The organism is Sulfurimonas sp. (assembly GCF_034005705.1).
Lineage (GTDB): Bacteria > Campylobacterota > Campylobacteria > Campylobacterales > Sulfurimonadaceae > Sulfurimonas.
Map to the genome: position 1 here is coordinate 55,376 of NZ_JAVEUF010000002.1, position 56,358 is coordinate 111,733.

A 56,358-nucleotide genomic window follows, 5' to 3' on the forward strand; every position below is an offset into this window, starting at 1 on the left:
AGCTCGGCAATAGCAGCATCTTTCATGATTCCTTTTACGACCCTGCTCTCGATAAAGTACTGGTAGTAAGCCAGCCACTCATCCGCGTAAGCTCTGTTTAGAAGTTTAATGATCTCTGAGACCTCTAGACCTTTAATTATCGAATTTCCTACTCTAGCCATATCTTACTCCTTGTAAATAATTTTTTACTACGCCCCTATGATACATCAAATTGGTTAACTCTTTTTTAATCCAAAAGATATGCAAACTTCTCCACCCACTCTCTAAACGCTTCAAGATGTTCCATATTTACGCCGTTTCTCTGTAGATCCTGCACCGTCATGACGGCAAATTCACTCTTTAAGCCAAATGTATACCTAAGCAGGTTTTCCAACTTTGCATCATCTCTCTCTTTGAGGTATGCGCTCACAAGTCCCGTGCTTAGAGCATAAAGGACATCTACCTCATCGCTGTACTCACCGCTTCCGCTGTGTAGTATATTTTTTATATCCGGAAGTCTGTTCATAACCTTGCAAAACGCCAAAAAGGAGACCGCCACGTCCTTGCCGACCGCTCCGCCGATGGTCTCTAAAAGCAGATCTTCAGATACGCTGCTCTTTAGAACGCTGTTTACATACTCCCAGCTTCTAGGCGTTGCAAAGCTTTTAGCATCGCTTTTTGCATCAAAAGTGAACAGATGTTCATTTTTATATGAGAGGTAAGAGAGGACTCTCTCATCAAGCGCATTTTTGTATGCCCATAGTCTCCAATCCTCTACGTCCACATCCATCTCAAAGTGTACAAATCTGTTTGCCAAAGGACTTGGCATACGGTAGGTAACACCCCTGTCACCCTCACGGTTTCCTGCTGCGACGATCGCCCACCCTTCAGGGAGTTCATACTCGCCTACTCTTCTATCTAGTATTAATTGATAAGCAGAAGCCTGAACACTCGGAGCCGCAGAGTTTAGCTCATCCAAAAATAGAATCCCCTCTCCTGTACTTGGCAAAAAAGCAGGAGGCGCCCAGAGTGCTGTGTGGGACTCTTTGTCATAAAACGGGATCCCCTTAAGGTCGGTCGGATCCATTAGTGCTAGTCTTAGGTCAATAAAACCGATACCTCTGCTCTTTGCTATCTGCTTTACTATAGAGGATTTTCCTATTCCCGGTGCTCCCCACAAAAAGGTCGGCACTCTCTGCTCTACTAAAGCCTCTATTGCCGTGCTTAGATCTGTTGCTTTCATACTTCCCATCCTATATTTTCTTGTTGTATATATCTGCCAAACGCAGGGTTCTCCATAACCGAGCGAGCATATTTTGAGTCAAGTTGGAGTTGGTACAATATCTCTACAGGTGTGTTCTCGTTTTTTGCTATCTCTTGGCAATGTTTATTATTTCTATACGCCTCTTCAAGTATTGCCGCAGGCATTTTTGGGTTTTCATACAAAGCTGAAATGATCTCCTCGTTTTTGCTCTCTAAAAGCTGGTGCACTATCTCTTCATCAATGCCACCGTTAAGTGCCAGAGCGTACGATATCTCATCATCGTTGTAATCTAGAAGTTCTTTTTGCATCGCTAGTGTCAGGCTCTCATTGAGTGCCAATCCTATCTTGTTTGTTTTAAAAAGTTCAAAAAGCTCATCCGTCAAATTTATACTTTTGGCTACGTTTCTGCCCAGTTTCTCATCTTTTAAAAACTCTTCTATTAGCTCTCGTTTGAGATTTCTGTTTTGTGACAGCGCCTCTAGGACATCAGGGTCATTTGTTTTGCAGAGCAGCTCCTGCATCCTATCGTCACACCAGATATTTGCGGCGATCGCGACTTGGATATTTGGATTGAGCCGTATCGGTTCAAGCGATAAAATGGCGTAGAGCAGCTCCGGGTTTGTTGTCTGTGAAATAAGATGCATAAAACCCGTGGTCGCATACTGGACATTATGGTTTCTCTCTATGTTTTGGTAGAAGCGCAAGATTATCGCCGCACTTACATCACGGTTGTCATCGTTTTCAAAAAAATCCTCGCCGCCCCACGAGTACATCTTTAGAAGCTTGAAAAAAAGCTCATCGCTTATCATCGAATTTTTCAAGAAAGACTTGAGCCTCTCCTTGTTACGGCTAAGTTTAAGGCTCATCAAAAGGGTATTTGCATCTATATGTTTTGCAAGTTCCCTCTCCAGAACATCAATTGAGATAAACTCGATATCTCTTGAATGTTTTTCATAAAGCTCATCGCTGATATTCTGCTCATACGGGGTCATCATCTTACCCTCGACAACCAGTGCCGCCTCGTGGCCAAACTCGTTTGAGAGACCTATTTTATGAAACTTCAACTGCGACTCAAACTCATCACTGCTAAAAGCACGGCTCTTGCCAAAAAGCAATATTGATCTGTTTTCTAACTCTTTTAAATTCATAAAGCAGATTATATCATTGGTTACACACATTTGTTATAATGCATCGACAAAGCAAAGGATTTTTATGAAAAAACTATATGCGCCGTGGGAGAGAGTATTTAAAAAAATAGCTACTCCTTTTGAAGAGTTTATACACGCACAGACCACTACAGGTCTCATACTTATGATAATGACCGTAGTGGCATTGGTACTTGCGAACTCTCCCATATCGGAGGCTTATGAGCACTTCTTTCACGCCTACATAAACATTGAGGTAAGCTCATGGAAGCTCTCCCACTCTATCCACCACTGGATCAACGACGGGCTGATGGCCATCTTTTTCTTCATTATCGGATTGGAGATAAAAAGAGAGATCACGGTAGGCGAACTCTCAGATATGAAAGTAGCCATCCTCCCTATACTTGCAGCAATCGGCGGGATGCTTGTTCCTGCACTTATCTATCTTAATATAAATGCAGGCGCAGAAGGTGCAAAAGGGTGGGGCATACCTATGGCGACCGATATTGCCTTTGCCATCAGCGCGCTTGTACTTCTTGGCAAAAGAGTTCCCACTTCGCTGGTTACATTCTTGGTCGCTTTGGCGATCGTGGATGACCTAGGAGCAGTCGTCGTCATTGCTCTTTTTTACACAAATGAGATACATATGCTCTGGCTTGCCCTAGCACTTGGAGCCTTCTTTGTTATGATAGCTCTCAACCGCTTCGGCATACATGCGGTACTGCCATACTTGATAGTCGGTATTATTATGTGGTACTTTATGCTTGAATCAGGAGTACATGCGACCATAGCAGGAGTTATTGCAGCAATGGCGATCCCATCAAAACCAAAGTACTCACCTATCGCACTGACAGAACACACATGCAAACTGCTTAGCGAATATGACAAGTATCCGGTAGCGACCGATCATATGATGCACGAGAGACAAAAAGCGATCCTTCAAAATATAAAAGACACCATAGATGCGGTGGGAACCCCTGCATCAAGGCTTGAGCACGGTCTTCACCTGCCTGTGAGCTTACTTGTCATTCCTCTTTTTGCTCTGGCAAATACGGGCATAGCGATTGACTTCTCATCTATCAATGAAAGTATAATGCAGCCTATATCTCTTGGCATCATTCTTGGTCTTGTAGCCGGAAAAGTGCTTGGAATTTTCGGCATATCATGGCTTGCAATAAAGTTTGGCATTGCATCGCTTCCGCAAAACACAACTATGAGCCAGATCTTCGGCGTCTCTTTTTTAGGAGGTATCGGCTTTACGATGTCCATATTTGTGGCGGACCTTGCTTTTGCGGGAAATAGCGAATTTATCTTTCAGGCTAAAATAGGGATCTTAGCGGCATCTTTGTTTGCAGGTATTTTTGGATTTATTTGGCTTAGATACATAGCAAGTTCTTCAAACAAATAGTGCTATAATCCGACTCTAGTTCATATAAGGAAATACCTATGAAAACACTATACATACTTCTTTTTACAACCCTGTTTTTAGGAGCGAACGATGCCGTTCACGAGTTTGCGCCGAGCAAAGATTGCCAAAAGTGCCACGAACAGATATACAGTGAGTACTACGGCTCAATGCACGCAAACGCTACACCGCAAAAAGACCCTATCCACAACGCTATCTGGAACAAGCAGGTAGCAATGACCAAGACAGAGCAGTACAGCTGCGGCAAATGCCACACACCGGGAGCGGACAATCTAGACAAGATGACGACACCTGGTGAAAAAGCGATGTTTGATGAGCAAAATCCTACTCATCAAGAAGCTATAGGGTGTGCATACTGCCACCGTATAGAGAAGATCGAGGAGCATGCACAGAGCAACACTAACATTATCTCAAAAGACAAAAACAGCTATTACGGCTCCAACAGAAGCTCTCTTGACTCTCCCTACCACAAGATCATAACCGATGAGAACGAGAACTTCAAAAACGGCAACGTCTGCGTGGGATGCCACTCTCACAACGTAAACAAATTTGGTCTGAACCTCTGTTCAAGCAACGTAAACAGCGAGATGAACAGTGCCAACTGTGTTAGCTGCCATATGCCTCAGGTTGATGGAAGCGCATCATCTATAATTGATACAAAAACTCACTCTTTTCACGGTTTTGCGGGCGCTCACTTTCACTCTGAGATGCTGAGCAAATATGTAAATATATCGATACTCAGAAACATAGACCACTTCATAGTCAATGTGGACAACCAGAGCTCTCACGCACTTCTGCTTCACCCTGCCCGTCTGGCTCTCTTAAAGATAAGCGTCACAAGAGATGGACAAACAACTGAGCTTGAAAAAGAGCTGTTTGTCAGAGTTATAGGAAAGGACGGCAAACCATCTATGCCTTGGATGGCTGAGGAAGTCATAAAAGATACGATGATACAGGCAAATGAGAAAAGAGCCGTAAGAAGAGATTTTAAACTTCAAAAAGGCGACAGAGTCGATGTGGTGCTTGGATGGTTCCTTGTAAATCCAAAAGCTCTTGAGAGCCTTGGACTAAAAGATGAGAAAACGGCAAAAGAGTTTAAAGTCTTTAAGAAGCAGAGCTTCACTTTTTAAGTGAGATCTCGCACCCTCTAAACTCAAAATCAAGCTCGCTTGAAGGCTCTTTGTAGAGCAGCGGGCTGTCTAGATCTACATACTTCACGACATCTCTGTATGCAAACGCCAGATAGAGCGCCATATTTATAGAGTATGGTCCCTCAAGCATAGAACCGAGCATACATTTAACACCGCTCTGCCTTGCATACTCCAATATCTCTATGGCTTTTGTAACCCCGCCGCACTTCATAAACTTTATATTTATCATATCGGCACTCTTTGACTCTACTACTTTTTTGGCATCTCGAAGTGTGAAAACTGCTTCATCTGCCAAGATGGGAATGTGCGAGAACTCTGTTATTTTTTTTAGACTCTCCAAGTCAGATGCAACAACAGGCTGTTCTATCAGCTCTATCTTAACATCCAGCATATTGTTTATAAAAAAGTGCGCATCTTCAAAGCTCCAAGCCTGATTTGCATCGACCAATATCTCTGCATTAGGCAGCTCATTTGCAATTTTTCTTATAACATCCACCGCGTGCAAAATATCGCTGCCGACCTTTACTTTTAGTATCTCTTTTCTCTCACTGCAGGCTTTTTTGGCATCTTCCATCATAACGTCTGCAGCATTTAGGCTGATGGTAACATCTGTTTTTATGGGCGTAAAATTCTCTATGCAAAAATACTCCGCCAAACTACGGTTTTCTTGTTCTACATGTAAAGATATAAACGCCATATCAAGCGCGGCTTTTGCACTTGAGCCGATCTTGCACCCACTATGCAGAAGCTCCAACGCCTCTTTGCATGTAGTATCTGAAAACTGCTCTTTTACGCTCTCTATGGAGTGGAGTATATCTTCAATACCCTCACCGGTTATCGCCTTTGTTGCAGGCGCTTCCCCAATGCCGACATGACCATTCTCATTTTCAACATAGACTCTTACAAACTCTACGTCTGAAGTCTCCCGCAGAGCTGTTTTGAATGGAGTTTTTAGCGCTATGTGTTTTACTTGGGTTTTTATTTTTGTTATTTTCATTTGACTACAATATTCACTTTTGCGGAATCCGCCCGTTGTAAGATTTTCAAAAGTTCCCCTGAGACTATTTTCTTTAATATAGTTTAATATGTAACACACTTGTAACTTTTTATTGTTATAATATATTTAAGTTGATACTATTGGTCAGCTTAATGAAAATAAGGAATAGATTATGGCAAATGGAACATTTTATTCTGCTTTAGTTAGATTGTATCATGCAAGTTTTAACAGAGAATCAGATATAAGTGGTGTTGGTTACTGGACATCTCAACTGGCTAGTGGTGCATTGACTTTTTCTGAAGTTGCTGACCAATTTATGGAATCAGAGGAGTTTACTTCACTTTATGGTGATGATGTAAGTGATGAAGAGTTTATATCTCTTTTGTACTCTAACGTACTTAAAAGAGAACCTGATGAGGATGAGCTTTCATATTGGCTTGATACACTTGAAAATGGTGGACTAAAAAGAGATGTACTTCTTAGTTTTTCAGACTCCGATGAGCATGTAGAAACAATTGAGAGTGAACATAGCGATGAACTTCTAAGTGCGCAACAGACAGAACTAGAGCAAATGTCTGATGACGACTCTGATGACGACTCTGATGACGACTCTGATGATGACTCTGATGATAACTCTGATGACGACTCTGATGACGACTCTGATGATGACTCTGATGATGACTCTGATGATGACTCTGATGATAACTCTGATGATGACTCTGATGATGACTCTGATGATAACTCTGATGATGACAGCCAGAACCATTCGGATGAAGATTCTCTAACTCTACTTTATGATGCTGCATTCAATAGATCTGTAGATAATGAAGGTCTTGGTTATTGGATGAGTGAATTAGCAAAATCTAATGTATCCCTAAATGATATTGCAAATCTATTTATTGAATCAGAAGAGTTTCAAGAGCTATACGGAGCAGAAGTATCGGATGATGATTTTGTTGAATCTTTATATCTAAATACTTTAGACAGAGCTAGTGACGCTGATGGTAAAGCTTACTGGTTTGGTCAACTAGCATCCGGTATGGCTAGACATGAGTTACTTACATCTTTCTCTGAGTCTGCCGAACATGCAGATATAGTCTTAATAGGTACACCAGACATAACTGATACTACTATAGTATAAAGTCTAGCTTATTCCCAATCTGCGAAGATTGGGAATAGCTGAATAATAGTGACTGACATCCTTTGTTTCTATTTTTTAATAATTCTTGCTACTGTAGAAGGATTAAGCTCTAAAAAACTTGCTATTTCTGATTGTGTGTACCCATATTCAAAAGCATTTTTGACATTTATATCTCTGTTTATATCTCTGTCTAGTTCAAAAAAAGTCTCTATTCTTTTTTTGAGAACTTTGAGCTTGCCATCTTTTGTTATAAGCTTGGGAGATTTATAGACAATATCTATGGCATCAATATCCAATTCACTGCTGACGTAATCAGCATATTCATCATAAGTCATCTCAAAAATCATAGAGTTATTTAAAAGTTCAAAGTAGTTATGTTTATATTTCCATTGAAAAAATGATTGATATTTATATAAATCTACTTGTTTTACCATACTGGCTTTGACTGGATTTCTCTCTATGTATTTGGCTACTATCCAAAAATGAGCGTCGTCAAACAGGGGGTAGGACTTGTACCTGCCCTGCCAAAGATGACCATTTCTTGTGTATTTCTTATTAAAATATTTTGCATATTTATCGTTTAAAAATTGAATGGCTTTTGATAGGTTGTTTTGTTTGGTTTCTAAAAGAAGATGATAGTGATTTGTCATAAGACAAAATGCGTGCATGATGATCTCATACTCTTTGGTAAGCTTGAGTAATAAATCTAAAAAAAACTCATAATCTTTGGGTTCAAGGTATATAGACCTTCTTTCTACTCCACGATTAATAATATGATAACATCCAGCTTCTTGGTATCGTTCTTTTCTTGGCATTTGATATTGTATTAAAATTTAACTTAAATTAAGTTTTTGCACTAAATAGTGCCTGACACCTTTTTCCCTTTTTCCATAGTTGCTGAGAGAAAGAGAAAAGGAGGAAGAAAGAAAAAATTAAGTTATTGCAAAGAATGGTGCCTAAAGAATGGTGCCTGACACCCTTTTTTGGTTGTAGCAAAAAGGGAGAAAAGTAGAAATAAAAAAGCCCCACCTTTTTAGGGGTGAGGCTTAAAGTTCTAACCTTTTGAGGGGCTAGAGTGTTTTGTTGGATTACGCTACTGTAACGAAACCGTTAGCAATAGTTACATCAGCCATATCAACACCAGTTAGTGTGATAACAACTTCTGCATCAGTAGAGTTTGAACTAAATACTTCTGACTCCATAGTGATTACAGCGTTTCCAGCAACTTCGCTTAAGAATACTTCTAAAACAGCATTGTCGCCATCGTCAGCCAATACACCATCATTGAATGTGAAATCTGTACCGATGTATAGAGTATCTGCACCCAAAAGGTTGAAGTTAGCAATTGTAGATGTAGCAACTGCATCATCAATTAAAAAGATGTCGTCTGCAGCTGTTGCATAGTTTGTTCCAGTTGTTAAAGTTACTGGAGCAGCAAAATCGTTATCTGTAAATGCATCTTGTGCAGCTGTGATAGCATCTTGAAGTTCTGTCATTTCAGTTACAAGAGCTGTTGCAGCATCTAAATCAGCTACAGCTTCAGCTAAATCATCGATATCATCTTGTGCTGTTTCAACACCTGCTTCAGCAGTAGCTAATGCAGTTGTTAAAGGATTTGTTGCAGCAGCAGCAGTGTATGTAGCTACAAGTGCAGCAAAATCAGTTACAGCAGTATCAGCAGCAGTATCAGCAGTTGTAGCAGCAGTTACGGCAGCATCTGCAGCATCGTCAGCAGTTGTAGCAGCATCTAAATCAGCTTGAGTTAGAGCAGCAGCAGCAGTTGAAACAACAAGGTCAGCATCAGCATCTTCTTTTGCTTGAGAAGCAGCAATAAGAGCAGCTACTAGACCGCCAGCATCAGCAACAAGTCCTGCACCTATTTCAACTGCACCAGTAGTGGCATTTAGTTGTAACAGTGTAATAGGAGTACCCGAATCAACAGTTGCTGTAGCCGTTCCATCATCTGCCATAACAATAGTACCAGCATCAACAGTACCACCAGTAGCAAGAACTACCACATCAGCATTTGTCACAGCAGTTGCTAAATTAGTTGCAGCAGTTGTCACAGCTGTTGTGTCAGTAGTCACTTGTGCATCTGCAGTAGTATCAGCAGTTGTAGCAGCAACTAAATCAGCTTGAGTTAGAGCAGCAGCAGCAATAGCAGCATCTAATGTAGCTTGAGCCGTAGTAGCAAGTGCAGCTAAACCAGCAGTTTCTTGAGCAATCTCAGCAGTTGTAGGAGCGTCTACATCAGCAGGCGTTACAACAGTCATACCAGCACCAACAGCTTCTATAGCAGTGGTTGCAGCAGTGTTAAGGTCTAGGTTATTTACTACTTCTAAAGCAGAAGCTGCAGCAGCAGTTGCATCAACCAATGCCTCATCACCAGTCTCTTTTGCTTGACTTGCATTTAAAAGTGCAGTGATACCAGGGTTTGTAGTTTCTGTGATACCAGTAGCTAACTCTAAAAGTCCTGTAGTTGCGTTTTCAACGATAAGACCCGTTACAGTACCATTAGCAGCTACAGTTACAGCAGAAGTATTTGCTGTGTTGTATGCAGCAAGTGCACCAGTTAAAGTAGCTACAATTGTTGAAGTAGATGATACAGCAGCAGTTGCAGCAGTTACAGCATCATTTGCAGAGTTAAGCGTAGCGATAGCAGCTGATAAACCACTTACCGCAGCTACATTTGCCGTAGCAGTTGTTAATGCAGTATTTGCAGTTGTTAAAGCTGTAGCGTTAACAGTTTGTTGGTCAGATAATAATGCAGCTCTTACATTTGTAGAGGCAGTAGTATAATCACCTGTTACAAGATTATCTACAGCAGTTACAGCAGCAGTTTGAGCAGCAGTTACACTAGTAGTTGTAGCAGTTGTAGTTGCATCATCGTCACCATCAGCTGTTACTAAGAATGCAGTTAATGCACTATTAGCAGCTTCTAAATCAGCAAGACCTGTAGTCAACATGAAAGTTGTACCATCAATACTTGCAGCATCAACCGCAGCAATTGCAGTAGTAACCGTTGCAGTGTCATCAGTAACTGCAGCAAGATTTATATCAGTAAGGTTGATATCGTTATCGTAACAGTACTGAGAAACAGCACTCTTGTTATCAACGATAGCTTTGTCTGTTGCATGTACTGCAACACCGTCAACTTCTTCAGTAGCAGCATTTGTAACTGCTTGGATCAATTGTGCAACTGTAACACTTCCTGCTGTTAATTGATCTTCCCAATAAGCAGCACCTTCTACATCTGCAGTTCTGTTAAGTAAACTATATGAAGTATTGACTTTTGTATATCAAATGAGATACAATAATGAATAGAAAAGTCAAGGAGATTGGTTATGAGTAAAAGTATTATGATTCACGCTAGAATTGAGCCGACACTAAAGAGTGAGACTGAGCAGATGTTGAGTGCTTTGGGATTAAACATGACACAAGCCATTACTCTTTTTTTACAACAAGTGAGGCTACAAAAAGGATTACCTTTTGAAGTCAAGCTCCCTTCTGAGCAAACCCTAAAAGCTTTGAATGAGCTAGAAAAAAAAGATGGAAAAACATTTTCAAGTATCGATGATTTGTTCGATGATTTAGAGAACTAATCTATGTTTTCAATCTTTCGTACCAGCAGCTTTAAAGTTGATTTTAAAAAACTAAATAACGATGACAAAGAAAAACTAAAACATATTCTCACGATTCTTGTCAACAACGGAGATTTAGAAGAAAGACATAAAAATCATCAGCTGATTGGAAACTATAAGGGCTCTATGGAGTGCCATATTAAACCAGATTTGCTACTCATCTATAAAATTGATATAGCACTAAATGAGCTTCAACTCGTCCGCATTGGTTCACATTCGCAACTTTTCAAATAACCTTTATCTCACCATAGCACCCCTTACATCTTCATCTGTAGGCTGAATATACCTCATAGTCGTTTTAACATCGCTATGACCTATGAACTTGCTTATTATCTTCGTATTTATCCCTCTGCTTCCCATCTCTGTTATTAGCCCTTGTCTGAAGCTATGGCTTGTGTAGCCCTCTCCTAGAATAGATTTCATCACACCATTTACCTGAGCTATAAATACTATAGGGTTTATTCCTGCATGCCTGTTTTTAGAGCTCCCTTTTACTATCACTCTCTCGCTCTTATCTAGTTCCGCACCATACAATAGTAGCAATTTCTTGAGCTGCTTTTTAAACTCCTCTCCAGCAAAGAGCTTTCTCTCATTTTTAGTTTTAGAGAGAACGAGCTTCGTAGAACCAGCATCTATAAGCTCTGCTAAATTCCTTAAGCACAACTCTTGAACCTCATTGAGTCGTAACCCTGTGAAGTAGAGAATAGTAAATGCAGCAAGTAGATTGCGTTTAGTATGAGGCTTTAATATCTCATCCCCTCTCACTCCTGCCATTAGCTTTTTATACTCCTGCTCCGTGATGTTCTCTTTTATCCGTTTTATGGATTTACTTTTTTTCATCTTCATCCTTATAATCTATGCTTATTTAGAGGCATTTTATAATGTCGCTTTACCGACTAGTTTGAATAAGTGCCTTTTAATCCCTATATTGTGGGAAACCTAATAAACTATGTCCATTTATTAGGTTGTAAAATCCTACATCAGATATAAAGAAGCGGCAAGCGTCTAAGAACGCTGCTGCTCTTTTTTTCTATGTATCATCTCCTCTTTTATAGAGATACTCTTGTAGTTCATTATCATTGGCAGCTGCTCTTAACTTCTTAAGTGCTTTTACTTCGAGCTGTCTTACTCGCTCTTTACTGATATGCAGTACTCTTGATATCTCTCTTAAGCTAAAGGTGCATTCTTGAAGCTGAAGCTCGTCTATTCTTTGATGTATCCTGTCGATATCTGCATGACACTCTAAGAGGAGCTGTAGGATTTGATGTTTTTGTTCTTTGCTCAGTTCTGGCATCTTATCTCCCTCTCTGGAGTGAGAGTTTTGCTACGGCTTTTCTGCACTCTCTTTTTAGTTCTGCTTTGAGGTCTTTAGTTTGCAGCAAGAACTCCAACCCTTCCCTGCTCCACCCTCTAAAGCTTCTCTTTGCCTCTTGAACTAGGTAGAGCAGCTGCGTCTTTGTGAGCTTGTCTCTTTTATCTAGGGTTTGCATAGTTACCTCCTATAACTAAATAGTTCACCACATAGTAGTTTATGACTGAACCAAAGAGCGTCTCTATGGCACGCTTGAGTGCTCTTGTCTCAGCTCTTGCATTCATAAAGTGAAGTCCGCCATTGCCTTTGAGTTCACCAATCTCACATATCCCTACAGCATCTGCTACTTTAATCACTTTGCCATTTTGAACGCTAAGGGTTGCATTGACTTGGGCGAACTGCTCATTTACGATGTTCTTTTGTATCTTCCAGCTATAGCTAAGAGGTAGAGATGTCAGTATCTTTAAGAGTGCATCTCTCTTAGCCTCCCATACGCCATTTATCATTACAAAGTCATTGCTAGATAAAAGCCTAAGAGCCTTTATCTTTGTCTGTTGTACTTTGGTAAAGTCACTATAGCTTCCAGTAACTAGTATCTCTCCAGTATCTGCATCAAACTCTATAATCTCATCTGCTTCTAGGAGCTCTTTAGCACTCATAGCTATCTCCTTTTATAAACTCAAATCTTGTGACTGGATCATCATCGCTGGGTAGGACAAACGTGAAAGTGTTCATCCTATTGGTATCGTTATATCCCAAACTATTAAGGTTATTGATAGTGTTTTCAAATGTAAAATCAAGTTCCTCTGGCACATCAGAGCTAGAAGCCATATATATGCCCACTAAATCACCATCTTCATATGAGGCGGTATACCTCCCATTTTTATCAATAAACACCATCTCCACTTTGTCGCTTTTTTCTACTGTATGTTTTTCACTCATTATGATGCCTTTGTCTCTAATGAGCTAGTTGTCACTGCCGCTAAAGTACTATTCACGGCTACTCTTCGTTTATTGACTCGTAGCTTAGCTGTAGAGGTAGTTTCAACCCTATGTAACCTTGCGTATTGACTCAGGATTTCTAGCTCTTCTTGGGTACTTAACGCTTCGATTACAGCCTCTTCGTCAAGAGCTAGAGTGAAGTACCCTAGTTTTATGAGTGCTTCTTCATCGAGCACTTCAAGAGTAGTTTTAGATTTGGTGGACTCTTTGGTTAATGTTATGCTTGATATTCCAGCACCCTCTAGTTTCTCTATGCCATACTCTGCGAAGAGTTCTGCTCCTGTTGTGAGTGCTATCTCTTTAGCAGACTTGAGCTTCTTCTTTAACTCTTGAAGCTCCTGTATCTCTTCATCTAGGGATGCTACTTTATCGTCAATTGAAGCTATGCTAAAGCCAATATAATCACACTTGCGAGTATAATCCTTCTCTGACTCTAGGATGCTTTTAAACTCATCTCTGAGCCAACTTTTTGTATCTTCTTTTACCTCTTGAACTAGTTGTTCGAACTTATATCTAGTTGTCTTCATCTTTATGCTCCTTTGGGGTTGTCATAGTTTGGATTATTTGCTATAGTGCGGTTGTTTGTTTGGATGAAGCTTGAGCTCTTTATGAAATGAACTCTTGCTCCATCTGCTCTATATCAAACTCTGTTGGTTGTGAGCTATTGTCTCTGAGATACTCTTCATATCCAAAGTCCCATGTAAAACTCTCTTCTAGTGCCTTGTAGTAAAACTCTTTTACCTTTTCCATTTTCTACTCCTTTACCCTACATACTCATAGATATCACTGCCATACTCATAGTAGTTTCCATCCATCTCAAACTCTCTGCCGATACCCTCATAATCAATGTGGTTAGCTATTATGCTTGGAAGCAGGTCTGCTCCGTAGAGCTCTTGCATCACCTCATAAGCGATATCCTCCATCGTTTGGTTTTTATGGACTATGACATCATCTACTTTGGCTATAGCATCCTCTAGGTCTGCGGCTAAGTTTTCATGCAGAAGAAATGCTATGACACTCTGTTTATCGGGCGCTTGCTCCTCTATAATCTGGAGTTTTTCATTGAGAGCGTAGATATCTTCATACTCATCGATATGAAAGAATGCTTCGTTATCGAGCCAGTCATAATCAGTTATAAAGTACTCTTCGTGGTTGTCTGTATGGCATATCGCTTCACCTTCACAAAGTACTTCTGAGAGTGCTTGTGCAAGTTCAAATGGAGCAAGTGGAAGTCGTATCCACTTACCAACTAAATGTCCTTCGTTGTACGCCTGTAGGTCTGTGAGGTATATCTCTAACATTTTTTTTCCTTTGTATTTTTTAATTGATTGGCTGTAACAGCAACGCAGGTTTTTTTCCTCCTTATACTAGAGCTAGGTCTGGGTACGCAAATGAGCGTAGCTATCCCAAACCAGACAACTATTGATGTGACAATAACTCTGTGCTTCAGGATATTTCCCCTTGATGAAGGGCTAGGTGTAAAATTCTTTTTGTGTAAGATGGGGGGAGGGTTATTTGTACTTTTAAGGAAGGAAGTATTCTAAAGCTGGCAGACCAAATGATGCTGTTTTCGTGGATATTTTGAGGATTGTTATTAGTACAAACTAGATGTTAAACTGTAATTTATTATAAAGGGTCTCTTTAGGGTATTTAAGCAGTGTTGTCTTTAGGTATTACACCTAAATTAATTTTTCTTATGTTTTAGGGTATCTTAAGGTTTTCAAATTTGGTAGTTTTATAAGCATAGTCACCTTTTTTATTTACAATACACTATTTCGATATAATAATTGTAATAATTGAAAATGAAGAAGCTATGAAAGAGGATATGACAATATTAATTCAGGCTTAGTTGAATATCCTTACTCGAATATCCCTCGTATAATCCTACAGGAGACTCTAGACTTACTTTATTTTTTATCGCAGTTTGTACATTTCGTAAAAATACTTGACTTTTCTGTTCCACAATGCCTACATATTACTACTTTTTTAGGCTTGTCAGATGAAAGTTTCTCATTCTTAGGGAATGACCTTTTATATACAGATTCTGATTCTTTAATTACCGCAGATTCTTCAACCATATCTACTATAGTTGATATGCTATCATCTACTGTGTCAATAGAAGCCGATAGTACATTAGTAGTGGCAGTAGGCATATCATCCTGTAAATCTATTGATGCCCGCAGAAAACTTATATCTGTATCAGTAAAGTCTTCTTTGAAAGTATCTATATAGATCTTAATATCTTCTGGGTCATCTGATACTGACACCTCGTCTTTATACCATAGTATGTAGTACTGCATATGTGCCACTAACTTTAAATCCGATGGGCACTGTTCACATCTGTAAGCTATATAATCTAGTTCGTCTGATGTAAGGGCTGACAATGCCTTACCTCTCGTAGTTTTATTTAAGTAACCACTTTTAGGTAGATTAAAGTTGTTAATGTGTTCAGATAGACTGGATGTAGGATTAGCAGGATTAAACTCAGCCACATACTTCTTTCTATATGCTCTTTCCTTAGGACTCATTTGTTTTGTTCTTGGACTTTTCTTTTCCATGTTAAGCGGTATATTGAATTTGCTTTAATACTTTTACGAGGAGCTATGAGAGGAAGTTACCAAGTTTCTCTGTTTATAACTCATCACACTAAAACATTTAGTTAAGCCTCCACAAAGGAAGCGTAACTTATAAACAGAAGGCACTTGGTAAAGCCTAACTAAATATTTCGTATATAAAATTATATCAAAACCATTCTTAATCATCACTTATCATACATAGTCATATATAACCATAATAAAAACACTATTTTTTCATATAAATATATTAGCTATCATAAATCTGAAATATAAACTACCAGATAACTCTAGAACACTCCTGTACTACAAGGCTTAGATTAAACTATGGTTAAGAGTGGTTAACTATGTTAAAGAGTGGAGAGAGAGAATGAATTATTAATTATTCTATTTCTCTACCGAGGGTTTATCGTTCCGCGCAACTGCTATCATCTGCACCACTTTCAGAACCTGCTACATTCGCTACGCTCATTACGCAGAACCGTGAAAGCTGGCTTGATGGCAGTTGCTCCGTTACTATAGCTGGGGTGGTTGTTGGTTTTATTTTATCATCATAGTGAAGGAGAGGGCTTAAAGAGTCCAACCGTTACGAACATCCATCGTTAGAGTTATGGTTGTCAAGACCGGTCAGCGGCTTTATGTCGGATACCTGTTTTCAGTGCGGAGCGAAGCGTAGCCTGACAAACAGTGTAACGAAATAAATAGCTGAATCGCCCTTAGGCGATAGTGTCTTTACGGCCATAATCTCTATACGATACACTTGTATGTTCGGTTGGCTCTTCCTCCCTTCACGGTATCTTATGGGGTAGCTTGCAATTTTACACCCAAACTATCAAGCACTTTCATAACAGTCTCAAATCTAGGTTTAGAACCTGGTTGGAATGTTTTGTAGAGGCTTTCTCTACCTAATCCTGTATCTTTAGCTATCTGAGCCATTCCTTTGGCTTTTGCTATATTGCCCATAGCTTCTAAGAGTTCATCTAAGTTACCCTCTGCGAGTACTTGAGAGAGATATTCTGCTATCATCTCTTTACTATCTAGGTACTCTGATACATCAAATGTAGTTAAATTGCTCATCTTTTAGCTCCTCTTTTATCTGTTTTGCTTTGAGTATATCTTTGCTTTGAGTGGACTTATCTCCACCTAGAAGCAGTATGACAATCTCATCATCTCTCTTGGTATAATAGACTCTATATCCAGGTCCCGTAGTAATCCTAAGTTCAAATACTTCATCACCTACAGATTTACTATCTCCAAAGTTACCGCTCTTAATTCTCTCTATTCTACGGATAATTGAAACTTTACCCGACACATCTTTTAGCTTATGTAGCCACTTTGAAAATATTTCTGTCTGTCTTATTAAATACATAAGTTATTGTATCCTTTTAGATACTAAGTTGTCAAGCATTTCACCCCAACAACTTCCCAGCACAAGAGGCTGCATTCATCAGGCTTTCGTTGGAGAGGTGCGAGTATCTTTGAGTTACTGAGGCTGTGGAGTGTCCTAGTAGGGTTTGGACTTCGTAGAGGCTTCTTCCTGCATTTACAAGCGCTGAGGCATAGCTGTGTCTGAGATCGTGGATTCTTACTTCAGGTAGTCCTGCTTTGATTCTTGCTGTGTTCCAGCTGTTAAATATTGTAATATAGGGCTTCTTTGTTTTAGGTGATGTGAAGAGATAAGTGTTTGACTCTTTTGGAATGGACTTATAGAGTTCATAGAGCTTGGGTGTAAGTGGTAGGATTCTCTTTTTACCGTTTTTAGATGTAGGGATAGTCCAGCTCATCTGTACTTCGTCGAAATCTCGCCATCTGGCTTTTAGGACTTCTCCTCTTCTTGCTCCTGTTAAGATGAGCATTTGGATTATGTATTTGAGATGCTTGTTTTCGCTCTCATGGACCGCTATTAGAAGCTTCTTTGCCTCTTTCTTAGTTAAGTATCTCTCTCTTGCGTTGTTCTCTTCAAATGGTTTTACTCCACTAGCAGGGTTCTCTTCTATACCTTCTAGTTCTAACTCTTTTGCTAGGTTGTAGGCATGAGAGATGAAGATAAGGGTTTTATTGGCAGTGGCAGGAGCTAGTTTCTTTTTATGGAGCATATCGGAGTGGAGTTTCATCACTTGGAGTTTTTTTATCTCATTCATAGGAATCTTACCTAGAACTGGGAGAATATGGTTCTTAAATAGAGAGCGGTTTGCCTCAAAGCTCTTGACGTGTTTTTGGACATAGGGAAGATAGTACTCATTGTAGAACTCTTCTAGGGTTGGAGCTTGCTGCTGTGTCTCTGGGGTATCTATGATGACGTCTTTGCCCTCTTCTATGGAGCGTTTTAGTTTGAGGGCCTTGGTTCTAGCAGCATCTGCGTCTAAGAGTGTGGCATCTGCTATCTTGATGGATTTACGAGAGCCATCAGGTGATGTAACTCTGAGATAGAAGGTTTTACGGTTATTGGACTTGACTTCTAACATAAAGCCTTTGAGTTCATTATCGTAATATTCCTGTTTGCTTTTTCCTTCTTCACATTTTGCAGCTCTTACAAATGACTTGGTAATATTTGGCATAAAGACTCCTTTAGGATAATTGTTAATGCAATGATAAGTGAGAAAAAAGGTATCGGCAAGTGGTAAAAGTAAAGAATTTTAGAGAAATTTCAACATATAAGAAAAAGCTATACAAACAAGGCATAGTAAAAAATGCTACCGGCATATAACCGGCAAGAAATTATGTGATAACCGTAAAAATAAAGTTCTTAAAATGCCCTTCTAGCAGTGGTTCTAGTAGTTAAAACCTACCGGCGTATTACCGGCAGAATGTATGAATTTTAAGCTGTTTCTTATGTTTGGATTTAAGATAGAGTTAAGCTGTAGGAAGCTCTAGGATTGACGATAATGGTTTGGGTAATGGTTAGAGTGGGTTTAGGGTTTAGAGTGATTGTAGCAAAAAAGAAGAAGAAAGGAAAAATTAAGAAAAGTTTCAAAATGGTGGCTGACACCCCTTTTTTTAAAAAGAAGATGATAATGATTTGTCATAAGACAAAAAGCGTGTATAGTAATCTCATACTCTTTGGTAAGTTTGAGCAATAAATCTAAAAAGAACTCATAATCTTCTGGTTCCAAATAGATAGATCTTCGCTCTACTCCGCGGTTGATGATATGATAGTGTCCTGGTTCTTGGTATCGTTCTTTTCTTGGCATGTGGTATTGTAGTATAATTATATTTAATTTTATATTAAGTTTTATTCCTATTTAGGTGCCTGACACCTTTTTTTGTTACATGTAAAGAGAGTAGAACGAAAAAAGCCCCACCCTCTTTCGGAGGAGTGAGGCTTAAAGCTTTTGGCTTTTAAGAAATTGATAATCTAGGATTATGCGATTTCTAAAATTACAGTGTGATTGTACCGTAATCAGAGTTGAATGAAGCATTAGTTAAATCTACACCAACAATTTCAATAACTAAATCCTCACCATTTGTAAATGATGTAGAGTTTGTATCACTATCAACCACAACATATGAGTTACCATTAAACGAGAACCATACAGCTTCACCTGTACCTGCTTCTAGTATAGCAGCATTTGCAAAATCACTAAAGCTTGCAGTTGATTGATTTAATGACGCAGCTAGCTTAGTGAAGTCACCAATTGCTCCGATTGCTTGATCAGCAACACCGTGAACTGCAGAGTTGTCTCCATTAGAATCATCATTAAAGAACGCAAATTGAATTATATCTCCAGCTTTGAAATCCTTAATACTTGCATATGTATTAGTTTCTTTAGTACCTGTAGTAGCTGCAGTTGCACCAAGAATGAATAAGTCATTACCTTCTCCACCAGTCAATGAAGCACCATTTGTACCAGAGATAATAATATCATTACCTGCACCACCATCAATAACATCAGCTTTAGCTGTTGCTCCTGTTGAAGCAGTAATCTTATCTGCACCAGCTCCACCAGTTATTGTCATAGCAACTGAACCATTAGCTTTTACTTCTAATCCACCATCAGTCATATCAGAGGCATCTATTGTAACAAGTTTAGTTGTAGCTGCATCTAAAGTTAAAGTTAGCCCTGCAGTACCATCAATATTTAATGTAGTAGCAGTATTAGCTTTAAATGTTAATGTATGAGTTGCATCATTATCATCAATGTCATCATCATTTGCATCTGTATATACATCTGTTACAGTTAAGTTAACAGTCTCAATATCAGCAGCAGTTAAAGTAGCAGCAGCGATTGTTTGCTCATTTGTAACTTCTAAGTTAAGAACATCAGCTGTACCTAAAGTAGCATCATCTGCATCTTTTATAACAGTTGTTAAACCATCAGCAATAGCTGCGTTAACAATAACAATAGCATTATTTGCAAGATTATTAAGTGTTAATACGTCAGTACCAGAGTTTGTAATACCAGCTACAGTTACATAATCATCAAACCCTAAATTAGCAACATCAATAGCTTGAGTTCCTGTTGCACCAGTAATCTCTAATCTTTCAAAGCTGTTTAGTTTAGCTGCAAAAGTTGTTGCACCTGAAAGTGCTGAAGTTAGAATACTTGCTGCATCAATAGAAAGTGTATCTGTACCATCACCACCTTTTAATTCAGATGTAGGAACTACTACAGAACCTCCACCTAAAGTCAGTTTATCATCACCTGCACCAAGATCAATTGCTTTAGTTATTGCTGTACCAGCATTACTTACAGTAACATTATCAACTCCAGCACCACCTGTATATGTTGCTTGAGTACCAACGATAGTAACTGTTACTGTTCCAGTAGTCCCTGTTGTAGTTACAGACTCTAACGCTGTTAAAGTAGCACTTGTTAAATTAAGTCCTGCTGTTTCAGTTACCGTAATAGTTTCTACAGCAGCTAAGCTACCACTTGATGTCAATGTACCAGTACCAGATACATTAAGAGTAGTTGTTGTTGCAGCTGCAACTACACCTGAGTTATCTCCAATAGAATTTACATTTAAAGTCACTGGCTGTGCCGTAAATGTTACCGCACCTGTTACATTTTCTACATTTAATGTTACTGTATCAGCAGTATCAGACACTGTGAATGCTCCACCATTAGACAAGTTGATAGTTTCTAGAGCAGAAGCTGTACCAGTAATAGCTGAACCTGCACCATAGCTATCAATTGTAACCGTCGTAAGAGCCGCAGCTGTAGTACCAGCAGCAATTGTAACAACACCAGCAGTAATTCCCATTACACCACCAGCTAAAGTTGCATCATTAGCTTTACCTTGAGTTGTTGTAGGAATTGGAGCAACTGAATTTGTAGATGTATTTGTTAAATAGAAATCTATATCCGTTGCAGTATTGTTTGCAGTATTACTTGTGAATACTACAGTATCACCACTTGCAGAACCTGTTGTCCAATTTGAAATTACACCTGTATATTCTGCTTTTGTTAAAGCAACAGAACCTTGAGTATCACCTGCAGGTACTGTAGTTCCATGTGCTGCATCATTAATTAAGTTAGCAAATGCTTGTGCTACTTCCTCAGCTGTCATATCTTCAAGAGCTGTTACAGTAAATTCTGTTGCATCAATTATATTATTAGATGTTGTTTCAATAGTTAATTTGTCATTAGCTTTTAAAGCTCCAAATTTAACACTTACTGTTTCAGTTACTGCACCTGTTGTATTCGCTGCATTTACAGCTGTAACCGCAGCATCTTGTGTAATTGTAATGTCTGTTGTATTATCAGTTGTATTAACTGTTATACTACCTTGATCAGTAGTACCAGCTGAACTATCTGTAGCAGCAGCAGAATCATCACTTGTAGCTATTTGTGTAATATTAACAGATGTTCCACCATACACTACTATATCTTCTAAGTCAAGAGAAGCTGCAGCAGCGTACGCTTTACCTGTAGAAGTAATATCAACTGTACCAGTTGCAGCAGTTGCAGCAGCAGCACCAACATTAATTCCTAAAGTAGCAGTAGCTGTTGTATCAGAATCTGTAGCAGTAATAGTTACATTTTTAGCATTGTTTATCTGAATACCTGAAGTAGTAGCATCAGCCAACTTTTGTGTAACTACTACATCTTCACCACCATCAATAGTTGTTTTTTGAGTAACACCTGAAACATTAATATCTTGTGTACTACTTAATTTTACATTAATATCTTTTGCTTTTGTAACATTAACAGTATTTAATCCAGAGATAGCTGAAAAGTCAACTGCTGAAGCTGCATTAGCAGTAGCACCAATATCTTCAACAGCTTTAATGTTGATTGTCTCAATATTAGAAATTGATCCAATACTTAAATCAACTACATCGTTTCCTGCAGTAGATATACTGTTTATAGTTAATGTATCATTACCAGCGCCACCATCTAGTGTATCAAGTGCTGTCCAAGTTGAGTTATTATTTGTACCATCATCATCAAGTACAGCCGTATAAGTATCATTACCAGCACCACCAGTAAATGTTGGAGCATTATCGATACCTGTAGTTAACATTCCAGTGCCACTAATCTAAAAAAAGAGTGATTTTAGCTCTTTTTTACATCTATAAAGCCCTTAAATACGAGGATATGAAAGTTTTATACTCTCTTAGTAATTTTTAGCTTAATTTTTTTGCTGGCATATAGCTGGCAGATAATGAATTAAAAAATGAATGAATGGCACTCTATGAAGCTCTATACTAAGGGAAATTGTACTGAAAAATTGGCTGGCATATTGTTGGCAAGATGGTGTGTTTTTAAGCTAGTTGAAAGGTGTTTAAAAATGTATTTGAGATGATTTAGAGGTTAATTTTGGTATAATAATCACTATTTAAAACTCTACAAATTAAGAAAGGGATATAGTGCAATTAAAGAAGTTACCTATTGGTATTCAAACTTTTAGCGATATAAGAAAAGATGATTATGTCTATGTTGATAAAACAGATATAGCATTTAATCTTATTGAAAGTTATCGTTATGCGTTTCTTGCACGCCCTAGAAGATTTGGAAAGTCTTTATTCCTAGATACACTTAGAAACATCTTTGAAGCTAAAAAAGAGCTATTCAAAGGCTTAGCTATTGAAGATAAATGGGATTGGGATGTTAGCTATCCTGTAATTACTATTAGCTTTGCTAATGGTAGAATAGATAGTAGAGAACAACTAGATAAAAAAATCATATCTATTTTAGAAGAAAATCAACACTCTCTTGGTATAGAATGTAAAGATATAGACTCTACTGATATTTGTTTCAGAGACCTTATTATTAAAGCAAGACAAAAATATAATCAAAATGTAGTAATCTTAGTAGATGAATACGACAAGCCAATCTTAGATAATATTGATGAACCTACAATTGCAAAAAGTGTTAGAGATGGATTAGTTAATCTTTATAGCGTTATAAAAGGAAGTGATGAGTATATCAAGTTTGCCTTTCTTACAGGGGTTAGTAAATTTACTAAGACTTCATTATTTAGTGGGCTTAATAACTTGAAAGACATTAGCTTACAAAAACAATATGGAGATATTTGTGGCTACTCTCAAAACGATGTAGAAACAACATTTAAGCCTTATTTAGATGGTGTTGATATGCAAGAATTAAAAAGCTGGTACAATGGCTACAACTTCTTAGGAAGTGATATGTACAATCCTTTTGATATATTGTTGTTTATAGACAATGACTTTCAATATAGCAACTATTGGTTTTCAACTGGAACTCCTACATTCTTAATGAAGCTTATAGAAAAAAACAACTACTTCTTACCTAATCTAACTAATATAAAAGTAGATGAAAAAATACTTGATAGTTTTGATATAGATAATCTTGATTTAGAAGTGATACTGTATCAAAGTGGATACTTAACAATTGATAAAGTCACAAACCAAGCAAGAGGTGGATTGCTTTATCATCTTAAAGTTCCAAATAAAGAGGTAGCACAATCGTTGAGTGATCATATCATTGATTTTATTACATCCACTGATACAACTAAAAGACTTAATATCCAAAACACTATTTATCAAGCACTAGAAGATGCAGATATAAAGCAGTTTGAGTCTTCTATCACTTCAATGTTTGCAACAATTCCCCACCAAAACTACACAAGCAGTAAAATAGCTCAATATGAGGGGTTTTATGCAAGTGTAATCTTTATCTATTTACAATCATTAGGATTCCAAATTATAGGTGAAGATGCAAAGAGTGAAGGTAGAATAGATTTAACTATCATTACAGATAAGAATATCTATATAATAGAATTTAAAGTTGATGGCAAAGGAGATGCACTACAGCAGATAAAAGATAACAATTATGCTTTGGGATATACAAATCAAAATAAAGATATCTATTTAGTTGGTATAGACTTTGATACGAACAAACGAAATGTATCTAAGTTTGAGTGGGAAAAATACCAGTCATAACTATTAGTCTTATTACGATCTTTAAAATTTCATTGTTTGATTTAAAAGAAAAAAATAGTTTATTTAAACAGTGCCAGAGTGGAAGCCCACTCCAGCACTGAACTAACTAGCCTCTTTGTACTTAGCAATATGCCTATAAAGAGTACTCCTACCAACTCCAAATCTATTAGCAACTTGTTGTGAAGTGTTGTTTTGCTTTAGCTCTATTGCTTTTAAAACCTCTTTGTGCGATAGTTTTGGCGGTCTGCCTAATCTTCTACACTCATCTTTTGCTTTTTGTATTCCATAAGCTTGTTTTTCAACTCTTATATCTTCTATAAACTCGCTTAGAAAAAAGAGCAGTTCATCAAGGTTGTAACTGTTAGAAGAGATATACTGCTGTTTGGTAGCTTCTAGGGTTATCTCTTTTTCTTCAAGAGTGAACATAAGCTCTAAGAGTGTTTGAACACTACTTGATAGAATGGATAATCTTGTGACTGCTAAAGTATCTTTACTTTTTAGTATCTCTATCACTTGAGCTAATTTTACTTTGTTTTGGTAGTTGAGATTCTCTTTTGGTTCAACATAGATTTTAGAACATCCTGCAGCTATGAGTGATTCTGATTGCTCCTCTACTTCTTCTTTTAGGGAAGCTTTGATATATCCAATTTTACTCATCGTATCATCGCTCCTTTCACATCATCATCTGTTGGTTTGATATATCCCATAGTAGTTTTTACATCACTATGACCTATAAACTTAGAAATGATTTTTGCATTGATACCTTTTGCTCCCATTTCAGAGATTAAGCCTTGTCTGAATGAGTGTGAAGTATAACCAGCTCCAAGTATTGATTTCATCACATCATTCACTTGTGCTATAAAGGTGAGTGGATGTATCCCTGTTCGCTTAGAGTGATTGCTTCCTTTTGCAATAACTTTGATTTGTAAGTCTGTATCAGTTTCAAATACAAACAATTTCTTTAGTTGCTTTTTAAACTCATCACCTGCAAAGAGTTTGCGTTCGCTTTTTGTTTTTGGTAGAAGCAACTTTGTCTCTCCATCTTCAAGTAGCTCTTTAATATGTGATAGGTTCATCTCTTGTAACTCATTGAGTCGTAATCCTGTAAAGTATAGAATCGTAAAAGCTCGAAGTAGATTGTCTTTTGTGTTAGGTCTAAGTGACTCATCCCCTCTTACTGCACTCATTAACTTTTTATACTCATGTTCGGTTACTGACTCTTTTATCCGTTTGGGTGTTTTTCTTTTAGATTTTGGTTTCATATCCTTTTCCTTATATTGTCTCCTTATAGAGAGGTGTTCTATTGGGTTTTATTTTTGGTGGTATGTAAAGAGAGGCTTTAAAGCCCTTAGATAGGGGAAATCTTATAAACTATATTGATTTATAAGGTAAATAGAATTGAAGTTGTAAATTACAATCTACTCAAACTCAACACTCCAATTACCTTTGTCTGTTATCACTTCAACTTTTACAAGATTACACTTTGCTGTGTATCCTGCTTGAACTCTCTCTCCATAATTTAAAGTCTTTGGAAAGTTGTTTTGAGTAATGGCTGTCATTTGACAATTGCCATTATTTGCTACTACATCTTCAATTGTTACTTCATCTGTCATTGCAGTTACTTCTACAACGGGTACGCTTATGATATATCCACCCCAATCACTAGAGAGTGATTTTGCTTCAATGCGTACTGGTGATTGTTCTGGTGTGCTATCACATCCACTTAAACCTATTATTAGCATGACTGCTAATGTGCCTACTATTAATGTTTTCATTTTTTGTTTCCTTTTTGATAATTTTATTTTTTAAATACTCTTTATATGACAGAAACCAATCTGTTAGAACTCCCAATAAAAAGTAAAACCTTTCCTAACTTTTGTTAGGCTCACTTGATGACCTGTGCAGCATCGCAGGAGAGAAGTAGAACAACCCATAAAAAGTGTAGCTGGTGCGAAGCAAACCAAAGCGAAACGACTTAACCATACAAATAATTAAACTCTATTCTTGAAAAGGGATAGGGGGAGAGGGGCGTTAGCCCCTCTATGGGGGAAAGGGAAAAACTTCTTACTCTTATCCTCTTGCACTCATCCTATGCTACCTTTTTGATTTGTGATAGTGGTGTAGGCTTGAAATATAAATCTCTCTCAACTCCAATTCCTAAACTTCCCTTTACCTCTTGTATCTCTTGTAAACTAAAATATCCTAGCTCACTTCCAAATGGAGATACCACATACCCAAAGCAGATATCATCATCGATTGAGAGTTCAGTGATATACCAAGTCCAACCATCTATAAATAGTTTGATGTAAGCTGTAGGGTCTTTTTGTTCCTCTGTTTCATAGAGTTTAGGGATAGCATCTTTTATCTCTTTTGGTATGAGTTTCATTGTATAGCTCCTTTTATAATTCCAAATTGCGTATAAAATCACCGATACACTCAATGGCGTTTACATCTTTAAATGCAAACTCTTTTAAATAGGAGTGGCTTGTTTTAAAGTTTTTAAACGCTTCTAAAATATCCTCTCCCTCTTCAGAGCCTAGTATCTGCATATTGGTAATCTCTTTATTGTTGGGGTCATATGTATAACCCTGTGTTGTGAAGAATAGATAGTTTCTCATCTTACGCTGCTTGTTGTTCAAGCGGTTTATACCAAAGCTTAGACGCTCCATCCCATCTAAAGCCACATGCCTTAATAGAATCTCTTTTTGAGAAGATATCATCTCCTATGACTACAAGAGAGTTTCCTTGCTCCATGATGGTGAGTCCTAGATTGTATAACGATGAGTAATCTTGTGGAAGATGTTGTGGTTGCTGGTTTGAGTTATTGTGATGTTGGTATGCTTGAGTGTGATTGTTTGCCTGTTGTGTATTTTGCTGTTGTGGCAGCTGAGGATTATTTGGTTGGCTGTAGTGGTTTTTTCCTTTATCATAAAGTGAATTACCAAACTGATTTCCAAATGTTCTCATGGCTCTTTTTAGTGCATCAGTTACTGCTTCTTTGGCTGCTCCCTCGTGTGCATCAGATAGTGTTTTTGCAACTCCGCTTCCAAACCCTACATCTTCTCTTACTATCTCTTTAGTATGGCTTATATCGCAAGCTATTATCCGAACTACTGCTTTGTAGCAGATGACTACATTTTGGTTATGGTTTTGCTCTTGTGAGACTTGCTCTAATTTTGTGATTGTGTAGCTCCAGTTTCCATATCCAAATATCCTGTTGGCTGTCTCTATCACATCATGCCCCTCTATATAGGAGAGGCTGATATTTCCTTTTTCTCTTGTTTTTATTCTGCTAGAATCTAGTTCATAATTTAGAACTTGAAGCTGTTTATCGTTAAACATTTTGTGTCTCCTTGTATCTTATGCAGCTGCTTGTTGATTTTCTACTAGATTTAGTAGTTCATCTGCTTGGGTGTTGTTGGCACTTCGTTTGAGATTTACTTTTGCTTTTGGTGGGGTTGTCTCTTTGGTTTTTACTATCTCTACAAATGGCTTTAGCTCCTTTTGGAGTTTAGTGTTTTGTAGGAGTGCATTTTGAAGTGCTTCGGTGTCTAGTTCATATTTGACAAACCCTCTTTTTAAGAGTTCCTCTTTGTTTAGTACCTGCATTGATACTTTCTCTTTGGTGGTCTCTTTTGTAAGGGTGATGGAACTGATGATTGTTCCCTCTATTCTATATATACCGTTTTTTAGCAAGATAGAGGCAGTTACCTCTTTGGAAATATCTAATGCTGTTGATAATCTCTTCTTTAGAGCTTGTAGCTCTTTTATATCGTTTGAGAGGGTATCTATTTTGTTAGAGAGTTCACTTAGGGATAATCCCACATAGTCTGCTTTTTTATAGTAGGGTTTGGTTTTATCCTCTAGTACACTTTGCAAATACTCTTTTAAAAACTGAGTTGCTTCTTGTTTTACGCTCTCCATTTGGGTTTGGAGTTGGTAGTTTACGAGTTTCATCTTTTTTCTCCTTTATGCTGCTATTTGGTATGTTGGCTCTTTTATAGAAGCGATTCTCTCTGCTAACTCCCATACCCCTTTGTTTACTTGGGTATCTGTGGTGATAGACTTTATCTCTTTGCTTGTAAAGCGTCTGCCACTTTGTTTATTGACTCCGCTTACATTGCCCCTTATAAGATTCTCTTGGATGATGTTAAGGACTGTATAGAGATCATCTTTGTAATCTTCCTCTCTATGAGGGATAAGTAAATCTTTGTGATTGACTTCTAAATGCTCTTCAAATCTAAGTGGAATTGAAAGCTTTGCAAAGCTCTCTTTTTCTACATTTGAGAGTTTGATAGATGAGAGAGTTTTTATCTTCTCTATGAGCTTCTCTTTAACCGCTGTTATTTTTGCAACTGCATTTGCTACATCATTTTCTCTATCTCCTAGGTGTTTGATTTTATAGCTTTCAAAGACACTATCAGAGAGAACTAATCCGTTGGCACATACGAAGCGAAATATTCCTGCACTAATAGAAAAGCTTTTTGTTCTATCGTGGCTGTTAAACAGTAGTAGCTCAACTGCATTCTCCCCAGGATTGAGTAAATCTTCAAAGTGTCTAAACCTTACACAGTGCTGTTGGAATCCCTCTTTGGCTTCATCTTTTACCCCTGCTTGAGATACACTTACTGGATACCAATGGTGGGATTTAATCTCCTCTATTACATCGATAGTTGGGATGAAGTGGTATTTATCCGAAACTTCATAATGAGGCTCACTTGTAAAGAGTGTTGGTGCTAGTGTTTGAAGCTCATGGTTGTTTAATGGGTTTACTGACATTTTTATTTCCTTTTTTATTTTTATGTTTATTTGTGGTTAAAAGCTCTTTGGCTAAAACTAATCTTCTTGAGACTCTAAAGTCTCTTTGATAATCGTTGCTCCTGCAATGACTACTGCTAATAGTACTGATGGTGGTATCACTTCTTATGCTCCTTGTAGTGGGAAGTAGTGGGTGTTGTTGCTTGGTTGTAGTTTGTAGAGTTGTTTTTTAGTAAACTCTCTTTCCATAGCGTCAAGTTCTTTGCTTGTGGGTTCATTAGTAAAATAGTCTAGCCACTGGGCAAATGACCAATCTAGTGCATCCTCTTTCTCTTGTGTTTTTTGCAACTGCTCTTTTACTCTCATCTCGCACCTCTTAGAGGCTTATTGCACAAAAGAGTAAAAAGGCTCTTTGGTTCGATTGTGTAAAACTGTATCTCATGGGGTGTTTGTAACATAGCGTCTCCTGCTTGGGTTGATTTTTCAAAGCTCTTGGGGCTTTGCTATGTTTATGATATATGATTGAAAAAAATTGGAATTACAAAAATGAGGGGTAAAATGGGCTTAAATTGGGTGTTTGGGTGGATATAGAGGTGGATTTATTGTTTTTTTAGGCTGTAGTGGTGTGTTTTTGGGTGAAAAGGTAAGCTTAGGTAGGATTTTCCTACTTAAGCTACTTTTATATCGATTTTTTTATCAAATGTTTTGGCTAGTTTTTGTAAAAAGTCTATCCCTATGTTTACAGAGCCGTTTTCAATTCTACTAATTACTGTTTGGGTTGTTCCTAGCTTTTTTGCTAGTTCTGATTGTGTTAGCTTATATTGAACTCTAATACCAACTAAGATATCAACAATTTTATAGCGTAACTCTTTTTGTTCAAACTCCTCTTTAAACTGCGGATCCTTTAACGATTCGTTTAAGTGTTGTGTGAAATCATCCATCTTTAACCTCCTTCATTCTCTTAAGAGCTATCTCTATCTCTTTTCTAGGTGTTTTTTGAGTTTTTTTCATAAAGCCATGCAGAAGAACAAATGTTTTATCGGTATGTGCAAAATATAGCACTCTATAAATACCTGACTTGTCTTTTGCTCGTACTTCATAGATTTTACTCTCAATAGGTCTTACAAACGGAAGTCCTAAATCTATTCCATACTTACTAAGCATTTGAAATATCTTAAATATCTCAGCCTTTGGCTCATTGTCAAGCGAGTCAAGCCACTTTTTTATAGGTGAAATATTGTTTGTGTTATAGTAATAGTTTATCTTCCACTGCATAGTGAAATTATATCTAATAAGATATATTTAGTCAATTAAATTAAATACTCATGGAGATCTATTTTATAAAACAAGCCCTGTGCATCTTCTCAACACTTTTTAGTGGAAGCTGTGTAATATTTCCTATTTTAGCTACATCAAGCTCTTTAATATCGAGTGCTATGAGCTTTTTAGCGATATCCATTTTTATATTTAGCTCATGCTGATTTTCATTAAGGATATAGACTCTATGATTTTTTAACAAATTTATATCAATTTTTATTTTTAAAGATTTAAGATTGATTATCTTGCTTGGAACTCCCAGTGTTGTATGTATTGCAGTTCCTATTGATTTAACCGTAGAGGTAAAATCTAAAGTTGCTAATCTATAAAGATATTGTGCAAAGTTTGCCAGTAACACTCTTTTGTTAGAGTAGATTGTTAAATAGTCTCTAAGAAGTGTAAAATCTATCCCCTTAAATTGATAGTGGATATTTTTTAAAAGAATATCTCTTGCTATGATAAACTCTTCAAGGCTTTTTTGATTCAAATGTAGCACCTCTTCAAACTCTATCTTTTGTAATAGTTTATAAGAGAGTTCAGCATTTACTTCAACTCTTTTTTCACAAAGCAAAGCTATTGTTTCGTTGATACTCTCAATCTCATCGAGATATATCACACCTCTGCTGAGAGCTTTTTTTAGTATCTCAAAGTATTTTTCATCTTGAGAAAATATCACAACGATTTGATTTTCATAGTAGCGGTACTTTACATCTTCTATCCCATCAAGCCAAAGCAGTTTAAATCTCGATTGCAAAGAGTGAGCAACCCTTTTTAAATCTAAAAGGTTATATTGGGTGTGATTGTAAGAAGCATTGATACAAAGTATCTCCTGATTTGTTGTACCCATATTGGTGCTTTCAATCCATTGGTGTAGTCTGTTTTTTTGCATATAGTCTCCTTTTTTACTCTTTTATTTTTATCTCTACAAATAAGAAATTGAGTTGAATAACGCGTTATAACGCGTTACTCAATTACAAGTCCCCTTTTGCACCTTGTTTTTATCTATAAAATCTCTGAGGATATCTGGCTATATCTAAACACTCCTCTTGGATGTTATCTATCATCACCATTACAAATTTATTTGTTCCAAATTGATGCCAATCATAATTTTGCAACTCTCTTAAAAGTTCTGATGTGGTTTTAAACAGAGTATTTCCATAGACCACTTTAAAGGTTGGCAATAGATTAGAGATTCTAAAGAGGTCGTTGTATAAATCATTCATTACACTGTGGTATAACTCAGGTGCATCAAAGCGTATTGATTCAAAGTAGCTAAAATCTTTAAATCTGATAGCACTGGTAAACTCCTCTATACTTTTTTGAAGTTTAGTGATTTTTGGTTGTAACTTCATTTTTTCTTGCATTTGCTTTTGTGTATAAATATCAATAAGCTCTTGCTTCTCAGGTGTCATTTGAGGCTCACTGGCATTTCTATCATCTACGCTATAATTTTTCAAGTAGCAAACAAACGCTTCTAGTTCACTCTTGATTGCATCTGAGAGATTCTCATAGTTACCATAACCTAAGAAATTTGTATGCTTTAAATTTCCTGCTGTATTATATACGGTGTTTCTCCTATCACTTTCTTCTGCATCTATCACATCTATCTCATTGGAAGTTATTAAAACTTGACCATAGATTGGAGTCTCTTTTTTTATAGTTTTAAACTTCTTTTCTGCTGTTAGTGTAGGATTTGTAACAAGAGCTTTAAGAAAATTCTTAACCGTTGTACTTTTAGTTTTTTTAGCAGATATCTCATCAAGATTAAAAAACAACACATCTTCAATAAGACCCCCTAGATATTGCGAATTAAGCGTCTTATCGTTGATAGTTTTTGTGTAGACTTCTCCTATGATAGGCTTTATTATCTCGTTGAAAAAGATATTTTTCCCTGCTCCTTGGTCACCTTTTAAAACCAGTGCTACTGGAGACTTTTTCAATCCTTGGATAAAATAGGCAAGCCAGTTGATTATCCATTGAAATCTTTGATGATTGTAATTGCTTAAATGCTCTATGAGTGCAAAAATAGCATGAATATGGTTTTGGTATGGATAGTTGGGGTCGTATTCAAGCTCCATATAGGGTGATGGGATATACTTGTTTAGATAGTAGAGTCCATTTTGAGCCTCTATAAACTCCATTGGGGTGTGTAGCTCAAACTTTGTTTCAACTACCAGTTTTAAATCTTGTGCTGGTACATAGAGCGAATCATCTTCCAACTCATCTTTTCTTTTTCGTTTAAGATTTATCAACTCCACTTTTTTATCTATAAAGTTAGTAAAAACCTCACTCACTGCTTTATAATCTTTAGAGGGGATAAAAGGTTCATCTTTTGAGAGTCTATAAAGCAATGCACCTGATTGATCCAAAGCTATTGCTCCACCATTTGCATCTATCATCTCTAAAGCATCATTGTTTACACCCTCTTTAAGCCAGTTATTTTTCATATATTTTGTAATAGTACTATTTTGCATATTGAATCCTTTGTATTATTTTGTATAAAAAAATTGTATTAAGACCCCCTTGCTATGAAAGCAAAGGAGTCAACTCTATTTGTTCTATCCAGCCATCAAGTCCCCTGCACAAGACGCTGCACTCATAAGTGATTCATTACTCAAATGAGCGTAGCGTTGTGTCATGGTTGAAGTGCTATGTCCTAAGAGTGTTTGCACCTCGTAAAGGCTTCTGCCACTGTTAACTAAAAAACTAGCAAATGAGTGCCTCAAATCGTGAATACGAACTTCTTTTAGCCCTGCTTTAACTCTTGCACTATTCCAGCTGTTGTATATCGATACATAAGGCTTCCCTGTAACTGGTGAAGCAAAGAGATAAGGACTTTCATCTTTTGGAATGGACTTATACAGCTTTAGTAGCTGTGGTGTGATTGGTAAAATTCTCTTTTTACCGTTTTTAGTTGTTGGTATCGTCCATGTCATTTGATGAAGGTTAAAATCTTCATGTTTAGCTTTAAGCACCTCTCCTCTTCTTGCTCCTGTTAGAATTAGCATTGGTACAATGTACTTTAAGTGGATATTCTGCTGGGTGGAGTTTATCGCTTCAAAGAGTCGCTTCGCTTCCTCTTTTGTTAAATATCTCTCTTTGGCGTTGTTTAAAGTATATTGCTTTATACTTCTTGCTGGGTTTTCTATCACTCCCTCTATTTCTAAATCTATTGCAATGTTAAATGCACTGGATAAAAAGATAAGCACCTTATTAGCAGTTGCAGCTGCTAGGTGTTTCTTTTGAACCATATCGCTGTGTAGCTTCATGATGGAAGCTTTTGAGATTTGATCCATTGGAGTGTTTTTATACTTTGGCAATAGATGGTTTTTAAATATACTTATGTTCGTTTCATAAGACTTGATATGCTTTTTTATATGTGGCAAATAATATGTATCGTAAAACACCCCTAGAGTGATCACAGAGGCTTTATTTTTACTCTTAGTACTCTCACCTATCAAAATATCTTTTTGCTCCTCTATGGCTCTTTTGAGCTTGATAGCTTTTACTCTTGCACTCTTTAGTGTCATTATCTTCGCATCGCCTAATTTTTTAATCTTCTTTTACCCTCAGCTCCTTTTGCTCTAACATAATATGTTTTTGTTCCGTTTGCACGCACCTCTAGCATAAATCCTATTATTTCACTGTCGTAAAACTCTTGTTTGGTTTTACCTGCTTCACACTCTATTCTTTTTACAAATGGTTGGGTTAGATGTGTTTTCATCATATCTCCCTTGGTATTAATTTTTAAGTTGTGTTTATTTCATTTTCTCCTTTGGTATTTATTAGCTTTATAGTGCTTGTTAGAGCACTTTTTTATCTTAGTGTGATTTTCTCCTCCCTATGTTAAGATGCTCTCATATTGGCTTTGTAGCGTGTGTCAATCATCAAATGTTGTGTTTTGGATATAGTATAAAAAGTTGTTGATATGCTCCAGATTGGGATAGAGCCTAAATTGGTTCATTCCCATCCTTGCAATCTCTCTTTTTGTAACTACTGAGTAGTTGCTGTATCTGTTTATGATGTTATACTTATCATTGAGATTTTCAAAGTATAAAAAATGATACTTGCTTAAAGCCTGCTCAATAGCTGCCATATCTAAACCATATCTATTGAAAAAATTTGATTGTAACTTCACCTCAAATCGCTGCAGTTGGCATCCTATGTTATGATTGTGTTTTCTTAACTCCTTAATCGTTTTATTGTAAAAGTAAGCTCTTTTAGTTGCCATATCCATAGCGTACTTATTTTCAAACTTCTCTACATAGTGTGTTTCATTTTCATAGAGCTGTGGCTCTTGTAAATCGCAATAGAGCGTTCCTGATGTTTTAGTTGTACAAATAGCTAAGAGATGTTCAAATCCAACATAAGGCACATCTATGGCAATATCAAGCTCTGCCATACTAAATTTTAAATACTTGTAAGAGCCAAGGTAAGCTACCGTAGCCAAAAGGTATTCATCTGAGGTTTTATCCACTGTATAGTCATAAGTTGACAATCCAGCAATGATTATCTTGATATAAAAGTTTTCATTACTGTATCCAGTTTGTATAGACAAAACTGTTCTGTTGTTGCAGTAGACCTTATGCTCTATTCTTCTATCTAATCCTGTAGAGTATTCAACAGGGTCAACATAAGCGTTCAATGTTCTTTGAAGATACTCTTTGTAGTCATGGAGTATCTCTCTTTGGATATAGCTATCATTAGAGCAATTGATTTGAAATGCAACAGTGTCTATGGTTGTATGATATGAAATCATCTTAGACTCCTAGTGTGTATGTCATTAGCTTATCTATCTTCTCATAAGCTTCTTATCTATACTCTATAATCATATGTTATAGTTATAAAATATATTAGATGGTATTATAAGTCTCTCTTATTATAGACCTCCTTGCTCTGTTTGTTTTTTAATAGTAAACTTTATATGGGTGTGGATGTTTTTTACCATCAACTCCATATAGTGATTTATCCTTTGAGAGTTCATTTGACTCACAATATCTACTACTATAGATTTTGGGAATTGAACGCTTAAGCTATCTGCTTCTAATGGATCACTTGCAGTTATAAAAACTTGAGCTTTTGTATTGGTTAGATAAAAGCTCTTGGGTGTTGTAAAGATATAATCTAAAAACATACCGTTATTTTTCAAGCTCTTTTGAAAAGCTTCTTTGATTTGCTCTGGATTATTTGTTACAAAAACAATCACATCGTTTTCATAATTCATTGATTCAATATCTTTAAACCTAGTCATAGCTCTAGCTAGGGCGTTTGAACACAGCCCTAGCTTTCTTGTGAGTCTTACACTTTCAATATCTATTTCACACATCTGAATCACTCTGCATCATATCGCTAAGGGATTCAACGATGCCATCTATGGGATTTTCTAAACCTTCAATTTCTAAAAAGTTAAGAAACTCTTTATATTCAGGTTGGCTTTTTTGTTTATTTACAACATCCACAAGCCTTTGAAGATCATCCATAAAAGATTTTTTTATAAGCATCTGCATCTGCTTATAAGGACATATCTCATCTTCATAAGGGCTTGCCTCCATAAAGTGTGGTAAATCTTCATACTCCTCAAATGCCTGATAATATTCAATCTCATCAACGCTTGCTTCTCTCATCTCAAGTGTTGTATTTTCAAATCTTAAGTTTTCGTTTCTTTTTTCCATAATTTTTCCTTTTTTAATTAACAGCTATATAAGCTGTATTTATTTATAATTTTGTTCTAATAAAATAATTGGGATTTACCAGTTCCCAAGCTAACTACTTAGAACTTTTTATAGTTAGCAGTAACAATGATAATTTAAAGAACATACAGTGTAAAAAACTGTGAATATGAACTTCTTGTTTTTGGAAGTTATGAGGGAATTTTAGCTGGATGTATTAATTAGATACAGGAAAAAAGGTAGTGGTAGTTTTTTCTGATTAATAAAAATAGTGAAATTTTGTTTAATAGTGTGGGTTATTTTTCTAGTAGTGTTTTATATAATGGCTGCTTACCTTGAATATAATCTTTCATGAGTTTGTATTTATCTTCTATAGCTCTGATTGACATAGCTTGATTTTCATCAAGAAGAGTTTCAAAAATATCATCATGTTCATCATATTCTTTATTCGCTTTATATTCTTCCAAAGACACATATTTATATTTTGTATCTTTTGTATTTTTTATTTCATTATCATCTTTTGGCATTCTTATGCCATGAAACTTTGTAAGCTCCATTTGAATCTCTCTTTTTATTTGAGCTTCTGTTTTATCAATGCTATTAACTTCATGGTATAAAAAATAATCGTATATAAAAAAATTATCAGCCCATTTATCGGCACTATTCATTTTTATATCTTCATTGGAACTTTCAAGTTCATCTTCTAAAAGCTCTCCTTTTGTTTTTACAATTGAATTTTTACTATCATAATTTTTTTTGATTTTTTTAATATAATCTACTATCTCACTTTCTGACAAGTTAAGGTTCATAGCAACCTTTGTGTCTGTAAAATCTCTCATTGCTTTTTCAAATTTTGGATAGATGACATTAAAAGAGAAATCTCTTTGTTCTTTTGGAACCTCTTGATATACCATAAAGTATTGATTTTCGGTAAAGTTGATATTGTAAATGGCTTTATGATTTTCTTCACCATCATAAACTCTAAGCATATGTTGTGTTAAAAATCTATCTCTTTCTAAAAATCTTAATGGGTCGTAGAGTTCATTGGCACTGTGTTGAAGTGATTCTATGTCGTTTTGATAGATAACATAGTATTTTTCATAAAGCTCTTGTGCTATCTCGTTAACTATCTTTGAAAAAATCTCTTTTATGTTTTCAAGTGTTAAACGATTGATATCATCGTCAAATTGATTTATATTATAATGATTGAACAAGCCTAGCATTTTCTCTTTTGACCAATTTTCAAGCTTTTGAGCATTTTGTAATAATTCTTCCGTAGCTTCAGCTTTCTTATATCTACTAATACTTTTTGGTAATGTATTGTATAAGGCAAGTATTTGCTCTGGAATAAGTAGTAAATTCATCACATTTTTATTTCTTCTAGCCAATTCATAAGCAATGAAATTTGTATATTCATACTTATCAAACTTCATCTTTTCACAATAAGTTTCTTCAAATCTTGATGGTAGTTTATTTTCCATTGTGCTTCCTTTTCATCTTTATACAAAGATGTTATATAAATATTGTACCAAACCCTAACTCACACTCCCCTAAAATCACTTCAACAACCTCCCAGCATGACTAGAAGCTTTCATAAGGCTCTCGTTGCTCAAGTGTGCATATCGTTGTGTCATCTTGGCTGTGGAGTGTCCTAGTAGCATTTGTACTTCATAGAGGGAGCATTTTGCATTTACTAATGCACTGGCGTATGTATGTCGTAAATCGTGAATACGGACTTCTGGTAATCCTGCTTTGATTCTTGCTGTGTTCCAGCTGTTGAAGATGGAGACATACGGCTTCTTTGTTTTTGGAGAGGCGAAGAGGTATTTGCTTTGTTTTGGGATGGATTCAAGTAGCTCTTGGAGTGGTGGGGTTATGGGTAGGATTCTTTTCTTACCGTTTTTAGTTATGGGGATAGTCCATAGGTTGTTGAGTGTATCGAAGTCTGCCCATGTAGCATCTAGTACTTCTCTTTTTCTTGCACCTGTAAGCAGTAGCATAGGGATGATGTATTTGAGGTGTTGGTTTGGGCTAATTTCAACTTCACTTAGAAGTCGTTTAGCTTGAGCTTTACTTAGGAAGAGTTGTCTTTGGTTGTTGAGTTCATACTCTTTGACTCCTCTGCAGGGGTTGTAGTCATCTAGGAGTTCGTAGGTGTTGGCTAGGTTATAAGCACTGTTTAGGAAGATGAGGAGTTTGTTTGCTGTGGCTGGGGCTAGGTTTTTCTTATGGAGCATATTGGAGTGAAGACTCATAACATCTATTTTCTTTAGATTTAACATAGGGGTATCTTTTAGGTCTGAAAGGATATGGTTTTTAAAGATAGATATATTTGTTTCATAGCTTTTTATGTGGGTTTGGATGTATGGGAGGTAGTAGGTATCGTAGAACTCTTTAAATGTGATGAGTGGTTTCTCTTTTTGAGGGGAATGCTCTTGTGGGTTGGTTTGGTTCTCTTTTAGTTCAAGGTACTTCTCTTTGGCTTGTTGGAGGTTTAGTTCTGTGGTTGTGCCTATGCGTATCATCTTTTGAGAAGTGTTTTCTCTATAGCGGTAGTAGTAAGTTTTAGAGCTAGTGTTTTTTACTTCAATCATAAAGCCTGTGAGTTCACTATCGAAGTATTGAACTTTTGATTTATCGGTTGGTGGTTTAAGTCGTTTGATGGAGTCTGTTGTAAATCTTAACTTTGGCATCTTTTTTCTTCCTTTTTTACTCTTATTTTTAGTTTGATTTTCATCTGTATTTTGTCATTTTTTATATGCAGCCGACCAGTTAGGAAAGTATCTGGCTGTTTGGGGAGTATATTGAAGTGCCAAAAACCTTGTCAAGTAAGCACTGCCGACCAATTGCCGACCAGATGGAGGGTGATTGCACAAGAAAATAGTATTGTAAGCCTAAAGGACTTTTTGGGACGGTATACAAATGAGAGAAATGGTGATAAATAGGTAGTTTAAAGAGTCTTGTAATAATTTGAGATAGATGAAAGATGATTGCCCACCAGATTGCCGACTTTTAAGTGGATGTTAAGGATAAAAGAAATTTAGGAATTTTTGGAAGTGTGTAGGATTGTAGCAAAAAGTGTAGATATAAAAAAGCCCCACCCGTAAAGAGTGAGGCTGAAAGCTTTTGGGCTTTTGAGAAACGCTTGTCCTTTATGGGGATTATGCGATTTCGACGATACCTGAAGTGTTGAATGATGCAGTTGAAAGATCATACTCACCTTCAAGCATAATGATAGAGTCCTTAGTTGCATCATATGCAGCAGTGTCATTACTCTCATTTACAAGTATGTATGTATTACTTTCGTATTGGAACCACATTACATCTTCAGCATCACTTGCAGCAATTGCTTGATTTAAAATATCTGTAAATCCTGCTGTTGGAGCAAAAGTGAACTCAGACGAGATGAAGTCATATGTACCGTTGTTATCAACATCAACATCAATTTTATCACCTGTTGAAGCATCTTTAATAGTTGCATATTTAGAAACACTAACACCAGCAACCATTGTAAAGGTATCGATACCTGCACCACCTGTTAATTGTGCAAGATCTCCAGCTGTAAGAGTGTCATTACCAGCTCCACCGTTGATTACATTGCTATCACCACTTGCAGTTAAGATATCATTACCTGAACCACCATTTACCACTAAATCATCAAGAGTAGCAACATAAGTAAGCACACCCGTCATATCTGTAGCATCTACAGTTTCTAGTACAGTTGAACTTGTATAGAGTGTTAAATCACCAGCACCATCAACATTAACAGTAGTTGCTGAAGTAGCTGCAACAGTTAAAGTCACTGCACTATTAACATCATCAATACCATCATCAGCAGTACCTGCAACTGCAGCGTCATCTGTAAATGTATCAGTTGTAGTTACATTAATAGTTTCAACATCAGCAACTGAAACTGTACCTAGAACCATTCCAGCACCTGTACCTTCATCACCTGTTACGATATTGAATGTATCAGTATCACCACTTGCATCAGTCATGTTTACAACAACACCTGTAGCAGCATCTGTAATCTCTACAGTACCATTATTAGCCATATTGTCAATAGTTAATAATGATGAAGTTGTAGCATTTGTACTAGCTACAACACCATTACCTGTAATTGTCGTTGAAGATATAGTTAATAGTTGACCAGCAGCTCCACTAACTGTCACTACAGCGCCAACAGCAGCGGCAGTTAATCCATCTTTGCCATTAATTGCAGTAGCAAGAGCACCAGCAATGACAGTATTAGCATCAGCATCCCCTAAAGCAACAGTTGTATACGTAATACCATTAATTGTTATTGAGGCTGTATCACCAGCTGATATAGCTGTACTAGGAACTCCAACTGTTACATCTACTTCATGAGTTTCATCAGCATCACCCGCAGTAATTACATAAGAGATATCGTCCATATTAGCTAAGTCAAGAGTATCTTGAACCGTTGTTGCAACTTCACCAAGACTTATTTTAGAAAAGTCTGACATCTTTGCTTCAAAAGTAGCAGTATTTGAAAGTACTGTTGCATCAGCAGCAGCCATAGCTATGGTATTTGTACCAGTTCCACCTGCTAATGTACCTGTAACAGAAGTTGTACCAGTTGCAAGATTAAGTGTATCATCACCTGCACCTAAAGTAATATTAGTTTCAGTTACATTACCTGTACCATGCGTAAGAGTTACGACATCATCACCTTCAGAGAAAGTATATCCTTTTAAATCACCAGTGATACCAGCTGCATCAATTACTGCCTCTATAGTTGCTGTAACACCACCTGTGTTTCCAGAAGCATCAAAAGTGTTCAAGTCTACAGCACCAGAAATATCTCCAAGGTTTACTGCACCAGCACCATTAATATCTACTTCTTCAACAGCATCGATATTTGTAAGATTACCTGTGATGTTTAAACCTACTGCAGCATTGATAGTTAAATCTGTTACACCTGAAGCTATAAGAGAAATCGCAGAAGCAGCATTTTCAGTATTTACAGTAAGAGTAGTGATTTTTCCAGCTGAACCATCAAGGCTTACATCAGCATTTGTAGTACCTACATTAGAACTTGTAATATTGTCAAGTGTTAATGCTAAAGTATCTCCAACTGTTGTATTAGTAACAGTGAAGTTACCATCAGTAGTATTGTTTCTTAAAGTAAGTGTTGCTAAAGCATCTGAAATTACGCTTGAAGCGTTTGCAAATCCATCTACAGTAACAGTAGTAATTGAGTCTGTACCACCATCAGTGATAGTTACCGCACCGAATACAGTAGCATTTGAAGAAGTTGCACCTGTTGTAGTAAGAGCTGCACCATCATTATCAGTTACTGTAGGAGCAACACTATTTCCACTTGAGTTTGTTAATGTTACTAGTGTGCTTAAATCTGTTTCATCAGAGTTAGCTGTTTGGTTAGTAAATACAACTGTATCACCAGTTGCAGCACCTGAAGTCCAATCACCAGCAGTTAAAATTCCTGTGTAAAACCCATTTGCAGTTTTACCACCTGCAGTTTGTGTATCTGCATTAGTTAAGTTAGCAAATGCAGCAGCAACTTCTTCAGCTGTTAAGTTTTTAGATGCAGTAAATGTTAAACCATCAATTACTAAAGAATCTCCTGCTTTAAGTACTCCAAATTTAACTGAAGCAGTCTCAGTAGCTCCACCTTCATCAGCACTTGTAAAAGTTTCTGCATTGTCATTTTGAGTTACAGTTACAGTAGTTGTGTCATCTCCACCTACTACACTAATAGTACCAACAGTGATTTTCGCATTGCTAGTATCTGCTTCTGCAACACTATTAGCATTAACTGTGATGTTTACATCTGTTCCACCTTCAGTAGCTATAGCACCACCAGTGAATGCACCTGTACCATCGTCTTCTAGGTTTTGAGTAATTGTGATAGTTCCAGAAGCGATATCTGACTCATCTGCAGCTATACCATTTCCAGCTTGGTCACCAACAGTAATTGTACCAGTTGCTCCATCTGCAGTTGTAGTTACAGTTACATCTGTACCACCATCAACTTTGATAGCACCTGTACCTTGATCAGTATTAGTTACTGTAATAGTTCCAGCTGCTTCGCTAGTTCCACCAACAGCACCAATTGTAATATTTTTATTTGCTGTACCAGTTGTTACAGCAATATCTTTACCACCATCTACAACGACAGCACCAGTAGCACCAGAAACATTTACATCTGTAGTGTCAGCAGCAAGTAGTTTTGTGTTCACTGATTTTGTAGTATTAAGAGTTGTAAGACCTGCTATATCAGACACATCAAGAGCAGTTGTAGTACCGTCATTAGAACCTGCTATATCATAAACTGATTGAATATTGATAGTTTCAATATTAGCTATTGTTCCTTTTGTAAGGTTAATTAAATCTGCAGCATCAGCAGAAATATTATTAATATTTAATACATCGTTACCTGCTCCACCATCTAATGCATCAAGAGATGTCCATGTTTCATTATTTACACCAGTTGTAGCTGTACCATCTACTACCGCTGTATAAATATCATCCCCAGCACCACCAGTAAATGCAGGAGCATTATCAATACCTGTAGTTAAAATTCTCGTTTCACCTACCCTAAAAACACCCTACTTTTCACCTTTTCACCCTCTATAAAGCCCTTAAATAAGGGAAATTGAAAGTTTGATACTCTCTTAGTAATTTTTAGCTCTATTTTTTTGCTGGCACAGTGCTGGCAGAGATTGAATGTAAAAATAAACGATTGACACTCTTTGAAGCTCTATATCAAGAGAAATTGTAGTTAAATTGTTGCTGGCATATTGCTGGCAGCAAGTGAAATTTTAAGCTATTACAAAGGTAAATAAATATAGCTTTGAGATGATTTAGAGGTTTATTTTGGTATAATAACCTAAAATTAAATAAGGAGAAGTAATGCGTACTTTAAAAGTAGAATTAAAAGATACTCTGTTTGAAAAAGTTATTGCTTTTTTTAATATGTTACCAAAGACTGACTTCAAATTATTTGTAGATGATAAAAGTCCATCAGGAACTCCAAAAAAGTTAAATTCTTTATCTATAAAGACAAAAGGTTATAAATTTAACAGAGAAGAAGCGAATGAGAGATAAGTATTTTTTAGATACTAATATTCTTATTTATGCCTTTTCTGAAGATGAGCCACAAAAACAAGAAATTGCATTAAGCATAATTGACAATGTGCCTGGAGATACGCTAATCTCTAATCAAGTTATTAATGAGATTTGTAATGTTTTTCTTAAAAAATTCAAACTATCTTCAAATGAAATTGAAAATGTAATTTTAGAACTAGATTCTGTGCTTGATATTGTTAACTTTGATATATCAACCCAAATTAAAGCATTAAAATTAAAAGAGAAATATCAATTTCAATACTTTGATGCCCTAATTGTAGCTACAGCATTAGAAAACAAATGTAAAATTTTATATTCTGAAGATATGCAACATGAGCTAATCGTTGAAAACCGTTTACAAATTATAAATCCACTAAAAAAATAAAATAGTGCCAGAGTGATAATCCACTCCAGCACTGCTAACTTGCCTCTTTATACTTTGCAATATGCCTATAAAGAGTACTTCTTCCAACTCCAAATCTATTAGCAACTTGTTGTGAAGTGTTGGTTTGTTTAAGCTCAATCGCTTTTAAAACCTCTTTAGCACTAAGTTTTGGTGGTCTGCCTAATCTTCTACACTCCTGCTTTGCTTTAGAGATACCATAGGCTTGTTTTTCAACTCTTATATCTTCTATAAACTCACTTAGAAAAAAGAGTAGTTCATCAAGGCTGTAATTGCTACTAGAGATATACTGCTGTTTGGTGGCTTCTAAGATTATCTCTTTTTCTTCAAGTGTAAACATAAGCTCTAGGAGTGTTTGAACACTGCTTGATAGAATTGATAATCTTGTGACCGCTAAAGTATCTTTACTTTTTAATATCTCTATCACTTGAGCTAGTTTTACTTTATGTTGGTAGTTGAGATGTTCTTTTGGTTCTACATAGATTTTAGAACATCCTGCAGCTATAAGTAATTCTGATTGTTCCTCTATCTCCTCTTTATTGGTAGCTCTGATATAACCTATTTTTTTATGCATAGCAATTCCTTTCAGTCATCATCGTATCATCGCTCCTTTTACATCATCATCAGTTGGTTTGATATATCCCATAGTGGTTTTTACATCACTATGACCTATAAACTTTGATATGATTTTTGTGTTGATACCTTTTGCTCCCATTTCAGTTATTAAACCTTGTCTAAAACTATGACTTGTATATCCAGTTCCAAGTATTGATTTCATAACCTCATTGACTTGTGCTATAAATGTAAGAGGGTGTATCCCTGTTCTCTTAGAGTGATTACTCCCTTTTGCGATCACTTTGATTTGTAGGTCTGTATCAGCTTCAAATACAAACAATTTCTTTAACTGCTTTTTAAACTCATCACCTGCAAAGAGTTTGCGTTCAGATTTTGTTTTTGGTAGAAGTATTTTTGTCTCTCCATCTTCAAGCAGCTCTTTTATATGTGATAGGTTCATCTGTTGGAGTTCATTAAGTCTAAGTCCAGTGAAGTAAAGAATTGTAAAAGCTCGAAGCAGATTATCTTTGGTGTTGGTTCGAAGTGACTCATCACCTCTTACTGCACTCATTAACTTTTTGTACTCAACTTCACCGATTGACTCTTTGATCCTTTTGGGTGATTTTTTCTTAGATTTTGATTTCATATGGTTTTCCTTATAATATCTCCTTATTTAGGGGTGTTTTATAGGATTTTATTTTTGGTGGTGTGTAAAGAGAGGCTTTAAAGCCCCTGTATTGGGGATACCTTATAAACTTACGGAATTTATAAGGTTTTAGTTAGTCGTATTCGTTGAACTTTCCTATTTGAAAAAACTCATCAGCTCCATCATATTCAACAAGTGCTTCTTCTAGTGTCTTGTAAAATGCTTCTGCTCTGTTTCCACCTACTGATTCTTCAAAGTAGATATAGCCATCGCTGCCATCATCCCACTGCACATAATCAATCCCTACACAATGTTCGTGAAACTCTTTATACTTTTGATTTTCTACATAGACTCTTTTTGCTTTCATATTTTGCACCTCCTGTATTGAGATGATTTAAAATAGAATCTACTCAAACTCTACACTCCAATTTCCTTTATCAGTAACAACTTCAACTTTTACTAGATTACACTTTGCTGTATATCCAGCTTGAACCCTTTGACCATACTGTAGAGTCTTTGGGAAACTCTTTTTTGTTATAGCTGTCATTTGACAATTGCCATTGTTGGCTATCACATCTTTGATAGTAACTTCATCTACTACAGCTGTAACATTTACAACTGGAACACTTACAACATATCCACCCCAATCACTTGAGAGTGATTTTGCATCTATTCTTACTGGTGATTGTTCTGGTGTGCTATCACAACCACTTAAACCTATCATTAGCATTACTGCTAATGTACCTACTATTAATTTTTTCATTTATATTTTCCTTTTTTATTTTATTTTTAATTACTATTTATATGACAGAAAGCAATCTGTTAGAACTCCCAATAAAAAGTAAATCTTTCCTTACCATCTTTTGGTGGGCTAACCTGATGACCCAAGCAGCAACTTGGGAGAGAGGTAGAACAACCCATAAAAAGTGTAGCGGGCACGAAGTAAGCCAAAGCGAAACGACAAGACTTAACAAACAACACTTACAATACTTACTATACTAACTATATAAACTCTATTCTTGAAAAGGGATAGGGGGAGAGGGGCGTTAGCTCCTCTATGGGGGAAAGGGAAAAACTTCTTATAGTTTTAATCCATCATCTTATGAAGCTTTTTTAACTTTTGATAATGGTGTTGGTTTGAAGTGTACATCTCGCTCAACCCCAACTCCTAGGCTTCCTTTGACCTCTTGAATCTCTTGTAAGCTAAAATACCCTAGCTCACTTCCAAAGGGTGACACCACATATCCAAAGCAAATATCATCATCGATTGAGTGTTCGGTGATATACCAACTCCATCCATCTAAAAAGAGTTTGACATAAATAAGTGGGTCTTGCTGTTCCTCTGTTTCATAGAGTTTTGGAATGTGTTGTTTTATCTCTTGTGGTATAAGCTGCATTGTATCGCTCCTTTCATAGCTCTAAGTTTCTTATAAAGTCATCTACACACTCTATAGCTGTAACATCTTTAAATGCATACTCTTTTAAATAGGAGTGGCTTACTTTAAAGTTTTTAAACGCTTCTAAAATATCCTCTCCCTCCTCTGAACCTAGTATTTGCATATTGTTTATAGGCTTATTGTTAGGATCAAATGTAAATCCATCTGTTGTGAAGAATATAAAGTTTTTCATCTTACGCTGCTTGTTGCTCTATATTTTTATACCATAGCTTACTTTTTGCATCCCATCTAAAACCACACGCTCTTATGGAGTCTTTTTTAGCAAATATATCATCTCCTACTACTACAAGACTATTTCCTTGCTCCATTATGGTTAATCCTAGATTGTAAAGGGATGAGTAGTCTTGTGGAGTGTGTTGTTGTGCTTGTTGTGGTGGGTTATAGTGTTGAGCATTTGCATTGTTCGGTGTATAGTTTTGGTTTGATGGTATCTGTTGCATTTGTGGTGCTTGATGGTTTTTGCTTCTATCATAGAGTGAATTGCCAAACTGATTACCAAATGTTCTAAAGCATCTTTTTATAGCATCAGTTACAGCTTCTTTGGCAGCTCCCTCATGTGCATCAGAGAGTGTTTTTGCAATGCCTGTTCCAAACCCTACATCTTCTCTTATGGCTTCTTTAGTGTGAGTTATATCATAAACTACTACTCGAACCACTGCTTTATAGCAGATGACAACATTTTGGTTATGGTTGGTTTCTTGACTTACTTGTTCTAACTTTGTGATGGTGTAGCTCCAGTTTCCATAGCCTACTATTTTATTGGCGGTCTCTATGATGTCATGACCCTCTACATAAGAGAGGGTAACATTTCCTTTCTCTCTTGTTTTTATCCTACTACTATCTATCTCATAGCCTAGTAGTTGTAGCTGTTTCTCGTTAAACATAATGATTCTCCTTTAAGCAGCTTGATTTTCTACTATTTAAAGTAGTTCATCTGCTTGAGTATTGTTAGCACTTCTTTTAGCATTAACTTTTATCCGTGCTGGTGTTGTCTCTTTTGAAACTTCAACTTGAACATGGCGGTTTATCTCTTCATCTGATTTTAGCTCTAAGGCTTGCTCTATAGCTTCCATGTCAAGAACTGGTTTGAAGTAACCTAGCTCTATGAGAGATTTTTCATCTAGGATGATTAGTTCCTCTTTTACTTTGGTTTTTTGAGGTGTGATAGTAATAGAACTAATTGCTGTTCCATCTAGTCTATCTATGCCATACTCTGCTAAAACACTTGCAACTGCTTCAAGTGCTGTTGTTTTTGCATTGGTAAGAGATTTTTTAAGTGCTTGCATCTGTTTGATATCTTCTGCAAGGTAGTCTATTTTATTTTGAAGCTCTTGGATGGATAGACCTAAGTAATCAGCTTTAGAGTAGTAAGGCTTGTCTGATTCAAGTACTTGACGAACGAAGTCTTTGAACCACTCTTGATTATCTGGTTTGATGTTTTGAATTTCCTTTTGTAAGCGGTAGTCTGTGCTTTTCATTGTCTGCTCCTTATGCTGCTATTTGATACTCTGGCTCTTTGATAGTTGCAATGCGTTCTGCTAACTCCCACACACCTTTATTAACTTGTGTGTCTGTGGTAATTGATTTAATCTCTTTAGAAGTAAAGTGTCTGCCACTTTGTTTGTTTATACCACTCAAATTTCCACGGATTAGATGCTCTTGTATGGTGTTAAGGGTGGTGTAGAGATCATCTTTATGATCTTGCTCTCTGTGAGGAATTAATAAGTCATTTGGATCAACTTCTAAATGCTCTTCAAATCTAAGAGGAATTGCTAGTTTGGCGAAGCTTTGTTTCTCTAAGTTTGATAGTTGGATTTTTGATAGAGTTTTTACCTTATCAAGTAGCTTCTCTTTTACTGCTGTTATTTTTGCTACTGCATTGGCTACATCATTATCTCTATCTCCTAAGTGTTTGATTTTATAAGACTCAAACACACTATCACTTACTACTAAGCCATTGGCACATACAAACCTAAAAATTCCTGCACTGATACTAAAGCTTTTTGTTCTATCGTGGCTATTAAATAGCAGCAGCTCCACTGCGTTATCTTGTGGGTGAAGTAGATCCTCAAAGTGACGAAACCTTACACAGTGCTGTTGATAGCCATCTTTGTTTTCATCTTTAACTGCTGCTTGGCTTACACTTACTGGATACCAGTTATGCGATTTTATCTCTTCTATTACTTCAATAGTTGGTATGAAGTGATACTTTTCACTTACTTCATGGTGTGGTTCTTGTGTAAATAGTGTTGGTGCTAACTCTTGTAGCTCATGGTTGTTTAATGGGTTTACTGACATTTTTTCTTTCCTTTTATTATGTTGTTTAATTTATGGTTAAAAGCTCTATTGCTAAAACTAATCATCTTGCTTTTCTAAAGTCTCTTTTATAATCGTTGCTCCTGCAATTAAGACTGCTAATAATACTGATGGTGGTATCACTTCTTATGCTCCTTGTAGTGGGTAGTAATTTGGGTTATTGAGTGGATGAGTGAATCTTCTTTTATCTTTACTCTGCTTTTCCATCTTATCAAGCTCTTTAGTAGTTGGCTCACTTCTAAAGTGATCCAGCCACTCGGCAAATGACCAATCTAATTCAAGCTCCTTGTCTTGTTGTTTTTGAAGTTCATTTTTTACTCTCATCTCACACCGCCGTATCTTTAAACATCTGCTCATTTTTGTTGTTACACAGTAGATTACAGATTATCTTTTTTGGCAGTGTGAAAAACTGCACCTTTGAATCTTGTTTATGGTGTATCATATATTTCTCCTAAGTATGGTTTTTTTCAAAGCTCTTGGGGGCTTTGCTATGGAGATGATATATGATTGAAAAATTTTGATATTACAAGATTGTGGGTGTATTAGGCGGTATATTGGTATCTAAGGCTGTTGTATGGTGGATTTTTTGCTACTTTTTACTATTTTGGGTGTAGTAGTGTTTTTTGGGGTGAAAGGTAGTACATAGATAGGATGAGTTCCTATCTATGTTATTAATGGTTTAGTTATCTGTTAAATCAGCAGCTTTTACTGTTCTATATTATCTACACTATCAAGCATACCTTGAAGCTCTTTTATTATCTGCTTTAAAGTATCTGGTTTATCTTTATATCTTGAGTAAAAACCACTAGCTACTTTTTTAGTATCAATCTTATCTTCTTTAATAGATGTATCAGGTGAGATAAGCTGTAGCAAATCAGTCATCGTTTTACCCTCAAGTTCATCTTTCTCTTTTAGTTCTATAACTTTTACATGGTTGGCTATTTGCATATATCGTTGAGCAGAACGATCACTTATACCTATCTCTTTATAAAACACCTCTTTAAAGCCTCTTTGCTTATCTTCTATGGCACTTGTGAGCATCTCACCTATCTCTACTATAGTTTCGGCTGTTTTTCTAAGTTTGCTTTTTATCTCTCTTGCTAGTTTTTTATCATCTTTTGAAAGCTTTATCTCTTTGACTACTTCAGCTTTTACTACCTCTTTATTTTCAGACATATAATTCCCCCTCTAAGATTTAACTTAACCGCCAAGTTGGCGGTTATCTATTTATTATATTGTAGCTAACCTTATAAAATATCCCTAAAAAGGGTAAAATATTGGCTAACATCATAAATCTTGTAGAGTTTTGAAACTTACTTATTGATGTTCAGTGTTTAAGTTAACCGCCAAGTTGGCGGTTAACTATTTGTCTTTACATCAAACTGCCAGCACAAGAAGCCGCACTCATTAAGCTCTCATTACTAAGGTGAGCATACCGTTGAGTCATAGTTGAAGTACTGTGTCCTAACAGTGACTGAACCTGATACAAACTAACTCCATTGTTTACTAATGCACTAGCAAATGAGTGGCGTAAATCATGTATTCTTACATCTTTTAACCCTGCTTTAGTCCTTGCAGAGTTCCAAGAGTTATATATAGACACATAAGGCTTACCTGTAACAGGTGAAGTAAAAAGATAAGGAGTATCATCTTTTGGAATTTTATTATATAGCTCTAGTAACTGTGGTGTGATTGGAAGTATCCTCTTCTTACCGTTTTTAGTTGTTGGTATTGTCCAAGTCATCTGATTAAGATTAAAATCCTCATGCTTAGCTTTTAGAACTTCTCCTCGTCTAGCTCCAGTTAGTAATAACATAGGTACTATGTATTTCAAGTGAATATTTTGTTCAGTTGTGTTGATAGCTTCAAGAAGTCGTTTAGTCTCCTCTTTAGTTAAATATCTCTCTTTTGCATTATTTAAAGTAAACTCTTTTATCTTACTTGCTGGATTCTCTGTGATACCCTCAAGTTCCAACTCTATTGCTATGTTATATGCACTTGATAAAAATATCAATACTTTATTGGCTGTAGCTTTTGCTAATTTCTTTTTAACTACCATATCAGAGTGTAGCTTCATTATGGAAGCTTTAGAAATCTTATCCATTGGTATATTTTTAAATGGTGTTAGTATATGATTCTTAAATACGCTTATATTGGTCTCATAGCTTTTAATATGCTTTTTGATATGTGGTAGATAGTATGTATCGTAAAACGCACCTAGAGTGATGACAGAGGGTTTTTTATTCTCTTTAGTAGATTTACCTAGGATAATGTCTTTTTGTTCCTCTAAAGCTCTCTTTACCTTTATTGCTTTTACTCTTGCAGCTTCTATATCCATCACTTTAGCATCACCAATCTTTTTAGATGTTCGTTTACCATTTACAGTGGTTCTTATAAAAAAGCTTTTAGCTCCAGTGGCTCTTACTTCTAGTATAAATCCTTGAATCTCTTTATCGTAAAACTCTTGTTTGGATTTACCTGCTTCACACTCTATTCTTTTTACAAATGGTTGGGTTAGATTTGTTTTCATCTTTAGTTCCTCTTAGATTTGTAGCAGATAGTGATTTGTTACTTAGGTGTAGTTTGATTTATATCTGCTCGTTAAAGAGTGAGTGTTAAAAAAAATATTTGTAGGTGATAAATAAAAATTATCAGCTAGTGAGTTGATTTGAGAAGAGAGAATTATAAATTTGTAAAAGTCCTAAGATTACTGGATAAAACATCATCTATATAATAAGTATGAATAAAAACCAAAATACTAAATACATAGACACCCATTACAACTAACTTATTTACCTCTTCTACATATACAACTACAGGAGAGATACCATGATTAATTACACCGTACATATAGACACACTAAAACTACAAATTGATTTTATAAACAGTAGTGAACAAAGAGAGGTGATGGATCAATTAGCAAGAGCATTAGATATAACATTTCCATTTTTAAAAGTAAAATACAACACAAATACTAATCCTAATGGTGCATACACCCATACTGTTAATACAGGAAGAGCAAAGATACTTGAGTTAACAAGTGGTGCTTATAAAGACAAATACCAAAGAACCATCTATTTTATAACAATAGAGATAGCAGGACTTAAGCAATACCATAAAAATGACAAGATAGCTTATGATTGTTTAATCAGATTAGTAGCATACTTAAACACCAATGAGATAAGTTTTGAATATAAAGGTATAGATGTAGCAGTTGATTTGCAGTCTTTTTTTGCATTTACTTATGTTTTTTGCAATAAGAAAGCACCTCGTGTTCAGTACTATAGCGTATATGAAAAGCAACCATATCTAACTACACGCTATATAGAAAAATACATCAATACCCATAATCAAGTAATGAAAAGATCGAAGCTATACTATAAACCAGCTAAAGACAAATATATCACTTATCCCATAACACGATATGAACTAAAGCTTCAGAGTAGTTTTTTTAATAAATACCCTTATAGGTATGGGATGCTTCAAAATGAGTTAGATAGATACCATATCCTTTACTTTCCGACACTAGATGAAAAAGCTGCAGCACTAGAACTTTATTCACAGTATGAAGAGAGTGTAAGACGAAGAGACTTACATAAGCTAGGGTTAGACAGGTACCGTTTATATCCTAATACAAGTGAGATAGAGAACTTTTTATTTGATCTATATGATGTGTATGAGCATGATTTAGACTTACCTGTTGAAGAGGAAAATAGTGATTGGCTAGATGAGTATTAATAACATTCATTTTAAAGCCTATAGAAGCTACGAACTACATCGAAGTATAGTTGTGGTTGGCTGATTACTTTTTGGCTCTTTTAAGGGTATTTAAAGAGTTGATAAAGATAATATAATATTTATTAAGTTAATTTACTATAAAACGCATAATAAAGCAGGCTTTATATTGGGCTTTATTATATATCAACTATAATTTATTTTATTTAACAAAAAAAGATCAATTTTAATGTTAACCATTTAGGCATACACTAGATAAAACGGTAAGGTAAAAGGAGGAGTTATTTTGCTAGATTGAAGTAGTGTTTTTCGCCACTATGAGAGTGTGTAATTTTAGGAAAAGTATCATAAGGTTCTATAGCTCTTAATCTTTTTAAAATCTCTTTAGAAGATAGATTTTTAGAAAAAAGTGCATTATATGCTTTTGCAATGTTAGCTCTATTGATTTTACTATCTCTAAAATCTCTTTGTAATTCATTATGAAGGTCACCATAGTTTAAGTCGATAAGATCGTAGAAATAATCGATATCAAGCTTTACAATAGCATTATGAAAATCGATTATATTATCTTGTGAACTTTTTATAATAACTCTTTTTTCTGGAGTATCAAGAGGTGTATTTGCAAGGTTTATATCAACATCATAGTTTTTTAGATATTTTGCAAACTCCTCTAAATCTTGTTTAATTCCAGCAACTAAGTTTTCATAGCTACCATAGTGTAAAAAGTCAGTATTAACCAAGTTTTCACCTGTATTAATAACTGTAAATCTTCTATCGTTTTCTTCTATCTTTAAAGCATCAATATGATTAGAACTAAAGATAGATTGACCAAATAGTTCTATCTCTTTATTCATTGTTACATTTTTTTCTTCTAATGAAATTGATGGATTTGTAATTACTGCTTTAAAAAAACTATCATTCTTTTCACTGGTTCTGAACTTTATCTCATCGAAGTTATAGTAGAGTTTATCTTTGATGATTTTTGCTTTATATCTACTATTAATACTCTCATTGTTGATAGTTATGCAATTCTCTCTACCAAATAGTTCAGAGATGATAGTATCAAAAAGTATTCCTTTACCAGCTCCTTGTTTTCCAATAAGTGCTATAGCAACTTGAGACTTTTTCAGATATTTAAAAAAGTATGCTAAATTGTTTAGTAGATAATCGTATTTAGATTTATTGTAATTTGTAAGATGAAACAGAAGATCTAATATGGTTTTAGGTAGTCTTGTAGGTTCACCCTTTAGCTGCATATATTTTGTTGGTTTGAATGTATTTCTATAATAGACACCATCCTCTTCAAAATACTCTTCTAATATTCTAGGTCGAAACCTCTCCTCATGTACGAGTATCAGCTCATGGATAGAGATAGGAAAGGCATTATCTTTTTTCATCATCGCCATCCCTTACCGTAGCATCGGATAATAATATTGTACTTGGGTCTATATCTGTATATGATGGTACATCTTCAGTTATCTTAATAGCAAATCTTAATGCTGCACTGAGTATTGTTTCAGCTTGTCTTTTTGAATAGATTTTAATTTCACTATCTTTTGAGAATCTACAACATATCTTCCCATCACTATTTAAAAATATAGTTCCACCTCTTGCATGGATATTATTAATAGCTTCGTTTTTATATGATTTTCTAAAGTTATTATATTGGTATTTTGAGTAGTCTAGTGCTTCTAGGGTATCAGAACCACTACTATCAATAGAGTCTTTATTATTTGCAAAAAGTGCTCTTTTTAAAAAGTTTTTATGCTCCTCTTTTATTACTTTATGGAGTAGATTTTCTTCTGAAGCATAGTCTAAAAAGATTGATATTTCACTATAGAGTTCTTTATTATCAAGTAGTAGATTTTCATCTGAAATATGTTGTAATAAAGTGGTGAATTTATTAATCTTATATTTTATTTTTTTTCCTTTATACTCTTTAAATATTTGAAAGAAACCACCACTTTGGATACCTTTATTAGTAAAGTAATTCTCTAACTTTTCAAGTGGTAAGTCATAATCTTGCTTAACTGGTTTTTCATATCTAATTTTACGAGGACCTTTTTCCCTTGGATTAGAAAATGGGTCATAAATTGTATTTTGATTTTCCACTACATAATCCTATTTTACTTTTTGAGCTTGGTTTTCTGCTCTTGTTAAATCACGACTGTTTAACTGCACTGTGTTGTTTAAATTATGATTTTGATTATATACTACTGGAGTGTTAGAGTGATATTGGTTACTCATTATTATAATGCTACCGATTTTTCATAAAGCAGTTCAGGATCAAGGTCAAGATGGTTATCCCACTCTATACTATCAAAGCTTACTTTCACACTAGAAAAAAGCTTTTTATCTCTTAGTTCTTGAAATTTACCTATATTAAGATACTCACTTACATCAAAGACTTTACACTCATTATTTTCAAAAGTAAGCAACAGTTTATAATCTTCTTGTGGTTTTACATCTATAACTGATAAGTACATACTGACTCCTTATTTTAAAGGTTCTATTTTATATGGAAGTTCACCGTTTTGAGCTAGATTCCAGTCAGCTAGAAGCTCCTCTTGGTGTAAAACTGTCCATGCCTCAACAAGTTTTCTTTGTTTATTTGGTAAAGAACCGTCTGTTAATTCACAACTATTTAAATCTATAATAGCCTTATGCTCATTATAATAAGCATGAATATGTGGAGGGTTGTGTTCATTTGGTGCACAATACATCCTAATAATTATCCCATAAAACATACTTATAGTTGGCATTTAGACCTCACAATTTTATTTTCATATATTATACCAAACTCAATCTACAATCTCACTTCAACAACTTCCCAGCATGGCTAGCTGCTTTCATAAGGGCTTCATCTGATAGATGGGCGTATCGTTGGGTCATTTTAGCTGTTGAGTGTCCTAAGAGTTTTTGTACTTCATAGAGGGAGCATTTGGAGTTTACAAGTGCTGAAGCGTATGTATGTCGTAAATCGTGAATACGAACTTCTGGTAATCCTGCTTTTATTCTTGCTGTGTTCCAGCTGTTAAAAATAGAGACATAAGGCTTTTTAGTTTTTGGAGAGGCAAAGAGGTATTTAGATTGTTTAGGGATGGTTTCTAGTAGCTCTTTTAGTGGTGGTGTTATAGGTAGGATTCTTTTTTTACCTGATTTGGTTATTGGGATCGTCCATAGGTTGTTTAACATATCAAAGTCACACCACTGGGCATCTAGCACCTCTCTTTTTCTCGCACCTGATAAAAGCAGCATAGGAATGATGAACTGTAGATGTTGGTTTGGGCTTTTCTCTACCTCACGAAGTAATCTTTTTGCTTGGGTGTTCGTTAGAAATATTTGTCTTTGGTTGTTGAGTTCAAACTCTTTTATACCTCTACAAGGGTTTATATCACTTGGGAGTAGTTCAAACTGATGGGAGAGTTTATAGGCGTTACTTAAAAAGATTAGAAACTTATTAGCTGTTGCTGGTGCTAGATTTTTATCTTTTACCATTGAGCTATGGTATGTCATCACTTGGGTTTTCTTTAGGTCTTTCATGGGAGTGTTGGATAGATGATTGAGGATGTGGTTTTTAAATACTGATATGTTGGTTTCATAGCTTTTTATGTGGGTGTGGATGTATGGGAGGTAGTGAGTGTCGTAGAACTCTTGAAAAGTGATGGGGTTGATTTGAGGTTCAAGGGAGTCTTGTAGGATAGATTGGTTGGATATGTTTTCTTTTAGTTCATAGTAGCTCTTTTTAGCCTCTTCTAGGCTTAGTTCATTTGTACTGCCTATACGCTTCATCTTTTGTTTAGTGTTTTGTCTATAGCGGTAGTAGTAAGTTTTACTTCCTGTTGCTTTTACTTCAATCATAAAGCCGCTTAATTCATTGTCGAAATATTGCTCTTTTGCTTTGGTGGTTGGTGGTTTTACTTTTTTTATAAAGTCATTGGTAATTGTAACTTTTGGCATAGTGTTTTCTCTTCTTTTTTTTACTTATTTTTACTTAGAATAACTTTTTAAAATGGTGTGCCGACCACAATAGAAAAGTATGTGGGCTTGTTGGAAGTATAGTTAAGGGTGAAAAAGCTTGTCAAGTGGGCATTGCCGACCAATTGCCGACCAGATGGAGGGTGAATTGCACAAAAAATTGTATTGTAAGCCTAAAGGACTTTTTGGGACTGTTTATAGTCAAGAGAAAGTAGATAAATAGGTAGTTTAGAGAGTATTGTAATAATTTTAGACAGATGAAAGATGATTGCCCACCAATTGCCCACCAAATAAGGTCGTTTTAAGTTTAAAAGAATTTTACGAATTTTTGGAAGTGTAACTATTGGTAGCAAAAGTGGGTGTAAATGGGATAAATGGAGTGTTTGGGGTTATAGGTGAATGGGTTGGATAT

At 36.0% G+C, this 56,358-nt stretch carries 68 protein-coding genes (1 of these 68 running past the window's edge); 10 read left to right on the forward strand and 58 right to left on the reverse strand.

The genetic code is table 11. From position 1 onward, the window contains the following. The 3 genes from RBR61_RS01745 to RBR61_RS01755 form a co-directional block, all read right to left on the reverse strand. Positions 1–161, reverse strand: the 5' portion of a protein-coding gene (locus tag RBR61_RS01745) for a ferritin-like domain-containing protein (RefSeq protein ID WP_320341784.1). Its footprint begins 358 nt before the window's first position; the window shows 161 of its 519 coding nt (coding positions 1–161); the start codon lies at positions 159–161; the stop codon falls past the left edge of the window. 65 nt (positions 162–226) lie between these two features. Beyond that, entirely contained in the window at positions 227–1,222 is a 996-nt protein-coding gene (locus RBR61_RS01750) for a MoxR family ATPase (protein WP_320341785.1), read from the reverse strand. Next, complete coding sequence (locus tag RBR61_RS01755; RefSeq protein WP_320341786.1) at positions 1,219–2,391, reverse strand: hypothetical protein; 1,173 nt, start codon at positions 2,389–2,391, stop codon at positions 1,219–1,221. The genes RBR61_RS01750 and RBR61_RS01755 overlap by 4 nt, the downstream gene beginning before the upstream one ends. A 64-nt stretch (positions 2,392–2,455) precedes the next feature. Here RBR61_RS01755 and nhaA point away from each other — a divergent pair, with 64 nt between their 5' ends. Further along, positions 2,456–3,796, forward strand: a complete 1,341-nt coding sequence (nhaA, locus tag RBR61_RS01760) for a Na+/H+ antiporter NhaA (protein WP_320341787.1) — start codon at positions 2,456–2,458, stop codon at positions 3,794–3,796. A 38-nt stretch (positions 3,797–3,834) separates the two neighbouring features. After that, positions 3,835–4,944: a multiheme c-type cytochrome gene (locus RBR61_RS01765; RefSeq protein ID WP_320341788.1), complete on the forward strand. Its 1,110-nt coding sequence runs from the start codon at positions 3,835–3,837 to the stop codon at positions 4,942–4,944. On the opposite strand, the gene RBR61_RS01770 is transcribed toward RBR61_RS01765, so the two are convergent. Further along, the gene (locus RBR61_RS01770; protein WP_320341789.1) at positions 4,934–5,962 is read right to left on the reverse strand and encodes a dipeptide epimerase; all 1,029 of its coding nucleotides are present in this window, start codon (positions 5,960–5,962) and stop codon (positions 4,934–4,936) included. The two genes, RBR61_RS01765 and RBR61_RS01770, sit on opposite strands and share 11 nt — an antisense overlap. A 172-nt stretch (positions 5,963–6,134) precedes the next feature. Between RBR61_RS01770 and RBR61_RS01775 the strand changes: the two genes are divergently transcribed. After that, positions 6,135–7,103 (forward strand): DUF4214 domain-containing protein, encoded by a 969-nt coding sequence (locus RBR61_RS01775; protein ID WP_320341790.1) that lies wholly within the window; start codon positions 6,135–6,137, stop codon positions 7,101–7,103. Between the two features lie 68 nt (positions 7,104–7,171). Here RBR61_RS01775 and RBR61_RS01780 read toward each other — a convergent pair whose 3' ends face one another. Continuing rightward, on the reverse strand, positions 7,172–7,918 hold the full coding sequence (locus RBR61_RS01780; protein ID WP_320341791.1) for a transposase: 747 nt from the start codon (positions 7,916–7,918) through the stop codon (positions 7,172–7,174). Between the two features lie 273 nt (positions 7,919–8,191). Then, on the reverse strand, positions 8,192–10,294 hold the full coding sequence (locus RBR61_RS01785) for a hypothetical protein (protein ID WP_320341792.1): 2,103 nt from the start codon (positions 10,292–10,294) through the stop codon (positions 8,192–8,194). A 153-nt stretch (positions 10,295–10,447) separates the two neighbouring features. Here RBR61_RS01785 and RBR61_RS01790 point away from each other — a divergent pair, with 153 nt between their 5' ends. Together RBR61_RS01790 and RBR61_RS01795 are read left to right on the forward strand one after the other, a co-directional pair. After that, a complete protein-coding gene (locus RBR61_RS01790; protein ID WP_320341793.1) occupies positions 10,448–10,705 on the forward strand; it encodes a type II toxin-antitoxin system RelB/DinJ family antitoxin in 258 nt (85 codons plus the stop codon). Positions 10,706–10,708: 3 nt separating this feature from the next. Beyond that, positions 10,709–10,978: a type II toxin-antitoxin system YafQ family toxin gene (locus RBR61_RS01795; protein ID WP_320341794.1), complete on the forward strand. Its 270-nt coding sequence runs from the start codon at positions 10,709–10,711 to the stop codon at positions 10,976–10,978. A gap of 3 nt (positions 10,979–10,981) precedes the next feature. Here RBR61_RS01795 and RBR61_RS01800 read toward each other — a convergent pair whose 3' ends face one another. The 14 genes from RBR61_RS01800 to RBR61_RS01865 form a co-directional block, all read right to left on the reverse strand. Next, a complete protein-coding gene (locus RBR61_RS01800; protein WP_320341795.1) occupies positions 10,982–11,584 on the reverse strand; it encodes a site-specific integrase in 603 nt (200 codons plus the stop codon). Positions 11,585–11,774: 190 nt separating this feature from the next. Continuing rightward, the gene (locus RBR61_RS01805; RefSeq protein WP_320341796.1) at positions 11,775–12,038 is read right to left on the reverse strand and encodes a sigma factor-like helix-turn-helix DNA-binding protein; all 264 of its coding nucleotides are present in this window, start codon (positions 12,036–12,038) and stop codon (positions 11,775–11,777) included. Between the two features lies 1 nt (position 12,039). Next, positions 12,040–12,234 (reverse strand): hypothetical protein, encoded by a 195-nt coding sequence (locus tag RBR61_RS01810; RefSeq protein ID WP_320341797.1) that lies wholly within the window; start codon positions 12,232–12,234, stop codon positions 12,040–12,042. After that, positions 12,218–12,715, reverse strand: coding sequence for a hypothetical protein (locus RBR61_RS01815; RefSeq protein ID WP_320341798.1), 498 nt, complete (start codon positions 12,713–12,715; stop codon positions 12,218–12,220). The genes RBR61_RS01810 and RBR61_RS01815 overlap by 17 nt, the downstream gene beginning before the upstream one ends. After that, entirely contained in the window at positions 12,705–12,998 is a 294-nt protein-coding gene (locus tag RBR61_RS01820; RefSeq protein ID WP_320341799.1) for a hypothetical protein, read from the reverse strand. The genes RBR61_RS01815 and RBR61_RS01820 overlap by 11 nt, the downstream gene beginning before the upstream one ends. Continuing rightward, a complete protein-coding gene (locus RBR61_RS01825; RefSeq protein ID WP_320341800.1) occupies positions 12,998–13,585 on the reverse strand; it encodes a siphovirus Gp157 family protein in 588 nt (195 codons plus the stop codon). The genes RBR61_RS01820 and RBR61_RS01825 overlap by 1 nt, the downstream gene beginning before the upstream one ends. A 79-nt stretch (positions 13,586–13,664) precedes the next feature. Further along, positions 13,665–13,808, reverse strand: coding sequence for a hypothetical protein (locus tag RBR61_RS01830; RefSeq protein ID WP_320341801.1), 144 nt, complete (start codon positions 13,806–13,808; stop codon positions 13,665–13,667). Between the two features lie 11 nt (positions 13,809–13,819). After that, positions 13,820–14,359, reverse strand: a complete 540-nt coding sequence (locus tag RBR61_RS01835; protein ID WP_320341802.1) for an antirestriction protein ArdA — start codon at positions 14,357–14,359, stop codon at positions 13,820–13,822. 606 nt (positions 14,360–14,965) lie between these two features. Continuing rightward, the gene (locus RBR61_RS01840; protein ID WP_320341803.1) at positions 14,966–15,616 is read right to left on the reverse strand and encodes a hypothetical protein; all 651 of its coding nucleotides are present in this window, start codon (positions 15,614–15,616) and stop codon (positions 14,966–14,968) included. 813 nt (positions 15,617–16,429) lie between these two features. After that, positions 16,430–16,708, reverse strand: a complete 279-nt coding sequence (locus RBR61_RS01845) for an addiction module antidote protein (RefSeq protein WP_320341804.1) — start codon at positions 16,706–16,708, stop codon at positions 16,430–16,432. Next, the gene (locus RBR61_RS01850; RefSeq protein WP_320341805.1) at positions 16,686–17,000 is read right to left on the reverse strand and encodes a type II toxin-antitoxin system RelE/ParE family toxin; all 315 of its coding nucleotides are present in this window, start codon (positions 16,998–17,000) and stop codon (positions 16,686–16,688) included. Before RBR61_RS01850 ends, RBR61_RS01845 begins: the two co-directional genes overlap by 23 nt. Before the next feature lie 40 nt (positions 17,001–17,040). Then, a complete protein-coding gene (locus tag RBR61_RS01855; protein WP_320341806.1) occupies positions 17,041–18,189 on the reverse strand; it encodes a site-specific integrase in 1,149 nt (382 codons plus the stop codon). Positions 18,190–18,543: 354 nt separating this feature from the next. Then, positions 18,544–18,822, reverse strand: coding sequence for a transposase (locus RBR61_RS01860; RefSeq protein WP_320341807.1), 279 nt, complete (start codon positions 18,820–18,822; stop codon positions 18,544–18,546). Positions 18,823–19,009: 187 nt separating this feature from the next. Continuing rightward, complete coding sequence (locus RBR61_RS01865; protein ID WP_320341808.1) at positions 19,010–22,099, reverse strand: hypothetical protein; 3,090 nt, start codon at positions 22,097–22,099, stop codon at positions 19,010–19,012. A gap of 346 nt (positions 22,100–22,445) precedes the next feature. Here RBR61_RS01865 and RBR61_RS01870 point away from each other — a divergent pair, with 346 nt between their 5' ends. Then, positions 22,446–23,999 (forward strand): AAA family ATPase, encoded by a 1,554-nt coding sequence (locus tag RBR61_RS01870; RefSeq protein ID WP_320341809.1) that lies wholly within the window; start codon positions 22,446–22,448, stop codon positions 23,997–23,999. A 102-nt stretch (positions 24,000–24,101) separates the two neighbouring features. Here the strand turns inward: RBR61_RS01870 and RBR61_RS01875 are convergent, their stop codons facing one another. From RBR61_RS01875 to RBR61_RS01975, 21 genes are all read right to left on the reverse strand, one after another. Next, entirely contained in the window at positions 24,102–24,656 is a 555-nt protein-coding gene (locus RBR61_RS01875) for a recombinase family protein (protein WP_320341810.1), read from the reverse strand. Next, positions 24,653–25,261: a site-specific integrase gene (locus RBR61_RS01880; protein ID WP_320341811.1), complete on the reverse strand. Its 609-nt coding sequence runs from the start codon at positions 25,259–25,261 to the stop codon at positions 24,653–24,655. Before RBR61_RS01880 ends, RBR61_RS01875 begins: the two co-directional genes overlap by 4 nt. A 156-nt stretch (positions 25,262–25,417) precedes the next feature. After that, positions 25,418–25,774 carry a hypothetical protein gene (locus RBR61_RS01885; protein ID WP_320341812.1) on the reverse strand — a complete coding sequence of 119 codons (357 nt, stop codon included), beginning with the start codon at positions 25,772–25,774 and terminating at the stop codon, positions 25,418–25,420. A 314-nt stretch (positions 25,775–26,088) separates the two neighbouring features. Further along, the gene (locus tag RBR61_RS01890; protein WP_320341813.1) at positions 26,089–26,385 is read right to left on the reverse strand and encodes a DUF2958 domain-containing protein; all 297 of its coding nucleotides are present in this window, start codon (positions 26,383–26,385) and stop codon (positions 26,089–26,091) included. 13 nt (positions 26,386–26,398) lie between these two features. Beyond that, positions 26,399–26,617: a hypothetical protein gene (locus tag RBR61_RS01895; protein ID WP_320341814.1), complete on the reverse strand. Its 219-nt coding sequence runs from the start codon at positions 26,615–26,617 to the stop codon at positions 26,399–26,401. Between the two features lies 1 nt (position 26,618). After that, positions 26,619–27,341 carry a Rad52/Rad22 family DNA repair protein gene (locus tag RBR61_RS01900; RefSeq protein WP_320341815.1) on the reverse strand — a complete coding sequence of 241 codons (723 nt, stop codon included), beginning with the start codon at positions 27,339–27,341 and terminating at the stop codon, positions 26,619–26,621. Between the two features lie 18 nt (positions 27,342–27,359). Further along, positions 27,360–27,956 carry a siphovirus Gp157 family protein gene (locus RBR61_RS01905; RefSeq protein WP_320341816.1) on the reverse strand — a complete coding sequence of 199 codons (597 nt, stop codon included), beginning with the start codon at positions 27,954–27,956 and terminating at the stop codon, positions 27,360–27,362. 12 nt (positions 27,957–27,968) lie between these two features. Next, complete coding sequence (locus tag RBR61_RS01910; RefSeq protein WP_320341817.1) at positions 27,969–28,778, reverse strand: DUF932 domain-containing protein; 810 nt, start codon at positions 28,776–28,778, stop codon at positions 27,969–27,971. Positions 28,779–28,922: 144 nt separating this feature from the next. Beyond that, positions 28,923–29,123, reverse strand: coding sequence for a hypothetical protein (locus RBR61_RS01915; RefSeq protein WP_320341818.1), 201 nt, complete (start codon positions 29,121–29,123; stop codon positions 28,923–28,925). A 302-nt stretch (positions 29,124–29,425) separates the two neighbouring features. Next, on the reverse strand, positions 29,426–29,698 hold the full coding sequence (locus RBR61_RS01920; protein ID WP_105916250.1) for a helix-turn-helix transcriptional regulator: 273 nt from the start codon (positions 29,696–29,698) through the stop codon (positions 29,426–29,428). Further along, positions 29,691–30,032: a type II toxin-antitoxin system RelE/ParE family toxin gene (locus tag RBR61_RS01925; protein WP_320341819.1), complete on the reverse strand. Its 342-nt coding sequence runs from the start codon at positions 30,030–30,032 to the stop codon at positions 29,691–29,693. The genes RBR61_RS01920 and RBR61_RS01925 overlap by 8 nt, the downstream gene beginning before the upstream one ends. 58 nt (positions 30,033–30,090) lie before the next feature. Continuing rightward, positions 30,091–30,963, reverse strand: coding sequence for a hypothetical protein (locus tag RBR61_RS01930; protein WP_320341820.1), 873 nt, complete (start codon positions 30,961–30,963; stop codon positions 30,091–30,093). A gap of 109 nt (positions 30,964–31,072) precedes the next feature. Beyond that, positions 31,073–32,548, reverse strand: a complete 1,476-nt coding sequence (locus RBR61_RS01935) for a DUF5906 domain-containing protein (RefSeq protein ID WP_320341821.1) — start codon at positions 32,546–32,548, stop codon at positions 31,073–31,075. A gap of 84 nt (positions 32,549–32,632) precedes the next feature. After that, on the reverse strand, positions 32,633–33,604 hold the full coding sequence (locus tag RBR61_RS01940; protein WP_320341822.1) for a tyrosine-type recombinase/integrase: 972 nt from the start codon (positions 33,602–33,604) through the stop codon (positions 32,633–32,635). Positions 33,605–33,618: 14 nt separating this feature from the next. After that, on the reverse strand, positions 33,619–33,798 hold the full coding sequence (locus tag RBR61_RS01945; RefSeq protein WP_320341823.1) for a hypothetical protein: 180 nt from the start codon (positions 33,796–33,798) through the stop codon (positions 33,619–33,621). Between the two features lie 156 nt (positions 33,799–33,954). Beyond that, positions 33,955–34,833, reverse strand: a complete 879-nt coding sequence (locus tag RBR61_RS01950; RefSeq protein ID WP_320341824.1) for a hypothetical protein — start codon at positions 34,831–34,833, stop codon at positions 33,955–33,957. A gap of 120 nt (positions 34,834–34,953) precedes the next feature. Next, positions 34,954–35,400, reverse strand: a complete 447-nt coding sequence (locus RBR61_RS01955; protein WP_320341825.1) for a hypothetical protein — start codon at positions 35,398–35,400, stop codon at positions 34,954–34,956. Beyond that, entirely contained in the window at positions 35,393–35,746 is a 354-nt protein-coding gene (locus RBR61_RS01960; protein WP_320341826.1) for a hypothetical protein, read from the reverse strand. Before RBR61_RS01960 ends, RBR61_RS01955 begins: the two co-directional genes overlap by 8 nt. A 293-nt stretch (positions 35,747–36,039) precedes the next feature. Further along, positions 36,040–37,224 carry a hypothetical protein gene (locus RBR61_RS01965; RefSeq protein WP_320341827.1) on the reverse strand — a complete coding sequence of 395 codons (1,185 nt, stop codon included), beginning with the start codon at positions 37,222–37,224 and terminating at the stop codon, positions 36,040–36,042. Between the two features lie 75 nt (positions 37,225–37,299). Further along, entirely contained in the window at positions 37,300–38,436 is a 1,137-nt protein-coding gene (locus RBR61_RS01970) for a site-specific integrase (protein ID WP_320341828.1), read from the reverse strand. Between the two features lie 468 nt (positions 38,437–38,904). Next, on the reverse strand, positions 38,905–42,012 hold the full coding sequence (locus RBR61_RS01975; protein WP_320341829.1) for a hypothetical protein: 3,108 nt from the start codon (positions 42,010–42,012) through the stop codon (positions 38,905–38,907). A 58-nt stretch (positions 42,013–42,070) separates the two neighbouring features. Between RBR61_RS01975 and RBR61_RS01980 the strand changes: the two genes are divergently transcribed. The 3 genes from RBR61_RS01980 (at position 42,071) to RBR61_RS01990 (ending at position 43,241) form a co-directional block, all read left to right on the forward strand. Next, positions 42,071–42,250, forward strand: coding sequence for a hypothetical protein (locus RBR61_RS01980; RefSeq protein ID WP_320341830.1), 180 nt, complete (start codon positions 42,071–42,073; stop codon positions 42,248–42,250). Positions 42,251–42,640: 390 nt separating this feature from the next. Next, entirely contained in the window at positions 42,641–42,835 is a 195-nt protein-coding gene (locus RBR61_RS01985; protein ID WP_320341831.1) for a hypothetical protein, read from the forward strand. Continuing rightward, positions 42,825–43,241 (forward strand): PIN domain-containing protein, encoded by a 417-nt coding sequence (locus RBR61_RS01990; protein ID WP_320341832.1) that lies wholly within the window; start codon positions 42,825–42,827, stop codon positions 43,239–43,241. Before RBR61_RS01985 ends, RBR61_RS01990 begins: the two co-directional genes overlap by 11 nt. Positions 43,242–43,275: 34 nt before the next feature. On the opposite strand, the gene RBR61_RS01995 is transcribed toward RBR61_RS01990, so the two are convergent. From RBR61_RS01995 to RBR61_RS02050, 12 genes are all read right to left on the reverse strand, one after another. Next, positions 43,276–43,833, reverse strand: coding sequence for a recombinase family protein (locus tag RBR61_RS01995; RefSeq protein WP_320341833.1), 558 nt, complete (start codon positions 43,831–43,833; stop codon positions 43,276–43,278). Between the two features lie 18 nt (positions 43,834–43,851). After that, complete coding sequence (locus RBR61_RS02000) at positions 43,852–44,460, reverse strand: site-specific integrase (RefSeq protein ID WP_320341834.1); 609 nt, start codon at positions 44,458–44,460, stop codon at positions 43,852–43,854. Positions 44,461–44,593: 133 nt separating this feature from the next. Beyond that, positions 44,594–44,827, reverse strand: a complete 234-nt coding sequence (locus tag RBR61_RS02005; RefSeq protein WP_320341835.1) for a hypothetical protein — start codon at positions 44,825–44,827, stop codon at positions 44,594–44,596. Between the two features lie 39 nt (positions 44,828–44,866). Beyond that, positions 44,867–45,223 carry a hypothetical protein gene (locus tag RBR61_RS02010; RefSeq protein ID WP_320341836.1) on the reverse strand — a complete coding sequence of 119 codons (357 nt, stop codon included), beginning with the start codon at positions 45,221–45,223 and terminating at the stop codon, positions 44,867–44,869. Positions 45,224–45,560: 337 nt separating this feature from the next. Beyond that, positions 45,561–45,857, reverse strand: a complete 297-nt coding sequence (locus tag RBR61_RS02015; RefSeq protein ID WP_320341837.1) for a DUF2958 domain-containing protein — start codon at positions 45,855–45,857, stop codon at positions 45,561–45,563. A 13-nt stretch (positions 45,858–45,870) separates the two neighbouring features. Beyond that, positions 45,871–46,089: a hypothetical protein gene (locus tag RBR61_RS02020; RefSeq protein ID WP_320341838.1), complete on the reverse strand. Its 219-nt coding sequence runs from the start codon at positions 46,087–46,089 to the stop codon at positions 45,871–45,873. 1 nt (position 46,090) lies between these two features. After that, complete coding sequence (locus RBR61_RS02025; protein WP_320341839.1) at positions 46,091–46,801, reverse strand: Rad52/Rad22 family DNA repair protein; 711 nt, start codon at positions 46,799–46,801, stop codon at positions 46,091–46,093. Positions 46,802–46,837: 36 nt separating this feature from the next. Continuing rightward, positions 46,838–47,395 (reverse strand): siphovirus Gp157 family protein, encoded by a 558-nt coding sequence (locus RBR61_RS02030; RefSeq protein ID WP_320341840.1) that lies wholly within the window; start codon positions 47,393–47,395, stop codon positions 46,838–46,840. A gap of 10 nt (positions 47,396–47,405) precedes the next feature. Beyond that, a complete protein-coding gene (locus tag RBR61_RS02035; RefSeq protein WP_320341841.1) occupies positions 47,406–48,215 on the reverse strand; it encodes a DUF932 domain-containing protein in 810 nt (269 codons plus the stop codon). A 144-nt stretch (positions 48,216–48,359) separates the two neighbouring features. Beyond that, a complete protein-coding gene (locus RBR61_RS02040; protein WP_320341842.1) occupies positions 48,360–48,557 on the reverse strand; it encodes a hypothetical protein in 198 nt (65 codons plus the stop codon). 381 nt (positions 48,558–48,938) lie between these two features. Next, on the reverse strand, positions 48,939–49,409 hold the full coding sequence (locus RBR61_RS02045; RefSeq protein WP_320341843.1) for a hypothetical protein: 471 nt from the start codon (positions 49,407–49,409) through the stop codon (positions 48,939–48,941). A gap of 196 nt (positions 49,410–49,605) precedes the next feature. Beyond that, positions 49,606–50,763 (reverse strand): tyrosine-type recombinase/integrase, encoded by a 1,158-nt coding sequence (locus tag RBR61_RS02050; protein ID WP_320341844.1) that lies wholly within the window; start codon positions 50,761–50,763, stop codon positions 49,606–49,608. A 299-nt stretch (positions 50,764–51,062) separates the two neighbouring features. Between RBR61_RS02050 and RBR61_RS02055 the strand changes: the two genes are divergently transcribed. Beyond that, positions 51,063–51,971 (forward strand): hypothetical protein, encoded by a 909-nt coding sequence (locus RBR61_RS02055; RefSeq protein ID WP_320341845.1) that lies wholly within the window; start codon positions 51,063–51,065, stop codon positions 51,969–51,971. Between the two features lie 278 nt (positions 51,972–52,249). On the opposite strand, the gene RBR61_RS02060 is transcribed toward RBR61_RS02055, so the two are convergent. From RBR61_RS02060 to RBR61_RS02080, 5 genes are all read right to left on the reverse strand, one after another. Next, entirely contained in the window at positions 52,250–53,368 is a 1,119-nt protein-coding gene (locus tag RBR61_RS02060; RefSeq protein WP_320341846.1) for a DUF5906 domain-containing protein, read from the reverse strand. Next, positions 53,352–54,080, reverse strand: a complete 729-nt coding sequence (locus RBR61_RS02065) for a hypothetical protein (RefSeq protein ID WP_320341847.1) — start codon at positions 54,078–54,080, stop codon at positions 53,352–53,354. The genes RBR61_RS02060 and RBR61_RS02065 overlap by 17 nt, the downstream gene beginning before the upstream one ends. A gap of 137 nt (positions 54,081–54,217) precedes the next feature. Then, positions 54,218–54,454: a DUF2442 domain-containing protein gene (locus tag RBR61_RS02070; protein WP_320341848.1), complete on the reverse strand. Its 237-nt coding sequence runs from the start codon at positions 54,452–54,454 to the stop codon at positions 54,218–54,220. A gap of 9 nt (positions 54,455–54,463) precedes the next feature. Continuing rightward, positions 54,464–54,730 (reverse strand): DUF4160 domain-containing protein, encoded by a 267-nt coding sequence (locus RBR61_RS02075; RefSeq protein WP_320341849.1) that lies wholly within the window; start codon positions 54,728–54,730, stop codon positions 54,464–54,466. A 52-nt stretch (positions 54,731–54,782) separates the two neighbouring features. Next, a complete protein-coding gene (locus tag RBR61_RS02080; RefSeq protein WP_320341850.1) occupies positions 54,783–55,928 on the reverse strand; it encodes a site-specific integrase in 1,146 nt (381 codons plus the stop codon). Positions 55,929–56,358: the final 430 nt, after the last annotated feature.

Coding starts and splice junctions, on each gene's coding strand:
- RBR61_RS01750 (WP_320341785.1), bottom strand. CDS start 1,222: ATGAAAGCAACAGATCTAAGCACGGCAATAGAGGCTTTAGTAGAGCAG.
- RBR61_RS01755 (WP_320341786.1), bottom strand. CDS start 2,391: ATGAATTTAAAAGAGTTAGAAAACAGATCAATATTGCTTTTTGGCAAG.
- nhaA (WP_320341787.1), top strand. CDS start 2,456: ATGAAAAAACTATATGCGCCGTGGGAGAGAGTATTTAAAAAAATAGCT.
- RBR61_RS01765 (WP_320341788.1), top strand. CDS start 3,835: ATGAAAACACTATACATACTTCTTTTTACAACCCTGTTTTTAGGAGCG.
- RBR61_RS01770 (WP_320341789.1), bottom strand. CDS start 5,962: ATGAAAATAACAAAAATAAAAACCCAAGTAAAACACATAGCGCTAAAA.
- RBR61_RS01775 (WP_320341790.1), top strand. CDS start 6,135: ATGGCAAATGGAACATTTTATTCTGCTTTAGTTAGATTGTATCATGCA.
- RBR61_RS01780 (WP_320341791.1), bottom strand. CDS start 7,918: ATGCCAAGAAAAGAACGATACCAAGAAGCTGGATGTTATCATATTATT.
- RBR61_RS01790 (WP_320341793.1), top strand. CDS start 10,448: ATGAGTAAAAGTATTATGATTCACGCTAGAATTGAGCCGACACTAAAG.
- RBR61_RS01795 (WP_320341794.1), top strand. CDS start 10,709: ATGTTTTCAATCTTTCGTACCAGCAGCTTTAAAGTTGATTTTAAAAAA.
- RBR61_RS01800 (WP_320341795.1), bottom strand. CDS start 11,584: ATGAAAAAAAGTAAATCCATAAAACGGATAAAAGAGAACATCACGGAG.
- RBR61_RS01805 (WP_320341796.1), bottom strand. CDS start 12,038: ATGCCAGAACTGAGCAAAGAACAAAAACATCAAATCCTACAGCTCCTC.
- RBR61_RS01810 (WP_320341797.1), bottom strand. CDS start 12,234: ATGCAAACCCTAGATAAAAGAGACAAGCTCACAAAGACGCAGCTGCTC.
- RBR61_RS01815 (WP_320341798.1), bottom strand. CDS start 12,715: ATGAGTGCTAAAGAGCTCCTAGAAGCAGATGAGATTATAGAGTTTGAT.
- RBR61_RS01820 (WP_320341799.1), bottom strand. CDS start 12,998: ATGAGTGAAAAACATACAGTAGAAAAAAGCGACAAAGTGGAGATGGTG.
- RBR61_RS01825 (WP_320341800.1), bottom strand. CDS start 13,585: ATGAAGACAACTAGATATAAGTTCGAACAACTAGTTCAAGAGGTAAAA.
- RBR61_RS01830 (WP_320341801.1), bottom strand. CDS start 13,808: ATGGAAAAGGTAAAAGAGTTTTACTACAAGGCACTAGAAGAGAGTTTT.
- RBR61_RS01835 (WP_320341802.1), bottom strand. CDS start 14,359: ATGTTAGAGATATACCTCACAGACCTACAGGCGTACAACGAAGGACAT.
- RBR61_RS01840 (WP_320341803.1), bottom strand. CDS start 15,616: ATGGAAAAGAAAAGTCCAAGAACAAAACAAATGAGTCCTAAGGAAAGA.
- RBR61_RS01845 (WP_320341804.1), bottom strand. CDS start 16,708: ATGAGCAATTTAACTACATTTGATGTATCAGAGTACCTAGATAGTAAA.
- RBR61_RS01850 (WP_320341805.1), bottom strand. CDS start 17,000: ATGTATTTAATAAGACAGACAGAAATATTTTCAAAGTGGCTACATAAG.
- RBR61_RS01855 (WP_320341806.1), bottom strand. CDS start 18,189: ATGCCAAATATTACCAAGTCATTTGTAAGAGCTGCAAAATGTGAAGAA.
- RBR61_RS01860 (WP_320341807.1), bottom strand. CDS start 18,822: ATGCCAAGAAAAGAACGATACCAAGAACCAGGACACTATCATATCATC.
- RBR61_RS01865 (WP_320341808.1), bottom strand. CDS start 22,099: ATGTTAACTACAGGTATCGATAATGCTCCAACATTTACTGGTGGTGCT.
- RBR61_RS01875 (WP_320341810.1), bottom strand. CDS start 24,656: ATGAGTAAAATTGGATATATCAAAGCTTCCCTAAAAGAAGAAGTAGAG.
- RBR61_RS01880 (WP_320341811.1), bottom strand. CDS start 25,261: ATGAAACCAAAATCTAAAAGAAAAACACCCAAACGGATAAAAGAGTCA.
- RBR61_RS01885 (WP_320341812.1), bottom strand. CDS start 25,774: ATGAAAACATTAATAGTAGGCACATTAGCAGTCATGCTAATAATAGGT.
- RBR61_RS01890 (WP_320341813.1), bottom strand. CDS start 26,385: ATGAAACTCATACCAAAAGAGATAAAAGATGCTATCCCTAAACTCTAT.
- RBR61_RS01895 (WP_320341814.1), bottom strand. CDS start 26,617: ATGAGAAACTATCTATTCTTCACAACACAGGGTTATACATATGACCCC.
- RBR61_RS01900 (WP_320341815.1), bottom strand. CDS start 27,341: ATGTTTAACGATAAACAGCTTCAAGTTCTAAATTATGAACTAGATTCT.
- RBR61_RS01905 (WP_320341816.1), bottom strand. CDS start 27,956: ATGAAACTCGTAAACTACCAACTCCAAACCCAAATGGAGAGCGTAAAA.
- RBR61_RS01910 (WP_320341817.1), bottom strand. CDS start 28,778: ATGTCAGTAAACCCATTAAACAACCATGAGCTTCAAACACTAGCACCA.
- RBR61_RS01915 (WP_320341818.1), bottom strand. CDS start 29,123: ATGAGAGTAAAAGAGCAGTTGCAAAAAACACAAGAGAAAGAGGATGCA.
- RBR61_RS01920 (WP_105916250.1), bottom strand. CDS start 29,698: ATGGATGATTTCACACAACACTTAAACGAATCGTTAAAGGATCCGCAG.
- RBR61_RS01925 (WP_320341819.1), bottom strand. CDS start 30,032: ATGCAGTGGAAGATAAACTATTACTATAACACAAACAATATTTCACCT.
- RBR61_RS01930 (WP_320341820.1), bottom strand. CDS start 30,963: ATGCAAAAAAACAGACTACACCAATGGATTGAAAGCACCAATATGGGT.
- RBR61_RS01935 (WP_320341821.1), bottom strand. CDS start 32,548: ATGCAAAATAGTACTATTACAAAATATATGAAAAATAACTGGCTTAAA.
- RBR61_RS01940 (WP_320341822.1), bottom strand. CDS start 33,604: ATGACACTAAAGAGTGCAAGAGTAAAAGCTATCAAGCTCAAAAGAGCC.
- RBR61_RS01945 (WP_320341823.1), bottom strand. CDS start 33,798: ATGAAAACACATCTAACCCAACCATTTGTAAAAAGAATAGAGTGTGAA.
- RBR61_RS01950 (WP_320341824.1), bottom strand. CDS start 34,833: ATGATTTCATATCATACAACCATAGACACTGTTGCATTTCAAATCAAT.
- RBR61_RS01955 (WP_320341825.1), bottom strand. CDS start 35,400: ATGTGTGAAATAGATATTGAAAGTGTAAGACTCACAAGAAAGCTAGGG.
- RBR61_RS01960 (WP_320341826.1), bottom strand. CDS start 35,746: ATGGAAAAAAGAAACGAAAACTTAAGATTTGAAAATACAACACTTGAG.
- RBR61_RS01965 (WP_320341827.1), bottom strand. CDS start 37,224: ATGGAAAATAAACTACCATCAAGATTTGAAGAAACTTATTGTGAAAAG.
- RBR61_RS01970 (WP_320341828.1), bottom strand. CDS start 38,436: ATGCCAAAGTTAAGATTTACAACAGACTCCATCAAACGACTTAAACCA.
- RBR61_RS01985 (WP_320341831.1), top strand. CDS start 42,641: ATGCGTACTTTAAAAGTAGAATTAAAAGATACTCTGTTTGAAAAAGTT.
- RBR61_RS01990 (WP_320341832.1), top strand. CDS start 42,825: ATGAGAGATAAGTATTTTTTAGATACTAATATTCTTATTTATGCCTTT.
- RBR61_RS01995 (WP_320341833.1), bottom strand. CDS start 43,833: ATGCATAAAAAAATAGGTTATATCAGAGCTACCAATAAAGAGGAGATA.
- RBR61_RS02000 (WP_320341834.1), bottom strand. CDS start 44,460: ATGAAATCAAAATCTAAGAAAAAATCACCCAAAAGGATCAAAGAGTCA.
- RBR61_RS02005 (WP_320341835.1), bottom strand. CDS start 44,827: ATGAAAGCAAAAAGAGTCTATGTAGAAAATCAAAAGTATAAAGAGTTT.
- RBR61_RS02010 (WP_320341836.1), bottom strand. CDS start 45,223: ATGAAAAAATTAATAGTAGGTACATTAGCAGTAATGCTAATGATAGGT.
- RBR61_RS02015 (WP_320341837.1), bottom strand. CDS start 45,857: ATGCAGCTTATACCACAAGAGATAAAACAACACATTCCAAAACTCTAT.
- RBR61_RS02020 (WP_320341838.1), bottom strand. CDS start 46,089: ATGAAAAACTTTATATTCTTCACAACAGATGGATTTACATTTGATCCT.
- RBR61_RS02025 (WP_320341839.1), bottom strand. CDS start 46,801: ATGTTTAACGAGAAACAGCTACAACTACTAGGCTATGAGATAGATAGT.
- RBR61_RS02030 (WP_320341840.1), bottom strand. CDS start 47,395: ATGAAAAGCACAGACTACCGCTTACAAAAGGAAATTCAAAACATCAAA.
- RBR61_RS02035 (WP_320341841.1), bottom strand. CDS start 48,215: ATGTCAGTAAACCCATTAAACAACCATGAGCTACAAGAGTTAGCACCA.
- RBR61_RS02040 (WP_320341842.1), bottom strand. CDS start 48,557: ATGAGAGTAAAAAATGAACTTCAAAAACAACAAGACAAGGAGCTTGAA.
- RBR61_RS02045 (WP_320341843.1), bottom strand. CDS start 49,409: ATGTCTGAAAATAAAGAGGTAGTAAAAGCTGAAGTAGTCAAAGAGATA.
- RBR61_RS02050 (WP_320341844.1), bottom strand. CDS start 50,763: ATGAAAACAAATCTAACCCAACCATTTGTAAAAAGAATAGAGTGTGAA.
- RBR61_RS02055 (WP_320341845.1), top strand. CDS start 51,063: ATGATTAATTACACCGTACATATAGACACACTAAAACTACAAATTGAT.
- RBR61_RS02060 (WP_320341846.1), bottom strand. CDS start 53,368: ATGATGAAAAAAGATAATGCCTTTCCTATCTCTATCCATGAGCTGATA.
- RBR61_RS02070 (WP_320341848.1), bottom strand. CDS start 54,454: ATGTACTTATCAGTTATAGATGTAAAACCACAAGAAGATTATAAACTG.
- RBR61_RS02075 (WP_320341849.1), bottom strand. CDS start 54,730: ATGCCAACTATAAGTATGTTTTATGGGATAATTATTAGGATGTATTGT.
- RBR61_RS02080 (WP_320341850.1), bottom strand. CDS start 55,928: ATGCCAAAAGTTACAATTACCAATGACTTTATAAAAAAAGTAAAACCA.